We start from the raw sequence: 43,698 nt of genomic DNA on the forward strand, positions 1-43,698 counted from the left end.
GTCCCTTCGGCTTCTTTAAGCCACTTCTTGATGGTATTGCGCGACAGGCTGGTTCGTCGCTGAATTTCGCTAATGGATAGCCGTTCTCGGTAGAATAGCCGCCTGACCTTAGAGTACATTCCCATGGTAATCACCTTGAATTCCCTCGCAGTCAAAACTGCAAGGATAGGTTAATTTACCTGGTCAATATTCAGTGCGTATAACTGCGTTTATCGGTCAATATTGAGTGCGCGCCAACAAACAAAACACTTAAAATACGCAGTAGGCTTCTAAAATGTATAGGAACGTATTTTTAAATTTTTGCGCCATCGCAGCTGTTTTTTTTACCCTTCTAAAATCACGAATTTGTCCTGTGATGAGACGCATGGCGGAGTAAAAATTAGTGGCCTTAAGATTTTTAGCTACCTAATTTCTCTCGATTTTTTGCGGAATCTTTATAGAGCGAGAGTCTCCTCATTTACTCTCTGAGCAATTTTATTAACGCAGCAATCCCACTTTCATCTAGATAGCCCCGGTGGTCGATAATGGATTTTGCCAATCTAGCGAATGCTAATTCGCCGGCGGATATTGTCCCCGCGTATAGGGGCTTGCCAGATCTTGCGTCTAGCGCGGGCCGGTTTTTGTGGGGGGAGATGACAGTGCTGTAATTGGTCATAGGGTCTTAATTTAAAGGGTTAAATTAAGTATAGGTACCGGCCAACCACCTTAGGACGCAATGATTTTTCTACGAAATTGGCGGCGGCGTACTCAATAAAATATACCATCTGCACTTGAGGTATTGATATACAGAGCGGCTGCCGTCGATGCCGCCATATTTGTCAGTGATCAGAATCTTGAGGACGTTTAATCCTGTCAGAACTAAATAATGCAACTGACGGACTGATATTTTTTTCGTCAAAGAGTGTATATTTTCGGAATCCAACCCTAGAGATCATCCAATTTTTCTTGCTCTGGCGCTGGCAAGGCAAAGTACGTTCGATTTCGTCGTTTCTAGTTGTAATGGCGAATTAGACTGTGGCGTACTGGGTGATGTTCGGTCAAACGCCTTTACTGCGTCTGCAGCCGTCAGGTTAACGTAGCGTTGCAATTGCGATAGCGTTTTATGCCCGGTCGCCAGCTGCAGTAAAAATATATTACCGTTGAACCGGATCGCGAGGCGAGTTGCGCCGGTATGTCGTAGGTCATGAATTTTGAGATTTTCTAGGCCAGCACGGGCTACAGCGCGCTTCCATGCCGCTTTGAGTGCCTCCAAAGTGAAGTTAAAAATACACTCATGGTTACTTCCTCTGGGGAGGTTACTCAATAATTCTGCGGCCTCTTTTGTAAGTGGTACTTGTCGTCCACCTGCTTTCGCAGTAGGCAGGGTTAGTATGCGGTTATCAATATCCAGATTCCCCCAAGTTGCCGTATTCACTAGCTCGGATTGCCGCATCGTGGTTTCGATGAGGAGCACTACGCAGGTGAGAATTTGAGGATTTTTACATTCAACTAACGCCTCCTCTAAACGTACCTGCTCCTCCTCAGAGAGAACTCGGCTGCGGGCGTTATTGACTTTTGGTAGGCGGATGTCACTGGCGGGGTTAGAGGCTGGTTGTGGCCAGCGCCAGGTGCGTCGTGCGTAATTAAAAAACTCTCTCAAAAAAGCACGCTCAAGATGAATTGTCGCTGGGGCGTATCCCTCCTGCTGTAATTGGTCAATTAATTCCTGTAGATGGTAGGGCTGAATTTCAGCTACCATTTTACGAGCGATCCGGTCCCGAATGTCGTCTGAGTTTGTGCTTCTCTCCGCCTGTTTTTTTCTGTGCTCATGGAGCCCTTTGGCCACAGAGCGTTTCTTTGAGTGGGGGACTAACTCCAAGGTGTAATAGAGCACATTTATATTATTGTCAGTTGCCATTTTTGGTGACGGGATGGCTTTAAACGTTTCAAGGCCTGTCGCTCGTAGATATTTATTGGCTCTGCTTAAATCTTGAATCGCGCCTTTTTTGAATGGCAGGGTTTTTTGCACATAATCAAACAGTGCTTGCGCCAATGACGTTCGGTCTGGTCCCATTCCTCTTGCGCTACCTTGCGTTTTTTTAATGTGCTCACGTTCCTGAGCCCAGGATTCCGCTTCAGTTCTTGTGCGAAATCCCGTTTTAAATGCAGCCATATCTGTTTTTCTGATGCGGGCTGACCAGTGATTACCCTCGCGATAAATACTAGCCACGGTACGCTCCTAAGCCGAGCAGAGGGCGCGTCAATGATTTGATAGGATGGTTCGTAATCGGGTGGTGACTGCTTCGATACGGCGCGAGAGGGAGGAAAATTTCATCGGTATTCACGGTTCAACTCCAAATAAACGTTGTGGAGTTGCGTATAGCGAACCATTTTTAGTCACTCTGAAACTACGCAGAAAAACGCACATTAACGTGGTTCATCCGCATTCAATCTCTGTGGGAGTGTCAGAGAAAGTGTCAGAAGCACATAAAAAAGGCCTCCCGAAGGAAGCCAATTTTCACTAAATTCAATCGTATCTTATTGATTTGATTGAAATTGTTCTTGGTGGCCCGGGGCGGAATCGAACCACCGACACAAGGATTTTCAATCTTCACGTCGAGCGAGAAACTCTAGGCAATCGAAATCATTGTAAAAACACTGACCTATTCTGAGAGCTTACATTCATAGAACGTATCGGCATTTACTGTACGTGGCTAGTACACACGCTCGCGATCATTTGATTGTCCCGGGGCGGAATTTCGGGATGATCTTTGAATTTGATCTATCCCGCTCAGAGACATTTTTTTCGCTCTAAGTTTCGCACAGCATCTTCGTATCGTTGCCTGACACCGGCTGGTAATTTCAATAGGGTTTCTTCACTCGCTTTTGCCATTTCTTTCTCAGAGACGCGCGCATCTGATTCAAGCGAAATCTCGACATTGCACCGCTGTTTTCTTTCAAGTTGAATGGCAATCGCTAGGTTCGCTTTGAAAGTGCCCTTCTTTGCTGCATGGACTAGCGCGCGTGCGAACCCGACCACTGCGCCTTGGGTTCTAAATCCAGCGCGACGCCGCCCCTCAGTTTCATCCAGAATTTGTTGCCAATGGTCTGGTGGCGCTTCTGACAAAAGGTCGCGTAACCCTGCGATAGTTTCGGCGTTGACAGCAGGAAAGAACAGAGAATTGAGATTTTCTACCACTACGCCAGAATTTGACGATGCATCGTTTTCGTCACTCGCTTGAGTTGCGCCTTTGCTCGTGCGTTTTGTAGTGGTTGTCGTCCTTTTTATTAAACAGTTCTTACTTTCAATAGTACTTAGTAGTGGCTGAATTTCCGGCTGTGGATATTCCACCGGTAGTACAACCGCGCCCGGATTATCCACGTTTGGATTTTCCACTTCTGGATAGTCTAGAGTCTGATTCCTTGACTCTTCGTGGGAAGTCGTCATGGTTGGCATGTCTGTCACCGTCCATATTGTCTTCTCAAATTTTCCCTTGCGGTCGCGGTCGCGAGAAATCGCAAGATATCCTAGCGCCAAAAGTTCCTTAATGCCGGTACGGGTGCCGTGGGAGCCATCTGGTCGCACGTTCGATAAGTACTTTAAATTGAGACCCCAGTTCGGCGGAAGGTGCAGCAAATAAATTAGTAGCCCAAGCGCTTTCCAGCTTAGCCTTGCGTCGCGAACGATCTCATTTCTTATAACTGTGAAATTTTTCTCAACACGTTGGCGAACGATGACAAAGTTTTTCATTTAGACCTCCTGCTTCATTTGAGGTGTGGAGTCTCTTTGTCTTTTACCACCGCAGCTGACATTGCACGCTCTTGATTTGACGGTCGCCCAACTTTTTTCCAAAGCGATTTTTCAGTATCGATCGAATTCTGAATGAGTCGAGCTACATCAGCAGTCCGAACGCAGTTTTTGCCGTTGAAAAAAACGATTTCGAGCTGGAATGTTCCGTTGCAGATCTGATTTTTAATTGATTGATATGCAATAGGTAACAGCCGGGGCAACAATGTAATCGGTATGAGCTCTGCTCCTCCCGTCACCGCGTTGATTCGTTCGTCCAGTGAGGTGCGGGTATAAATACTTTTTTGATTTGGGGTATGGTTAGTTGCGAGTTTAGATTCCATGTCTTCGTCCTTTTTGTTGGTGACTGGCACTAGGTACTCGTGCTAGTACTACAATCGAGACTTCATGGTATGGATGAGCAAGAAATAAGTCATTCCCAAATTTATCTCAGCGGTGGAGAAGAATTTGGGTGTCTCGACTTTTCTAACAATAGGAATCGCAAATTTTGGAAATATATAATGCCTGAATCTAAAAATAAACAGACGAAAAATGTTGATGCAGCTACACCACCTCATCCTGGCAAGGTATTGCAGAAAGCGATTGAGGAGGAAAGTTTGGAGTGGAATGCTTATTGGTTTGCCCTGTCGGAGGCTGAATTAGTACTTCTTTTCGCTGGAGATATCGCGCTGTCAGCAGACCTCGCGGTACGACTAGGTCATTTATCGTTTGCAGGTCGTAGCGCGAAGGAGTGGATGAAATTGCAAGCCGATTACGATCTTTATTTGGCGGAAGAGCGACTAAGATTTTTTTTGAAGTGTGAGGGTGCAAGGAATTTGAATTACTTACAACCGACTAAGGAATTGAGCAAAGGACGACAGTGTCGAATATCAACGAAAATTAGGTCTTTCTTCATCGCGCAGACAGTAGTCATCGTTGAGTCTGTAGTGAATAAGCTGCGGAAAGAAAGAGGTGAGACTCAATGGTCTCCGCGTGATTTTGAAATCGCGTTTGGTGTTGGTACCTTGACCCACCCTGGACGCCAATGGAATCGATGGAAAAGTGGCAAGGGAGGCGTTTCCGCTGATATGTTGCATTACATTAAGAGAATTGCTGAACAAAATGGGTGGTACGGCGACAATCCTGTTGCTACTCATGAGGACTTAGCTCCAGATTTTTTAGCTAAGTGCGAATTCAATTTTCTAAGCGCATATTTAAATAAAGCGAATTGTTCTTTGGGCCTACTAAAAAAAACGATAGGCTTATTGAAATATAACTACCTGCAAAATAATGGATTTGCGGACGTGGAGGATGAAAATGGAGAGGAAGTTAAAAAAGAAGATTTTCAAGAGTGGATACTCGCATCAATAGAAAAAATGGAATTGCTAATTTGCACGACTCAAGCAAAAAAATTTTAGAGGAGTAAGTTTCAGTACCCATTGTAAGTCAAGGTTAGCCCGTAACGCTTGCAAAGCAACGTAGACCTTGCGCACGTGTTTTTGCTGGTTGTGGCGTTGAAATTATTGTGATTGTGCTACAGATCATTTTTTGCCTTCACATCAACTAAACATCATCGATGCCCGGATAGGTCTGCTTGAACTAATGGGACTACTTGAGGGTGCGAAAAAGTTCCACCTCAAGAATTTTCACATTCATGATCCCGTGCAGTACTTGTTGGGGATATTATGATTTTTGTTCTAGAAATATCCAGTCAATCCTGACCCCAAATGGAAAAGCCAGGACAATCTAGGACAAAATGGAGCGGTATTAGAGGGTACTTATGGCAGTACTTATCCATACTCAAAGCGATCATCCAAATGACAAAAGCCCCTGTAAAGGAGCTTTATCATGTTGGTGCCGAGAGCCGGAATCGAACCGGCACGCCTTGCAGCGCGGGATTTTGAGTCCCGTGCGTCTACCTATTCCGCCATCTCGGCAACGCAAGCCAAGATTATGACAGAGCGGCAAAAATATTGCAAGAGCGCGCTAGCATTCTTGCTTTGCTGGCGCTGATTCTCCTTATTTTCTCGCTAGATTATTGCAATATCGTTGTTTGGATGTGGCTTTTTGCTATTGCGCTTTTAGGATACTGGCGATAGCTCCGAACAATTCATCCATCTGTGTTTGATCAATAATCAGTGGTGGTGACAGCGCAATGATGTCGCCAGTGGTGCGGATTAACACGCTTTTTTCCCAGAAACATTTGAGGAACACGTCAAAGGCGCGTGCGCCGGGTTTGCCTGGAATACTTTCTAATTCGATGCCGCAAACTAGACCTAGGTTGCGGATATCTTTGACGGAGGGCAGACCTTGCAAGCTGTGAGCTGCCTGTTCAAAATAGCTGGCATTTGTGGCGGCGCGGTCGAACAGTTTTTCTTCTTTGTACACATCAATCGTCGCAATTGCCGCGGCGCATGCCAGTGGATGTGCGCTGTAGGTGTATCCATGGAAAAATTCGATGGTGTTCTCTGGCGCTGCATCCATAAATGCATCATGTACCGCTTGTTTAACGATCACGGCTCCCATCGGCACCGCTGCATTAGTCAGACCTTTGGCACACACAATCATGTCCGGAATAACGCCAAAATAATCAGCCGCAAACGGTGTGCCGAGACGACCGAAGCCAGTAATAACCTCATCAAAAATCAGAAGAATGCCGTACTTGTCGCAAATTGCTCTTATTTTTTGCAAGTAGCCTTTGGGCGGCAAGATGACGCCGGTTGACCCTTGTAATGGTTCAACAATCACCGCGGCGACGGTGGATGGATCATGCAGGGCGAGCAAGCGTTGTTCTAACTCATCTGCCATCTCGGCACCGTGTTCTGGCAGGCCGCGGCTGAAGGCATTTTTTGTGATATTTAAAGGATGGCGCAGATGATCGACTGCGGGCAGAGCGGGACCAAAATGTTTGCGGTTGCCAGCAATGCCCCCGACAGAAATACCACCAAAACCAACACCGTGATAACCACGCTCGCGCCCGATCAGGCGATGTCGCATGCCGTCGCCGCGTACCCGATGATAAGCCAGCGCCATTTTTAAAGCAGTATCGACGCCTTCAGACCCGTCATTGCAAAAGAACACACGATTCAAGCCCTCTGGCGCAATCGATACTAGTTTGCTGGCAGCCTCAAATGCCAGCGGATGTCCCATCTGGAAGGTGGGCGCAAAATCCATGCGCGCTGCCTGTGTTTGAATCGCCTTAACGATGTGCGGGTGTCCATGCCCGGCGTTCACACACCACAGGCCTGCGGTTCCATCCAAAATTTGTCGTCCGTCGTCCGTGGTGTAATGCATGCCCTCGGCGGCGACCATCAGACGCGGTTTGGCTTTGTATTGACGATTGGCGGAAAACGGCATCCAGAAATGTTCTGTGTTCAGAGGAGAGCTCATGGTCTTAAGTCCTGATGGAGTAAAATTTTTTGCGGGCTGCTTTGATTGTGACACTCCTGATTAGCTTACTCAAGAGCTTGTTTGATTAAACTGAGGACTTACGCAAAACCCCTCCCAGCTGCGTTGTAGCTCCTAGCTGCATAAAGTATTATCGACGTCGTTACACCTTGCTGTGACAATTTTGCGCAAGTCCTAAAACTATAAAGATCTGGACTTCAGTTGGGGTACGTTAGCGAACAGACTGGATTCAGCGATCAGTTCATTCTGATCTCTGTAAAAACTTTCAGTTAAAAGGCGACGTAATGAAAATCCTTACCTGTGTAGATAAAGCCTACGAAAATATGAACTTCCACGAGCTTGCCAATGCGCCGGTCGATGCCTTGCTAGGCGTTAGTGCCAAGGATGCTGAGTTACTAAAAAAGGCATTTAATGTCACTACTATCCGCGAACTTGGACATCTTAAATTCGTTAAATGGGCGATAGCCATAACGACTTTGGCAGATGAGATAGAAACGAAAGAAGATAAAGCCAGAGAGTGTTTGCTAGATGACGCGCTGGAAATGTCGTTTCCCTCCAGCGATCCAATTTCTGTTAATTCTGGCATCACTAGGATTGAAGTCGCGCCCGACATGGTGGATGCCAGCACCGACCATCAAAATAGCTTATCAATCGAGCCACCAAATAAAACTAGCCATAATTGATGTCGGTTAGTGATTTAAGGGGAGTATTGCTAGATTAGTGTAAATCGTCCAAGTAATCATTGGACGATTTGGCATTGTCTATACATACACTATCCTAGTATATGTAAAAATTCTTTAGGAATTACGCAAAACTGACCTCGCTGAGTTGTAGCGACTAGTCGCTACGCTTTGCCGGCACAATTTTGCGTAAGGCCTGTTATTAAAGCCCGGCGAAAAAATTACTTTTACTGCATCAGCTTTTCTAGCTATTTTCTATTCACTCAGCAATTCAGCCACCGATTGCATCCCGTCGATATGCTCAGACACGACGCGTACCATCACGATAATCGGCACGCCTAGTAACAAGCCCCAGATTCCCCATAGCCAGCCCCAAAATAGCAAGCCGATGAAGAGCGCCGCCACATTCATTTTGGCGATTCTGCCGGTCATCCAGGTGGTAATGAAAGTACCGACTAAGACCGTCACCACGAGCGTTGCTCCGGTCACTAACAAGGTTTGCGACAAAGATCCAAACTGCATAAAGGATGTTGCTCCCAGCGCCAATGTGATGATGACCGGACCAAAATACGGAATGATATGCAAGCAGCCCGCAGCAACTGCCCAAGCACCGGCATTTTCTAATCCTAACCAGCGAAAAACTACCCACAGCAATAAGGCTAAAAGCAGATTAGTGACCAATAGCATAAACATATAGTTCTGGATTGACTTATTAATGTCATCAAGAATATGCACAGTCACTTTTTTGGATGACAGCGATGGTCCTGTGATTTTTACGAGTTTTCGCTTGAAGCTATTACCGGACAAGAGGAGGAAAAAAATCAGAAAAATCAAGACAGTGATTTGACCAACGACACTAGCCGCACTCACCGATCCTGCTAACAGCCAGTCCTGTATTTTGAACGGGGGAGTCGCAACAATCACGGTGGTAGGTGTTTGCCGCGAACCTGGGCGTACGCTACTGGATTGGTTTGCTGCCTTCTCAATCTCGTTTGCGATTGCCTGCATTTGTTGCATCGTACTTGGCTGATTGTCTTGTGTTTTGGTGATCGCTTGCGATATCTGTCGCGCTGCGTCGGGCAAACTGACCAGGATAGAATTAAATTCGGTACGCAGAGAATTACCAACTACGCCTGCGCCACACATGATAGTGATTAGCACCAGGCTGGTACCAAAAACACGTGGAATTTTAATGCGTTCCAGCCAGACCACAACCGGATTCAGTGTGTAAGAAATGATGATGCCAAAGACTAGCGGAATAAAAAATCGCTGTGCAGTTTGTAATGCAAAAACAAAAGCAACGGTGGCTAATATAGTCAGCGCCAAACCGCGGGCATTGACTGGAATATGGATGGTAGGTGGTGCAGAGGATCTATTGATGGACAACAAATCACTATCGCTAATTTGTATGGTCGGCGGGCGATCATCTTGTGGATGAATATGGGTATGAGTATTATGAGTATTGGCATGGATATTCGGCATGCTCTCAGCGGCGACATCGTTTTGTTGAGGGGCATTCATTTTTTTTACCCTATTGACGTTAACCGGCTAACTAGCAGCGATTCTCCATCGACCATCAGCATGGTGAATCATTCGCACTCTTGATGTAATTTTCAACCAGCGCTCAGAAAATTCTCAATGCAAAGCGGGCAGTGCGTTTGACTCAATCTTAATGTAAGCGACCACTGATCTGGTCACTTACATTGATCTCGTCTTAACAGTACCCGCTTGCATTATTCGATACGAGTTGATTTTTAAATCCGCTCGTATCAAGTTTAAAACACACTATAGATCGCGCAATATTATTTGACGTGCATATCGTTTTTAACCGATTTCACACCTTTAACACCGCTCGTTACTTCTACTGCTTTGTTGATATCAGCCTGTGATGATACGAAGCCGCTCAACTGAACAATACCTTTGAATGATTCAACATTGATCTCGCGGGATTTCAACATTGGTTCGTTCAAGATTGCCGCTTTTACTTTGGTCGTGATAACGGTGTCATCAACGTACTCGCCTGTACCTTCAGATTTTTGTGTGGATGCGCAACCAGCTACAGCGATAAGAGCGAAAGAAAGCAAAGCTGTTGCAAAACGTTTAGACATATTCATGATAATGATCCCTCAAAAGTGATTAGAATTAACTTGATGATCGAGCTTCGATCATCAAGATTTTTGCTGCAATAGAGCTAAACTACCGGTCAAACTGAAAAACTAAATTTCAATTATTGAACTTGAAGTGCTGAACTTGAAGTATTGAACTTATTTACCGAACTGTGATTTAACACCAGCGACACAACTATCTTTTGATGGGCCGGCTAAGGCGTCACATTTTTCCAGAGCGACTTTATAGTTGGCTTCTACTTTGTCATCTCTTGCATCAACACGTGCCTCAACTACTTTTTTATCTGCTTTGGCATCTGCTTTGGCGGCAACCATAACGGCCTTCGCTTCTTTTACGCAGACATCTTTTTCATTGCCGGTTTTGCTATCGCATTTTGTTTTGGCAACGTCATAATCTGCATTTGCTATCGCATTACGGGCGTCTGTGCGGGCACCGACCGTATTTTTGTATTGTGCTTCTGCATCTGCTTTAACATGTTTGCGGGCAGATTCAGCTTCTGCTACGCAGACGTCTTTTGGATTGCCAGCCAGCGCATTGCATTTTTCACGTGATACTTTGTAATCGGTATCTGCTGTTTCTTTTGCTGCTTTAAAATTTGCTTTGGCTTCTGCTGTTGCGGCAACAGCCATGTTGGTAAAACCCAGAGTAGCTGCGCTGATTAGGATAATTGAGAGTGCTTTTTTCATGTAGTGCTCCTTGATATTATTAAAATCGCTTACGGAAAAATGCCGCATGCGGTTTACTACTTTCGACTAAATGTTTGGCTAAGAAGTACGAATTTCTTTAAGAAATTTCTGAAAAGCCTTCACTTGCTTATCAGCTTCGTCCTTGTCTATGCCATATGCTTCCTGAATCTGGCCCAGCAACTGGTCACGTTTGCCTGCGATGACGTCAATATGATCATTTGTCAATTTGCCCCATTGCGCTTTTACTTGACCTTTGTATTGCAGCCAGTTTCCTTCGATTACATCCCAGTTCATTATTTTCTCTACATAGTTTTGAAGTGAGTGATGACAACGACATCAGTTGCTGGCATCACATAAATTTATTTGCGTTACTTTTGCTGCGATTTTGCTTGTGTCCAAAAAATCGACGCTAGCTAAATCCCTCGTCCGCTAATCAGGCGCAGCAAGATCATGATGACGGCCACCACTAATAAAATATGGATGAAGCCACCAATGGTGTAAGAAGTGACCAAGCCAAGTAGCCACAAGATGATTAGAACAACAGCGATGGTATAAAGCATGATTTCTCCTCAAAAATTTTATTCAATGGTGTCGATGAAATTTGATTTAATCCGCTATTTTTTCAATACATCAAATTAAGAAAATCAGCGCTTAAAACATTCAACATCGTGGGACTAAGTATGCAAGCTGCTTAAATTAGGTTCTGTTCGCTGGCGTACACAACATACAAATAGTTAATTAAATTCGTATTGTTTTAGATAAATTTTAGATAAACATTAGCCGTTAGACTGCAAATTGCCATCAACGATTTTTACCCGGTCACCAGAGCGCCATTGCGGTGGATTGGTTTGATGCACCGTGCGGCTTGAGCCATCTTCCATCCGGATAGAAATATCGTAGCTATTGCTGGCATTGACCCGACCTTCGATTTGATTACCAGCTACTGCGCCGCCGATTGCGCCGAGTACTGTGGCAGCTTCTTTGCCATGGCCGCCGCCAACCTGGTTGCCTAACAATCCACCGACTACCGCACCACCAATTGCGCCGACGCCACTACCTTGTGCACGGGTATTGATCTCGCGTATCGATTCCACTATCCCGCAGTTGTAGCAAGGGAGTTTGTTAGATGGCCGATAGTCATCATTAGCCGCGGCATAAGTTTGCTTGTGATGTACAGGCGCAGGTGTAGTTGCACGCGGCGTTGTGTTCGGATTGTTTAAATTATTTGGATTTGTCGTATTGCCGTTAACTTGCGTCGCCGCTTGATCAGCTTGCGTTAATGCACCGTTATTATTGCTACCGATCGAGGTTGGAATCCATCCCATGATGGCAGCAATACCAGCAGCACAGAACAAAGTCACAGCAAGACCTGCAATGATAATCATCGGGTGCAGTCTGGGTTTGGGAAAACCATTGGTAGGCGTAGTCATGATGAATTCTTCCTTGAATATTTTGTTATGAGTTATTTTTTATTTGGCCCGCTAAGCTAGTTTGGTAGCTGAGCGAGCTAGATTTACGGCAGATTATTTAGGTTTAACTTGGTTGCCGATCACGCCGCCAACTGCTGCGCCACCGACCGTGCCCACCGCGCTACCGCCAGTCAGCACCGCGCCAACAACAGCACCAGCACCTGCGCCGACGGCGGTATTTTTATCCTGGTTAGACATGCCAGCACACGCTGTCAAACCCAACATCAGAGTGATAGTTGCAGCGTAGCCGCTTAATTTTTTGATCGTATTCATGATTAAACCTCTTTGAAAAGAAACTAAAAAATTGGATGGTGACGAGTCGTTACAGTCTTTACAGCCGTTACGATAGCGTCACCAATATCCTGGTTATTTCAAACGCATATCGTTTTTAACTGCAGTAACGCCGTTGACGCCACGTGCCACTTTGATTGCAGTATCAATATTCTCTTGCGAGCGGACAAAGCCACTTAACTGGACTGCGCCTTTAAACGTCTCTACATTGATTTCGCTGACCTTTAATGTAGGCTCGTTCAGGATTGCTGCTTTGACTGATGTGGTGATGACGGAATCATCGACATACTGACCAGTGCTCTCTTGTTTTGGTGTAGCGGCACAGCCGACGATAGTCGTGAGCATGAGTGCGGCGATCAGGCTAGAGGCAATTTTGAAGTTTTTCATTTTTATTCCTTGATGTAGTTTGTTTAGTTTGCGTAATCTACGTAATTTCTTTAACGCTGCTACAGCAAGTAGCTATGCGATGAGGCTAGATTGAGGCTTGGCTCGATTTACTTCTGTACGTTAGCGCACGTAGTATTTAATTTTTTTATTTGGCTTTTAAAGTACTGTTACGAATACTTTTGAGTATCGTATTTTCTGGAGGGCGGAGGGCGCTAGCAAGGTACTGACTGCATGCCTGCATTCAGCGAGATTTGATGTGGAAACTAGGCGACAGGCTAGCTGTTAAGCTGACAAAAAATGAACTGAAAACCGACTCAGTATTTAAACTGAACGTCAGTTAATATAAGCATACTCCCCAATAAATTTATAGAAAATAGTCTATTGTCCAATGATTATATGGACAAATTAAATATACATATGGGGAGTATATTTAATTACTCTTAAAAAATGTGGTCGATCGTACTTCAGTCCGCTACGCGGAATCAGCTGATAACTTGGCTAGGTATCTACTTGGATCATCGGTCACGCAGGCCAACATAATCCATCAATAACCCATCATTTACTCAGTCGTCTGCAACAAACTTCGCTCGGATTCCAGCAGTTTTTCAAACGCATCGGCGGCAACGGCGCGGCTGAATAAATAGCCTTGCACCTGGTCGCATCCATGTGCCCGCAAGTAGTCTAATTGTTCGGTAGTTTCGACCCCCTCTGCAATTACTTTTAAACGCAGGCTATGGGCGAGTGAGATGATCGATGCAACGATGGCGGCGTCATCGGTATCCACCGTAATATCATTAACGAAGGACTGATCAATTTTTAGTACATCAATCGGAAAGCGTCGTAAATACGACAGGCTAGAGTAGCCGGTACCAAAATCGTCGATAGAGATATGGATGCCTAAGCTCTTTAGATTACGCAAAATCGCAATCGCGCTTTCAACATCGCTCATCACCATACTCTCTGTTAATTCCAGCTCTAAGTAAGAGGCGTCTAATCCGGTCGCCTCCAAAATATCGGAGATCGATTGCACCAGCATTTTTTGGGTGAACTGACGGGCGGATAAATTGACCGCCACCCGCAAATGCGCAAAGCCAGCGTCTTGCCATGTTTTAGTATCTATACATGCCGTGCGGATAACCCAAGCACCAATCGGCAGAATCAAGCCCATTTCTTCTGCCAGACCGATAAAACGTGTAGGTGCAATCATGCCGTGTGCCGGATGATTCCAGCGTAGCAGTGCCTCCATGCCGACGATGCGTCCGTTGCTTAAATTGATCTGCGGTTGGTAATGGATCACAAACTCATTGCGCTCTAATGCATGACGTAAATCGGCTTCGATACTTAGCCGGTCTAGCGTGCGTTCGTTCATCGCCGGCGTATAAAACTGGTAGCTATTACGGCCCATTTCTTTGGCGCGGTACATGGCGATATCGGCGTGTTTGATCAGGCCTTCTGCCGTTACACCATCCAAAGGATAGGTCGCTATACCGATGCTACAAGTTAAGAAAAATTCATAGTCGCTTAGCATTAATGGTTGAGCGATGGCATCCATGATCTGCTGCAAGACAGCTAGGCCATTACTGTTTCCATTGCTATTACCATTACCATCGTCAGTTTGTTCTGGCAGTACCAGGACAAACTCATCGCCACCTAGTCGCGCTACTGTGTCGGCCTCACGCACGGCAGATTGCAAGCGTCCGGCCAAAGTTTTTAATAGCTCATCACCAGCCTCATGACCGAGAGTGTCATTGACAAAATTAAAACGATCAATATCGACAAACACCACCCAGATGGCATTGCTATTAGTGTTACCGTCGTCGTCTTTATTGTTATTGCGGTCAGCGTTGCTTATCGCCTGGGTCAGGCGCTCACGCAAGAGATTGCGGTTGGCAAGGCCAGTTAAGCTGTCATGTTTGGCCTGGAACGCTAGCTCGGCCTCAAACCGCATTACTGACGAGATGTCATATTGCGCGACGACGAAATGGCTGATGGTGCCGCTGTCATCTCTTACCGGCGCGACAAAAAGATCGCTCCAATAACCGCTGCCATCTTTGCGGTGATTGCGCAGCAGTGCGTGGCCTTCGCGTTGCTCACGCAATGCCGTACGTATTTCCTCTATATTTTGCTGATCCTGACCGCTGCCTTGCAAAGATTCCAGACTGCGGCCGACGACATCCGCTGCGGCATAACCACTGACATGCTCAAAAGCCGGGTTAACATATTCAATCGCGTAATTTGGTGCGTCGGCACTGCAAATGATGATGGCGTTGGAAGATACTTCAATCACTTTTTCGCGCAGGCGTAAAGATTTTTCAGTGCGTTTGCGTAATGCTAAATCTTCGCATAAGCGCAGGTTGGCAAATTGCAAGGCTGCCGTGCGTTCACTCGTTACCTTCTCTATGATTGCCTTGCGTGAGACTAATGAATATACATAAGCTGCGGCCAGCAAGCTAAATAAAATACCACCTAACAGAACGTAGAAAGAGCCGTTGTTATTGGCAGTAAACAGCACGGGTGTTTTTGCAATTTCGATGTGCCAGGGATTGCCGCCTAATGTGAAATTATCGGTGACCGTGGTAGCGCGATCATAAAATAGCCAGCGTGGTAATAGCGAGAAATTACTGTCTGTGCTTGGCCGCGCTCCAGCGACAGTTTCAATTACAGTTTTAGATGCGGTTTCAGCTATGGTTTTAGCTGCAGCGTGGTGCTGGAAGGCCAGATACTGCGGATCATTGCCTGGCCCTGCATAAATACTAATCACCAGGCCCGGCATGGCTAAAAAGCCTCGGCTGCCGAGTATGCTGTCGATCAAATGATCTACCCGCAAGATTGCTGCAGTCTCGCCAATCACCGCGCGATTGCGTGAAGCGGCGGTATCTAGCGGCGCACCTTGCATATATACCGGCACCATCAGCATAAAACCTGTATGCCAGGTTTTGTGCTGTATGACCGGCAACAGGCTGGTCGCGGCTGCCAGACCAGTGGAGCGTGAACGCAGTCTTGCCTGTGTCTGATCCGCCGTAATGGCGGTATCAATCCCCAGCAGCTGCTCGTTAGTCGCGCTCGGTTCTATGTACTCAATGACGTTATAACTATCGCGTATGCCAGCAGGTTTTTGCTCGCCACCCAGCACTTCGCTTAGTCTGAAATTAGGCAGACACTGACGCATTCTCGCTTCGTACGCCTGGCGATCGCTTTGCATGACAAGACGCTGAAAACTCAGTGCTTGAATTTGCGGATAACGTTGCAGCAGCGGTGCAGTAAAGCTCTTAAATTGCTCACGACTTACGACTCCCATACTACGGAATAATTGATTTAATACCATCAACTGTTCAACCGCATCGTGCAAACCTTCTGATACCGCCACCGAGCATAATTTGGCATTTTGCAGAAACTGGTTGCTCTGGCGCTCAGATTCTACCTGTCGTATCGACGCAAACAATATGGCGGTCAGACTCAGACCGATCACCAAAGTAATCAAGGCCGAGACAGAGACCGAGAAGCGAATACGGCGAAATAGTTTATCCACGGTGGTCTTTCAGAAGGATATGTTCGAACAAGACTGCGCGGTTTTAAATGAGCACATGAAAAGGTAAAGCGTTAGCGCAAATTGATGCGGTAACCTAGTGAGATGAAGGAAAACTTGGTCGCCCCCCTTAGTGGACGCAGCTATCAATCAAAGAACACTGTAATGAGATCGGCTTGTCGTGTATGTGCGATCACGAACATACGAACGCGGACTCTAGTAAATTTATTGTGTTTAAGACAGGCAATCAGTGCTATTGTTTTGATGATCGCAATCTGAAAAAGACGTGGCGCCAAAGTGGGGTTACAGCGGAAAAGAACGTTTATCAAACTGAGCTTATCAACGCGGGGAAAAATCTTGTCTTCGACGCAAAATATCCCGTGGGTCACTCGTTTTGACAGGCAATAATTCGCGTCAATTGATCTCTTTATATCATCAATCAATTTGTGCAATTATTGAATATACTGCCCAGTAATTTTTTAAATAATACCTTATTGTCCAATGATTATCTGGACAATCAACATATACTTATGGAGAGTATATATTTATATATATCAAGCACTTAGGTTTTTTGGTCAACCGGAATCGCTATTCCAAGCATGCCAAAACGTTTAGTTTCACCTCTTCACTTTTATGTACGTTAGCACACAGACAGCATTGTGTAGACGGTAATATAGTCTGAGACTGTGCGTATTTGTGTTACCTTGCGCTCCCAAGAATCTTTCTACGCGACGGCCCCTCACTCTCATGACTGGAAACAGAAACTCCTCTATGGCCAGTGCACATCACCCGAGTCAGAATCACCTGTTAGCCGCCTTGCTCGACGCGGAATATGACCGACTGTCCCCTCATTTAGAATTAGTGCCCATGCTGCTCGGCGACGTACTTTATGAGCCTGGTGGCAAGCTTGCGCATGTGTATTTTCCAACGACCTCTATTATTTCTCTGCATTATTTGCTAGAAGATGGCGGCGCCTCAGAGATCGCAGGTGTGGGTAATGAGGGCGTTGTAGGTGTTTCTCTTTTTATGGGTGGTAATAGCACGCCTAGTCGTGCGATAGTGCAGACGGGTGGTCATGCTTATCGCCTTAAGGCCGACATCTTGATGGCTGAGTTTAATCGTGCCGGGCCTGTGCTGCGCTTGTTGTTGCGCTATACTCAAGCACTGCTGACCCAGATGTCGCAAACCTCTGTCTGCAACCGGCATCACTCAGTAGAGCAACAACTGTGTCGCTGGCTGTTGCTGACCTTGGATCGGGTGCCATCTAATGAGCTGACGATTACGCAAGAACTGATTGCCAACACCTTAGGCGTGCGGCGTGAAGGTATTACTGAGGCGGCAGGCAAATTACAGCAAGAGCACTATATTAGCTACCGCCGCGGGCACATCACCGTCGTCAACAGAAACGGTCTGGAAGACAAAGTATGTGAATGCTATGGCGTAGTAAAAAAAGAATTTGCTCGCCTGTTATCGGACGTACGTCAGCGTTGATTCGTTTTTAAATCGTTTTTTAAATCGCCTTTTTAAACCTCCACTGCCTTATTTCTGCTGTATTTTATCTCCGCTGTATTATTTTCATGACGGCTTCGCCGTTACCTTGCCTGAGCCGAGGTTAGTGCTCTAGTTTGTGCTCTACAAAAAGTATCAAGGTCAGAATTTATGCTGGTAATGAAAAAGTCATCTATCGAAAGATTGATGCTGGTTGGTTTTGGTATGACATTCATAGTGCTATTGCTGGTTGGTAGCATGGCCTTGAACATTGTCGTGCCTTTCGTATCGTTCACCTCGGTGGAACACACCCACGAGGTGATTGCTAAGCTAGATTCACTAGCTTCTCAAATCGACAGAGCAGAGAATGGGCAGTGGACATATTTTCTGACGAAAGAAAAATATTTTATTGATGAACGCGACTCTGCGTTGGAAGAACTGAGAGCAGTCTTCGTACAAATATCTGAACTGACACTGGATAACCAGGCTCAGCAAGACCGCGTGCATCAGCTACAAATCACATTAGATAAGCGCGCGCATATATTTGTAGAAAACCAGGCAGTATTCGACGCACAAGGATTTGACGGAATAAGGCCTTTATTAAAAGTTGCCCGCGATACTGGAATGCAGATTCGCAAGCTGACTGCTGAGGCTATTCAAGAAGAACAAAGTTTATTAGTTCTGCGTAAAAATAGGGAGTTAATGCGACTTAAAATCATTATAGGCAGTACGGTTTTGTTACTCGTATTTTTGATTTTTTTCGCGATAAGCATACGCTTTGCAATGCGTAGGCGCTCAGAACTTGAACAAGCGCTGTTAGATGGAAGACAGCCGGTGTTAAAAGCGGAAGCCCTACAAAACGCTATTTTCAACAGCGCTAACTTTTCTGTCATTGCGACCGATGCACAGGGGGTGATCCAGATTTTTAACGTCGGTGCCGAGCATATGCTCGGCTATAAAGCCATCGATGTAGTAAATAAAATCACACCATCCAGCATCTCTGATGAGGGCGAAGTGATTGCCCGTGCAGCTGCCTTAAGTGCAGCATTAGAGACATTGATCTCGCCAGGATTTGACGCTTTAGTTTTTAAAGCTTCTCGTGGCATAGAGGATATTTATGAACTAACGTACATCCGTAAAGACGGTAGCCGCTTTCCTGCGATTGTTTCGGTAAGTGCTTTACGTGACGATCAGAATAAACTGATTGGATATCTGTTAATCGGTACAGATAATACTGCTCGTAAAAAAGTCGAAGCTGAGCAGGCTTTGCTCGATCAGCGCTTAAGCGATCAGCAGTTTTACACCCGCTCATTGATTGAGTCGAATGTGGATGCTTTGATGGCGACCGATCTTAAAGGCATCATCAGGGACGTTAATCAGCAGATGGAGGCATTAACCGGCTGCACCCGCGACGAATTGATTGGTGTTCCATTCAAAAATTATTTTACAGACCCAGATCGTGCCGAGGCAGCTATTACTCGCGTATTAAAAGAAGGCAAAGTCACCAATTACGAGCTGACCGCGCATGCCAAAGATGGTAAAGAAACAGTGGTGTCTTATAACGCAACTACCTTTCATGATAGAGATCGTAATTTGCGAGGTGTATTTGCTGCGGCGCGTGACGTCACCGAGCGCAAGCAATTTGAGCATACTCTGCAAGAGAATAATGTGGAGTTAGAAAGCGCCAGGGCAGCAGCAGAAAAAGCCAACTTAGCGAAGTCAGAATTTTTATCCAGCATGAGTCACGAGCTGCGCACGCCGCTCAACGCCGTACTAGGTTTTGCGCAATTGATGGAGTCAGAAACACCATCGCCAACGCCAGCACAAAAATTATCTATAGACCAGATCTTGCAGGCAGGTTGGTATTTGCTACGCTTGATTAATGAGATTCTCGATCTGGCAATGATTGAGTCTGGCAAAGTCACTATGTCGCATGAGTCCATGTCGCTCACCGATGTATTGCAAGATTGCCGTCTGATGATGGAGCCGCAAGCCGATAAGCGTGGCATACAGATGACATTCCCTAGCGTAGAGAATCTATTTTATGTGCATGCTGACCGGACGCGGGTGAAACAGGTTTTGGTCAATTTGCTGTCGAATGCAATTAAATATAATCGGGATAACGGCGCAGTGATTGTCCAATGCCAGATGAATGGCGAAAATAGAATACGCGTCAGTGTGCGCGATACTGGCACTGGTTTAGAGCCAGATCAGTTGACGCAATTATTCCAGCCGTTTAATCGCCTTGGAAAAGAATATGGCGGCGAAGAAGGTACTGGTATTGGTCTGGTCGTCACCAAGCAATTAGTCGAGTTGATGGGCGGTACGATCGGTGTAGAAAGTACCATTGATGTCGGTTGTACTTTCTGGTTTGAGTTGTCCGCGTCTAGCGCACCTAAGTTAATATTCGGAGAAATGGGCGAGGACATAAGTACAGAGCACGGCGCTGTATTAAAAACGTCGAATGGGATCAATACCTCAGCCTATAAACGTACTTTGTTATATGTTGAGGATAACCCCGCCAACATGGCATTGATCAAGCAATTGATTGAACGCCGTAGCGACCTTAAATTATTGACCGCAGTAGATACGCATCTTGGGATTCAGCTGGCGCGCACTTACCAGCCAGACGTGATTTTGATGGATATTAATTTGCCGGGTTTAAGTGGTTATGGCGCTTTGAAAATTTTGCATGACGATGCCACTACGGCGCATATCCCGGTGATGGCCTTGTCCGCTAATGCGATTCCGCGTGATATTGAAAACGGACTCAAGGCGGGTTTTTTCCGCTACCTGACCAAGCCGATTAAAGTGAATGAATTTATGGATGCGCTGGATGTGGCATTGCGTTACGCGTCTGAGCATAGCCTGGGTAGTAAAGAACGCGATTTGTAAGATTTTTGGCCTTCATGACGTTACTGATATTTGTCTTAGGTTTATATTAGATGACGGGCAAGTGATCATTGCAATAAAGAGCAATAGCAAATAATCGAATTTTTGGAAGAAACTCATGTTAGAAGCAGCCGAGATCCTCAACGCCAATATCCTCATCGTCGATGACCAAAAAGCCAATGTCATGCTGCTGGGGCAAATGCTGAGCAGCCGCGGCTATACCAATGTCACATCCACTATGGACTCGCGCACGGTATGCGATCAACATGCAGCGAGCAAATTTGATTTGATACTGCTAGATTTGCAAATGCCCGAGATGGACGGTTTTGAAGTGATGGAAGAGTTGAAAAAAATCGACATCAACGGCTATTTGCCCGTACTGGTTATCACAGCCCAGCCCGGCCATAAGTTACGCGCACTACAAGCCGGTGCCAAGGATTTTGTCAGTAAGCCGTTTGACTTGGTAGAAGTACAAACCCGTATTCACAATATGCTGGAAGTACGTTTGCTTTACAAAAGACTGGATAACTACAACAAGGTCCTTGAGCAAACCGTGCTGGAGCGCACTGCAGAATTACGCGAGAGCGAAGCCCGCTTCAAGAGTTTTACTGAACTGTCGTCCGATTGGTATTGGGAGCAAGACCCACAAGGCAACTTCACCAGCATTTCTGGCCCGGTGTTTGAAATGTTAGGGATTGATGCTGACGACATGTTAGGCGCAAGCCCCAAAGCCTTGGCAGGCTGGAATGCCGCTGAGCGGGCGCAGCTGGATTCCAACATCGCCAGCCGCCGGCCTTTCCTGGATTTTGTTTATAGCCGTACCAATGCAGACGGAACGATCCAATATCTGCAAGTCAGCGGTGAGCCTATGTTCGACACTTCCGCCAGGTTCACGGGCTACCGTGGAATAGGCATGGACGTCACACACCGCATGCGACCTGAGCAAAAATAGCACCCGCTTTTAGTCTGCTGTTCGCAGGTGGTGAATTGTAGTAAATTTATATACCCCTATTAGTATATGTAGAACGTCCAGGTAATCATTGGACACTAAGCCATATTTAGTAAAAATAAGGGGGGAGTATATACTTTTAGTAATGGCGCGCTGGGTGCGCGGAAAGTAGGGTGCGCCATGCGCACCAAGTAAACCAAGCTAGTATTTTTTCAAAGTAGGGGGCATGCATACCAGGCAAACAGCAAGCGCATTAGCTAGTAATCATTCGCCCTTACTTAGCAACAGCCTTAGCCTTATAGGTTTTACCCGGCGCCGGTGCCACCGGTGTGACCCTGGCCTCTGCTAACAATTTGGCGCAGCCGCTATCGGCTTCAGGGCCAGCATTGATCAGAGGCAGCAGGGCTGCAACTGGCGCAGCGACCGCCAACGCAATCGCGCCACCGGCTCTTAACGCAAGCACACCTTTGTCTACGCTGACTTTAGGATCTTTAAAACTACCCTGAACATACAGCGGTGCTCTGAGTGAGAAAACTCGTAGCCCTTTGCTATTCGGTTTGATCGTCAAATCCAATTGTTCTTGCGCCATATTGACATTGCCGCTGACATCTAAGACTGCATCATCGGTATCAACAATAAAAGTACGGGTTTGCATCACACCATTAGTCACGGCAAAATCGGTTGCCATGCAATTGAGTTTGACTTGCTTGTCACCCGAAAGATAAGTCAGCGCGACATTGCCGATATTTAATCCAATCTGCTCTAACAAACGTTTGCTGATGCTGCCCTGATTGATCAAGGTTTTAACCTCACCATTGGATGCGGCTAACAAACTGGCGATGGAGTTGCCAGTCGCCGACAACGACGCATCGCCGTTGATCTCACCCATGCTGGCTTGCAGTGCATCTAGCGTCGGAAATAATTGTTTGAGTTTTAAATGACGGGCACTGACTTTCATCGTTGCCTTTAATGCTTTTGCCGTTGGCGGCTTTTCTTCCGTTAGATTTGCTGCTAGTTGATTCCCTGCGGCATCTGTTTTACCGCTGCCATCCAGATGGATATCTGAGCTGAGCGTGCCGCCTGCCATATCAAATGTCAGAGGTGATAAATCGAGCACGCCATCCTTCAGATGTAAGTTGGTTGTGAGCTTATTGATGGGCAATTCTTTTTCGCGGATAATTTTTTCCGCACTAAATTTTATGTCTGCGTCTATGCTGGTCCAGCGCTCTGTTTTAAAGGTCTCTACTGGTAACACTTTATCGCCAGGTTGCACTGCCGCTGCACCGCGCTCTGTTTTATTTGCGTTAGAGTCCGCACCGATCAATGCGCCCAGGTCGGAGAATTGCAGCAATTGCGATACGATTACACCCGACAACAAAGGCCGGTCAGGCGCAGGCCGGGTTTTAAAATCAAGACTGCCGCCGATGTCGCTAGAGCCTACTTTACCGCTAAATTTTTCATAGACCCAATGACTATTATGTTTGCCAAGTGTGCCAATCAAATGGCCTTCGGTAGAAAACGGTGGCGTCTCTGGTAGTACAACGCCGCTGAGCGCATACAGCCTCGCCATACTTGGTGCAGAGAGTTTTAAACGCATATCTAGCGCTGCTAACTCGGTTGGCTTTGTGACTGAGCCTTCGACACTGATCATCGTTTTGCCGACGCGCACATTTGCCATAACAGGGAAGGGCGTAGTCTGCTGTTGCAGCGATAAAATCGCGCCCGCTTTACCACTGCCGCTGACGGTATCGCCATTAAATTTACCGTGTAATTTCCAACTCACGCCATAGGCGGGGTCGGTATTGATGGTATCAATATCTGCTGTTACATCTGCATGTTTGATCGCATCAACCAAGTGCACGCTGCCTTTAGTAAACACCACGCGTTGTAATTCTAATTGCCACGCCGAGGCTTGATCACCGCTAGCTAAAGTCCAATTATTTTTGCCATCAGCAGTACGTAATAAACTGACGACGGGACCATCAAAGCGCAGCACAGGGATGGCAATCTTTTTACCTAACAAGGCCAGAGGGTCTAGCGAAAAAGCAAATTGCTGAATGCTCGCCATTTCTTCCGGGACAGCGATCACCGTTGATGCTGAAGTTGTCTTAGCCGCCAAAGTCGCAGGATTATTTGGTTCCGACGCGGGTGTCATCATCGCCGCCGGATTGCCGATATGCACATCTTTTGCAATGAGATGCGGCCACGGGATCATCCCACGCCAACCGCGATCCAGCTCTGGACCAACGACTTGTTTATCCCACGTCAGAGCGAGATCACCTTTGATCACAAAAGACCGGCCCAAAGCTTCGCTGGTACGTTCGTTCAACCAAGGCTTAGCGCGGTTCCAATCAAAATTAGTCATCACGATAAGCGCTACCGCAGGGACGGCGATCAGGAAAGTGACGAGGGCAATAGTTGTACGACGCATTTTTCTTCTTTATAAAAAATTAGTAATACCCATGAAGTGCACTACATTAATCGTCACGGTATTGACACTCACAACTATGGTTAACAGGCGCGGTGTAATTAATGCCGTAACGCTGTCAATCAGCGACAAGACGGGGAAAAAACTTAAGACGGTAATCATATTGTACGGCTTTCGATAATAAGTACTAGCTGCAAGTTTGCAATTGGATACTGTTGCGGCATTACTTATGACGCTATCCGTTGCAAAGTCTGGTTCGATGCAGCCAGACTACGTGAAAGCAGAGTCCTATTATGTTCGTTGACGCACCTAGAACGAAAAATATCGACATAGACTTAAGTGCATATAAGCGAGATCTTTTTGTGACGATTTGAATTTTTAAACAAGTGGCTGCGCACTTATTTTTAGCAATACTCTTCTGATTCGTTCAGTTAAGCGGCAGTTTTTGTATTTTTCGAATGCATGTAGTAAGCATAAAAAATTACTCATGCAGTATGTAGACAAGGCCGCTGTTAAAGCGCATATGCACCTACTCACCATAGAGTCTGCCACTTCGGCGATTTTTCCCCATATAACTAAAGAAACAAATCGATTGTGGCGAAAACAGCGACCTTAGTTGTATCTAGTTTCAAGAATCATTTTTGAGTGTTAAGCCAGCAGTAATATTGGTGGGATCTACATCATAGCCAGCGTCCTTAACCGCAGCTTTTAATTGTTCTACTGAAGTCTTCTCTTCGTCATACTGTACGTTAGCGTCACTATCTGCAAGGGAGACTGTGACGTCGTTCACGCCAGGCACGGCTTGCAGCGCTTGCAGCACTTTTTTGACACATCCTTCACAGCTCATTCCTCGTATTTTTATATTTTCTATTTGCATGGCAATACCTCTTTATTTAAGTTATTTCAATCCCACTAAAACATCGTCTTTTGCCTTGTCATGTACGGTACGAAACGGAAAGGGCGACTAATTTATAAAGTTATAGAGGAAAAAAACGTGTCACGCGTATCCCCCATCAACGCTCGTAAATCTTTAATACTAATATTGCTGATTTCATGCATGCTGATCATCAACGAGGCACCGACGGATAACTTATGATGCCGGATTTTGCTAATGACAGGAGGTGCTACCTCTAGCATTTTAGATAGTTCAGCATCATTTTTTAAATGTAATTGGTCAATCAGCTTGTTCAATAAATTATTCGGATCGTAATGAACATGATCAGAGTTTAAATTTAAAATATTGGGCATCTTGTTTCCTCATTCAGATTTGTTTCTAGCATTCGCCAGGCCGGGTGTTCATATACTGAGCAATCTAATGAACAAATAACGCGATCAGAATGACGATAGGGATAGGAATGCCAAGTAGTAATAGCAAAATCGAACGCATGATAGTCTCCAATGATTAAGACGATTGATTAAAATTGGGAATTTTTACCCCGAGCAATACTTAGTCGAGCAAATGAGCTCTGTCGCGTTGACGTCCACCAATTGTGGCCGCGAGGCTAGCGACAAACGCACCGATCAACAACGCGATAAACATCCACAGAGCAGAGTTGGCCGCTGCCTTACGCGCCTTATCAGCAGCTTCTTTGATAACGTTCTTGGCATCTACCACCGATTTGCTCCATTGTGAATACACCGCATCGACACGTTTTTCTGCATCGGTTTGACTGATACCCGTACGCTTGATGATTATTTTAGATAAGTAATCGCGATCTGAACCACTAAGGGCGCCATTAACAATATCTGTGGTTAGAATTTTCCCTACTTCTAGGCGGGCACCAGAATTGGCATCAATAGAACCGTCATCTGAACGCAACAACATATCCGAGAAATAATCCACCGGCTTGACCTTCATATTGTTTGCCGCGGCGGCTGCGGTGACCGCACTTGAACCTATATTCGATGCCTCGCTAAGAATACTTTGAGCCGCACTTGCAAGTAAGCCGACTGTCATTAACGAGGCAACAGCCCATGCAAGAAAACCATGAGCGGTATCTCTAAAATAAACCTCGTTATCGTGCAAATTACCCCACTTGATCCTTAGTCTACCAGCCAAATAACCCCCAACTCCAGATGCCGCAAGCTGCATAAATGTAAGCCACGCAATTGCTGAAGCGCCCATCACTGACGAGTTGTAAGACCAGGGAGATATGCTAGATAAACCTAATCCAGCACCCAACATTAGTAGTATTAATGAAAGCGCCGCCGCCGCCGCTGCCCCTGCCAGTACGGCACTCCAAGTCACCCCTGAAATTCCCGCATAGGACGAAATAGTTTTCTGTTCTTCTAGCATAGTTGCTCCCTTTGATTGGTTATACGTGTTGTTTCGGGTTATTTGAACATTAGTTTTATTAATGTTAACCGTCTTAAGTGTGTTGAACAAAACCATTCCACGTCAGTACATTTAAAACTCACAATTACGGCGAGGGGCAAAATAAAGATAAGGAATATATAAGCCAACAATGTTCGAAGCATATTTATCGTTAGTCAGCCTGTATGTGCGCTGAATCACACTTCATCGATATTTTTTGAAAAAATACAAAAACTATATCTAGGGAAATGCTTAGGTTACTTTTGCATTTTTATTTTTGTGCGCTATCGAACGGACACGATTTTTTAAATAGATCAATCTATGATTCCATTTAAGGAGAACTATGATGAGTTACCAAGAAAACGATGTTTATGGAATGTATGCATTAGGCGAATCTGGTCAACACAAAGGTCCAGGGCCTGAATTAATGGGGGCTAATACATTGATCGGCGACAATGTACATAATCCTGAAGACGAGCATCTAGGTGAGATTAAAGAAATTATGTTGGACATGAGAACAGGAAGAATTGCTTATGCGGTACTTGCTCAGGGCGGACTTTTTACCATAGGTGAGAAACTCTTTGCAGTTCCCTGGAGTTCGCTCAAATTAGATACTTTGAATAAACGGTTTGTGCTGAATGTACAAAAGGATCGTTTTGAAAATGCCCCAGGATTTAATTCAGATCAATGGCCAGACATGGCAGATAGCACTTGGGCAGATACCGTACATCATTTTTATGACACTCAGAGGAACCCATTATGAAAAATCAATTTCTCAAGAAAGGTCGTTTTAAAATGTTTAACGCAATCATGTTGAGTGCTGGAACCATGTTATTAGCTAGTGCTGTTTATGCTGGTGAGACCAAAGTCAGTTTGGTCGGTGCAGAAGAGACTCCAGCAGTTAAAACTACTGCCAAAGGTGCGGGAAGTATTACCGTTAATAATGATAAGTCTGTCAGCGGTGTAGTTACTACTACAGGCTTGTCCGGGACAATGGCTCATATACATTTGGGTGCCGCAGGAAAGAAAGGCCCACCAATTATTACCTTAGTAAAATCCGGTGAGGGTAGTTGGTCAGTGCCATCGGGATCGGTTCTTACAGACGATCAGTATGCAAGTTATAAAGCAGGAAATCTTTACGTCAATGTTCATACTGCTGAAAATAAAGACGGAGAGATCAGAGGGCAATTGAAGCCTTAACGGATAGCATGAGTAAAACGAAATAAACCGAGAAAATACAGGCCTAGAAGACAAGAGGAAACAAGCGGCAGCAACAAAATCGTAGCTTCTTGATGTTAAATAGAAAATTTTTGCGGTGAAATGTTATTGCTGTTTCCTATTTGGAGCACCAAAGGTGCTATCCGGCGGTTGCCGGATTTTTTTGGTCATTTTTGATACATCAAGGCGCTCATGGCTTTTCATGAGCGCCTTGTTTGCAACTAACATACTACAAAATCGCATCAAAAATTTTGCAAAAATGCATATCTTAAAGAATCAACAGATCAAATTCTAATTGAAAATCCTAGCTTAACTATTGCTCCAAATCCCTTGATCGAAGAGAGTATTTATACAGCACTTGAATTTTTCAGCTAAACCGGATTTGCACTGATACGCCAGTATTTAAGTTGACGTCGTAGCAGTGAGTAACAATACTTTTGCCGCCTCTTCTGACGAAGCAGGATTTTGTCCTGTAATTAATAATCCATCTTTTTGTACGTAGGATTGCCAGTCCTTAGCTTTTGAGTAAATACCGCCATTTTTTTTAAGCATATCTTCCACTAGGAAAGGCACTACCTCGGTTAGCCCCGCGGCTTGCTCTTCAGTATTACTAAAGCCAGTGACGGATTTTCCGCTAACCAGCGGCTTACCTTCTGCAGTATTGACATGTTTCAGCACTCCGGGAGCATGGCAGACTACGGCTACAGGTTTACCTTTGGACAACATCGTTTCGATTAGATTAATAGAGGACGTGTCTTCCGCCAAATCCCATAAAGGTCCGTGCCCACCTGGATAAAAAACTGCATCAAAATCATTCGCTGAAATATTGGAAAGCTCCAACGTACTAGCTAAGGCCTTTTGTGCGGCTAGATCTGCTTTAAAACGGCGAGTGAATTCAGTTTGCGAAGTATCGTCATCACTTTTAGGGTCAAGTGGAGGTTGTCCACCTAATGGCGATGCCAGCGTTACTTCTGCACCAGCATCCATAAAAACATAATAAGGTGCGGCAAATTCTTCTAACCAAAAGCCCGTTTTTTTACCAGTATCACCTAACTTATCATGGGATGTTAGTACCATCAATATTTTTTTCATTTTGGATCTTTTCTATAAAGTGAATCGGGAAAGCATATATATAAACCAGAGATTAAAGAGGCAAAAAGCTAGTTAGATTAAACCTATTTCAGAAATACGTTCTAATTGCTTGGCCGTACTAATTCTTCACGGTTCCATTGTCTGGTTTTTGCAGCTTTTAGAAACTCTTTCATATGTTCTGTCGACATTATTCCAGGGTCTTTTTTAATTCCTGCGATATCTAATAGGGATTTACTTCCTACATCAAAGGCAATGGCTTTTAAGTGGCTATAAGCGTCTTTGATAAACTCGATTGCCGCCAAATTTCTCGCCATTTTTTTTGCGGCTGGCTGAGAGATAATTACCACAATAGCATCAAACATGATGGACGGGCTGCCCGCCAATTGACCATTGACGATAGCCTTACTAGCATCAGACAAATAGACGCCACTAATTTTAGGCGCTACGATTTTGTATGTCGCACCGTCTTTAGTAACGGCATCTTTAACATTTTTAAAAGTCTCTGCGTCTGAGCCTTCATCGATAAGAATGCCGACAACACGACCTGTTAATGTGTCTTTTCTGTTATTGATTAAACCTAATGCCGGAGATATCGGAAAATCTAGAACAGGCGCAGCACTCGTTGGTAGTGGTGGCAAATCCTTAAGCCCTAAACCAGCGGCAATACGTGCTGCCAAATCTGCATCTATGTGTCGTAGATGTCCTACTATGGCTTCTCTGATGTGCGGGTGCTCGACTTTTGATAATTCAAAAATCAATGCTGACACGATATGAGATTGCTCGTATTTATTTTGACTTATATAAAATTGACGCGCCTGACTGTAATGATCAGCAAAGCTCTCTGGTCGAATCCTTCCTTTAGTTCCAATAAGCTGCTCTGACATGCTTTTAAAACCAGCCACTGCTTGCTCACGGGGTGATGTTGACGATAGTGTATTTGGCTCATAAGATACCCTACCATTCGGTAAGGACATTTGCATATGGCCATCCCGTTGATGATTAGCGAATGGACATTTAGATGCATTCACCGGGATTTGATGAAAATTAGGTGAGCCTAATCTGGATAGCTGTGTATCGAGATAAGAAAACAAGCGACCTTGCAGTAATGGATCATTCGAGAAATCAATACCTGGAACAAGATGTGATGGACAGAATGCCACTTGCTCGGTTTCCGCAAAAAAATTATCTGGCCACCTGTTAAGTACCATCCGTCCAACGACCTTTAAGGGAATCAATTCCTCAGGGATAAGCTTAGTTGCATCAAGATGATCAAACGGGAATTGATCCGCCTCTTCTTGTGTAAAGATTTGTACCGATAGTTCCCACTCAGGAAAGTTTCCGGAACTGATGGAATTGAACATATCACGACGATGAAAATCAGGATCAGCTCCCGCAATTTTAACGGTCTCATCCCAGATCGTTGATTGAAGCCCTAACTTAGGTCGCCAATGGAACTTTACAAAAGTTGAGTTGCCATCCTGATCAATCAAGCGGAAAGAATGAATACCAAAGCCTTCCATCATGCTTAATGATCGCGGCAAGGTGCGATCAGACATAATCCACATCACCATGTGCATTGATTCGGGTGTCAGAGAAATGAAGTCCCAAAACGTATCATGAGCAGTAGCTGCTTGTGGGAAACCACGATCTGGTTCCATTTTTACCGCATGGATGAGATCAGGGAATTTAATCGCATCCTGGATAAAAAACACAGGGACATTATTACCAACCAAATCCCAATTACCTTCTGACGTGTAAAATTTTACGGCGAACCCCCTCACATCTCTAGGGGTATCTGAAGATCCTGAGCCGCCAGCCACCGTGGAAAATCTGGTAAATAAAGGAGTTTTTACGTTTAGCTCAGTGAGAATTTTTGCGGTCGTATATTTTTGTAGAGAATGGGTTAATTCAAAATATCCATGAGCACCAGTTCCTCTGGCATGCACGATACGTTCCGGTATCCGCTCATGATCGAAATGAGTAATTTTTTCTCTTAATATAAAGTCCTCTAATAAGATTGGGCCTTTTACGCTGGCTTTGAGCGAATTCTGATTATCGGCAATGATAAGACCCTGATTAGTCGTTAATAAAGATTGTATTTTTTCTGGGATTTGATGTAATTCACCTCCGTTACCAATCGAAGTAGCGGGCATTTCTTGATTTTTTTTTGTTAGTATTTTTGGTCGTGCTGTATTAGTTTTAGGCATGGTCGGCAATCTACAAAAAAGGTCAAACGATCGATGAAAAAAATTAAAACAGAGCAAGCGGAAAGCCGAAACTCTGTTTTTAATTCTTTAACCATAAACCGTATCTTTGTTTTGATATGTGCGGGAGCACACGCTATATAAGCCAATTTTTATAATCAGAATTTGAACTACTTGCCTATTAAAAATAACTAGGCTTATTGTCATTCATCATGAATGTAATAAATGTCGGGTGCAATCATAGCGGCTTAATTTCCGCGACCATATCGCTATGTTCAATGGCTACATCTTCGGGCACGATTAACTTTTTCGGCATAAAAAATATTGATATTTATTCTTTAGGATTTAGGCGTCCAGGCCTCAGTGATTTTAAGTAACACAAAGAAATTGTTTTCATATGCGGAGAATAAGTTACCTGGATTTTCTGTCTTACTCTCGTTCCTAAAAAAAATGAAATCAATGTGCGCCAGCGTACTGATCTGGCAAAAATTTCAGCCTATGATTTATCACATCGAGATCAGCACTCAATCCGGTTAAGCGGATTCACTGGTTTTGCGATCACTAATTCAACGGAGAAGAAAAATGATAATTACTACAGCTACATCACTTAAAAAAACTACTACTACACTGGCTACAACGGGCTTAGCGGTCTTATGCGGCGCAGCTCTGATTTTGACAGTCGGTTGCAGCAGCATGAAGACGCCGGCAACCGCTAGTGTGGCTGTCTCTAGTGCTGCGGTAGATAACGCCTCTGGCGCTGGTGCAGCAGAATTTGCACCGGTAGAAATGGCGTCAGCACGCGACAAAATGGCACGCGCTAATAAAGCGATGGCAGCTAAGGATTATAAGCTTGCAAATGATCTGGCTACGCAAGCCCAGGCCGATGCCAAGCTAGCACAAGGCAAGGCTGATTCAGCCAAAGCGCAAGCGGCATCTAATGCATTACAAGATGATATTCGTGTCCTGCGTGAAGAGTTAGATCGTAATAGCGCTACTAAGTAAGCGTGCACATTTTCGCCCTCGTTTCCCATACACGATCTGTACAAAATAAACCAATAAATTAAAAGGCATCATCATGAAAAAAACTTACTTCACGCCAGTCCTGTTAGCCATGGCAGTCTTTGTTTCTGCTTGTAGCTCTATGCCAAAGACAACCAGTTTGTTAGATCAAACTCGCAGTGATTATGCGATGGCGCAAAGCAATCCAAAAGTGGCTAGTTATGCATCTTTAGAAATGAAGCAAGCCGGCGATGCTTTAGACCAAGCCAACGCTGCTGCAAAAAATAATGACAATGCGGACAAGATCGATAAATTGGCTTATGTCGCTAAACAAAAAATCGCGCTGACACAAGAAGTCGCTAAGCAAAAATCTGCAGAGGCTGATATCGCTAGTGCAGGTAAAGAGCGTGATCAAATACGCTTAGATCAACGCACTAACGAGGCAGATAAGGCAAAAGCTTCTGCGGCACAAGCTTTGGCGAGCGCAGAGCAAGCCAAGTTGGCAGCTCAAATAGCGCAAGGTCAGGCGATGGATGCACAGCGTCAGACACAAGACGCACAAGCCCGCGCCGCACAGTTAGAAGCGCAATTAGCTGATCTGGCTGCCAAAAAAACAGATCGCGGTATGGTCATTACTTTAGGTGATGTCTTGTTTGGTACCGACATGGCGCGCCTTAATCCAGAAGGCTTACGTACAGCTAAAAAATTAGCCGATGTATTGCAACAAAATCCGCAACGTACGGTATTGGTAGAAGGCTTTACCGATAGCACAGGTACTGCTGCGCACAACCAGGAATTGTCGGAGCGTCGTGCGACTTCCGTCCGCACCGCATTGCAAGAAATGGGTATCGCGCCGGAGCGTGTAGCTGTCCGTGGTTATGGTCAAGCTTACCCAGTCGCAAGCAATACTACTGCACAAGATCGTCAGTTAAATCGTCGTGTAGAAATCGTTTTATCTGATGCTAGCGGCAAGGTACCGCAGCGTCAGTAAATACAATTCTTAGACCCGCTAATATCAAAACTAACTAAGACCATTTTTAAATTTTTGGAGAAGCATCATGCATGACGCAAAAAAAATGAATCATAAGGGTATCGACACCGCGGCAATCCGTGATGCTGCCAAAAATATGGATGATGGTGCAGTTACCGTCGGTTATCAGGCAGATCGTAAAGAAGTGATTGCCATGTTAAATGGCGCATTGGCGACAGAACTGGTTTGTGTATTGCGCTACAAGCGCCATTACTACACGGCAAGTGGCTTGCAAAATGGCCCGATCAAAGCAGAGTTTTTACAGCATGCGATGGAAGAGCAAGGCCATGCCGATTTATTGGCAGAGCGTATTGTGCAGTTGAGCGGTAGCCCGGATTTTAATCCGGCAACGCTGATTGACCGCAGCCATGCAGAGTACGATGATTCAGATAGTATTCAATCTATGATCAAATCGAATTTGATCGCTGAGCGCGTCGCTATTGAAGCGTATCGCCAAATGATTGAGCAAATCGGCGATACAGATCCGACCACCAAGCATATGCTAGTCGGGATCATGGCGATGGAAGAGGAACATGCGGATGATATGCGGGATTTATTGGTCAAGTAGTACTAAGTAATTTGTAGCACTAAGCAGCATCAGTTGAGGTGGTTGTTTAAGGAAATTCAATTCAAATTTTCCTGAACAATAGTAGTGATATTTTTTATCTTTTTAGGAGCTCATTATGTTGGAATCAAATTTAAAAGCAGTCAACAAAGACGTAAAATTATTGATCAAAGATTCTCAAGCATTGTTCGTTGCTGCTGCCGCATTAACTGGCGAAAAAGCAGACGAAGCTCGTGATAAAGCCATGAAGCTGCTAGATGCGGCTTTGGTTAAAGCGCAAGAAGCGCAAGCCAGCGCGATTGTCGCCGGTAAAGAAATGGCTGTATCTGCGGATGTCTATGTCAAAGAAAACCCATGGCGTGCGATTGCAGCGGCAGCTGGTGTTGGCTTGTTATTAGGTGTGATTATTAACCGCAAGTAAAGACAACTGCGCGCAAGTAAGCGCAGGGACATTAAGCAGAGTAAGTAAAACGACATAGCAATATGTCTTGTTGGGTTAATGCCGGATCGGTTCTGGCGTTAGCCCACGATTGTATTCAAAACCGTATTCAAATTCGTATTCAAAATACGAGCGCTACAGATTCACCAAACTAAAAAAACTTCCAGGACAAATCAAATGACGGATAACTCTAATGCAGCGCCCGCTGTCGGTTTAATGGCTGGCTTAGCGGGCGTTGCCAAAAATGGATTTGGATTGCTATTGTCTAGACTAGAACTAGCTGCGCTGGAATTGTCAGAACTGCGTAATCATGCGCTAAAAATCGCACTGGTATTCGCATTGGCGATTTTGGCGATCTGGTTTGCTTTGGCTTATGGCACGGCGTTGGTTGTCTACTTAAGCTGGGACGCATTAGGCTGGAAAATTCTATTAATTATGAGCTTAGTATTTGTCGCAATCGCTGTTGGATTGCTGCTCTACCTGTTGTCGATGGTAAGGCATGGTAAGTTATCTTTACCAGTCACTATGGCTGAACTGAAATCAGACCGGGATATGCTGCTCTAGGTTTCACTGGCGAACTCGCCTTTTAAAGGTTTTCTAAATATCACATCAACATCAAATCAACATCGCGCTGGCTAATGGAGAACAATATGAGAAGTGACGCAGCAAAAGAAAAAGCTCTCGCTAATCGCAAAGCACAATTGTTGCTGGATGGCGCGGTTTATCGCATAGGCATAGTCCAAGCCAAAACCAATGTGTTGCAGAGCTTGCATGCAGAAACTTTGGTACGTAATGTAGGCCAGCATTTGCTCGGCGTAATCGGTATGCGGCTCAATACCTTATTTACGCCCAATATAAGAAAAGTCGGCGGACAGTTTCAGACATTAATGCCGCTTGCTGTGACGGCATTCACATTTTTGTCTGGTAAGAAATTACTCAAGCCTGTGATCGGTGGTGGCTTACTGTTGACTGCTGTCGGTGCGGTAGTTGCGCTAGCTTTGCGTCGTAAACGACCGGAGATTGATGGTTCTTATGACTTATAAATTCTTATAAACTACTTTGTCTGTCGGGCTAACACTTGATTAGCCCGACAGACAATAGTTATGCTCTCTAATCTGCCTGTTCAATTTATTTTCTGACTAAGTTACTAACTTAGTCGCTAAATTATTCACTAACTTAGCAACGAGCTCCGTCACTAAATTCGCTTCTAAATCAGTTTCTAAAATCTTATTTTACATTCTGCTGCCTGGTGTACTCAGCACGCTTCATCTCCATATAATCGTTTTGATCTAACTCATGTAATTGTTTTGGATATTTTTCTGTCGCTGCAAACCAGCTTAATAAACGTTTTTCTAATTGCGTATCTGGCGCTGCATTTGTTGCACCTAAATAGCTATCAATCGCAAGGTAGTAGCGCATAGTATTGCGTTCCATCAGGCCGCGTACGCCGCCGATGTAGTCGGGCTGGCCGTCTGGTGCTGTACCGTTGATAGTGAATCCTACTTTGCCATGACCCACCGTTGCGAGGTAAGTTTGCATTGCTATGCGTCCAGATAAGCCAGTGGAGTAAGAATAGGTCAGATGCAAAAATGTTTTTGTTTTTGACAGGGTAATGGCTTCTAAAATAATGCGGTAGTCGTTAGTGCCGAGCGGTCCCTGATCGGCACTGAGCATGATCTGCATGTATTCCGGCGTTGTTGCTACCTGAGTGTAATTAAAATCAACACGGCTTGCGTCGCTTAATTCTTCTGGCGTTTTTTTACCAATATAGACTTTGAGTGCTGCGCTGGGCTTGTTGTTTGATCCATTGCTGCCTGCCGTTTTTGTGGCATGACAGTATTTAGTATTCAGATGTAAGTGCATGATGTCGCACCAATGGTCAGGGCTATTCAGTCCTGTGGTGACGGCTGCAAAAGGGTAGTCAACCACGGCATAAATATCACCTTTTAGACGATGATCGGTTTCGACTGATTCCAATACCAGAGGTCGGTTGAATTGATTTTTCTCTAGCTGTTGCTCGATGGCGCTATATTTGGCGTGCATAGACTTTGCCGCTTCGGACGGATTGATATCTGTATCTGCCAGGGCGTGATGACTGATACTCATCGCAGCTATCATGGCGACTAATAGTAGCTGGGGTAATGACTGACGTAACTGTGTTGGATTAAAGTTTTGCATTTGCTCTCCATTTTGTTATTTAACAGATGTTTGTTTTACGCTTTGTGAGTTATGACTCAATAATTTCGCTAAGTTAAGCCCAGTTGCGCTAGTTTTATTGGTGTCTTGATTGAGCTGAGTTTAAGCTTATTTTTAGGCTTATTTTTGGCCTGATTAATCAATTTAATGCTTAGTTATTTAATATACTCCCCATCATTTTTACAAAATATGGCTTATTGTCCATTAATTATATGGACAATTAAATATACATAGTGGGAGTATATTTAAATGGCGAATAAAATATTTAGTAAGGCGTTACACTTCCAATAGCTCAAATCCGCTAGCGATTACAAGCAATCATCACAGGCAAGCTGCGCAGGCAACCGTCGTAGGTAACCATCACAGCCAATATTCTAGTCGCCGCGCAGTCCATTCTTTAAACTTGTCACTAAAGGGACGTTGTTCCCAGACTTCTTTGGTGATTTCTTTGGCGTTACGCAGGTCTTCTACAAAGGTTGCTTCCATCGCGTTGCCAAATTCTTCTCCAAAGACGACGACGTTGATTTCATTATTATGCAAGAAGCTACGGGTATCAATATTGGTCGATCCTACGGTGGCCCAGACTTGGTCGATCACAGCAGTTTTTGCATGGAGCACTGCAATTTGTAGCTGATAAATTTTGATGCCGTTTGTCAGCATTTCATCATAAAACGATTGCGCTGCATGGAATACCAAGCCGCTGTCTGTGACGCCAGGCAAAATAATTTTGACATCAACACCACGCTTGCTGGCGTCACTTAAGGCTTGCAAAATTTGCGCGTCTGGTACGAAGTAGGCGCTAGTGATATGGATCGTTTTTTTAGCTTCTTGTATTGCAAGAATATAGGCTTTATAAATCTCATGGTTGCCACCTGGCTCACTGGCTAACACGCGCACCAGTTTGTCGCCAGCTTCTTTCAATGGTGGGAAGAAGTTACTGTCAGATAGCTCTGGCGATTTCTGACTGGCCCAGTTATCTAAAAATACCCATTGCATGGCAGCGACTGCAGGGCCTTCGATTTTGATGTGGGTATCGCGCCAGCCGACTTTGTCATCCCGTTTTGTTTTTGAGCGAAATAAAGAGCTATTGGCATAAGCCGCGCTGATATTCACGCCACCGGTAAAAGCGACTGTGCCATCAACGATTAAGATTTTCCGGTGATCACGATTATTGGGTTCCCACGGGCCAATTAGCTTTAATGGATTAACCGGATTAAACGCTAGTAAGTGAATTCCCGCTTCTCGCATTTTGTCAAAAAAAGTCTGGGGCGTACCGATAGTGCCGACGCTGTCGTAAATGATATTGACCTGAACGCCAGCCCGTTGTTTTGCGATCAGCAGATCTGCAAAGCGGATACCTAGTTCGTCCTGATCGAAGATGTAGGTTTCTAAATTGATGTTATCGGTGGCGGCGGTAATCGCCTCCATCATGGCAGTCATCGTTTGTGGGCCATCAAACAATAGCGTGACTTTGTTACCGGCGATGAGCGGGTTGCCAGTTGCGGCTTCTTCTAGCGCGGCTAGTGCGGCGATGTCGATATGAGAATTACGCCAGCGCTTAATTAATAGCGAATTAGTTTTCTTGGCACTGAGTGTACCTTGTGCCGTGGTTACAGTCGGGTTTGCCGGGGCAGATAATGAGGTATTTAAATAGCGTACTTCAGGCAAGGCCGCGCAGCCGGTGGCGAGTATGACTGTACTAATCGTTGCGATAATGTTGAAGACCTGAATAAATTTGAGACGAGTATTGCCACGCATGTTTCCCCCAACTGACTCGATTGACTTCATATCGTTAATCTGGGGTGCTCAATGAGCACCCCAGAACTGGATTTTTCTTAAGAAGAAACGGTGACTATTTTAGTCATCGTATAGTATTAATTTCTTACGATAGTACCGTTATTGACTTGTACTTTATCACCAACACGGTAGCCAGGTTCGCTGGCAAATGGAATCATCTGCGTTGCGCCATTTTGTAAGCGGACGATGACTTCGTAGTGATTGGTTTTGCGGGCATTGCCTTCTATATTCCGACCTGCATAGGCACCACCTAAAGCGCCTGCAATTTCTGCTGCAGTGCGGCCATTGCCACCACCGACCTGACTACCGAGCAGTGCGCCAACAACGCCACCACCGATGGTGCCCAGGTAGCCGCCTTCGCCTTTAACTTCGACGATATTGACAGCTTCTACAGTGCCGCAGTTGTAGCAGATACGGGCGGCTGGCGCTGGTGCAGTTTGTACCTGTGCTACTTGCAGGTTTCTGCCTAAGGTCGCACTGGTGACGCGTTCTACGCCGCGATCAACGATGCGTAAATTAGCGGTGACGGTACTATTGGGTGCGATACGGTCACGGCTTCTGATTGTGTAGGAGTTGACGTATTCGCCACTGGCGACTTCAGGTAAAAATATTTTACCTTTGACGCCGTTAATGGTGAGATCAACCTTACCGCCTGGTGTGCCAAATACAGTAAAGCGTAAATCGCTACCACCATTTAAGTCTACTGCCGGGTCAACATTAAATCGTTCAATCTTAGGTTGTGGGCCGGACACTATTTGATTGGTGTGATTTCCAACGCCGATTTGCAGAGATTCATTTAAAACTGAGCTGGCTACTTGATTACCAACGCGCAGATTAGCTGTTACCGCACTGCGTGCAGCAATTTTGTCGCGGCTGTTGATGGTGTAAGTACCTTCGTACTGACCGGCTTCTACTTCAACCAAAGTTAGGTTACGCGTGGCACCGGCGATGCGCAAAGTAGCCAGACCGCCAGGTGTGCCATAGATGCCAAAATTGAGTTCTACGCCAGGTGCTAGTCGGCGTACTTCATCAACATTAAAACCATCAATCCGTGGCGTCATTTGTGATGTGTTGTATTGCTGTGCTTGCACCTCGCCGGATAGCATCAGCAATGGTGCCAGCAATGGCATAAACGCCGATATGGCCAGCGTGCTGGCGATGATTTTCTTTGTAATTTTCATTTTGTTCCCCTGACTTTTCTTAATATTCTTGTTATCTTGATTTGGATTAAATCCAAGTTTTTTGGTGTCACGTTTTTACTTCTAGCTTTAAGTGAAATTAAAGCGGCTGGCGAGCCATGGATGGCTTACCGAGCAGAGGTTTTCATCATGTCTTTTGCACGCTGCAAATCTTGACTATAGGTCATCCGTGCTTGTTTCATGCAAGTAGCACTTGCAGCACCTTTCATTTGCTTACAGGCATATGAAGATTCTTGAAGAACTGCACCAGCTTCTTTTTTCAGAGTTTGGTATTGCTCTTCTGGCGTCGCATCACCTTGGAACCAACGCGGCGGATCAATCAATGGCGCACCTACTTGCGGCATGCTCGTCGGTGATGAGGCTACGGGTGCTTGTGCCCAGCTTGCATTGATCAATAATACTGATGCGGCAATACCGACCATCATATGAATAGTGCGGTGAAAATCTAGTTTAATTTTATTCATTTCAACTCCTTGATAGTTACATTGATAGATGGTTGATTAGCGGTTTGTAGCAATCGGTAGCGGTTAAATCCGTCCGGTTAATAGCAAGACAATCAGGACAACAACGATCAGCCCAGTGACGCCGCTCGGACCATAGCCCCAGTTACGGCTATGTGGCCAACTTGGAAAAGCGCCGACTAGCGCAAGAATTAAAATAATTAGTAAGATGGTGCCCATGACTTTGTCCTGATGTTTTTGATGCTACTGAACTTAGTTATCTGAATTAGTTGCGTAACTTAGTTACGTTATTCAGTTGCATTGTTAAGTTGCGTTATTTAGTTAGCTTATTTAGGTATCTTATCTAAGCAAGATCAGAGCGCATTCATTGGTAATACACTCTGAAGATAAAATTTTTATAGCTTGGATTTGAAATCGTGGAAGGTTTTGATAAACGCATCACGAACTTTTTCTGTGCCGACTACTAAGTCTTTCCAAGATTCTTCTCCAGCCGCTTTTAGCTCATTCAATTTTTCATTGGCCAAGTGTGATTGCTCGCGCAGCTTAGTCATTTCTTCATTATATTTATCGTGCGCATCTTCTCTGGCCTCTTTCGCTTTTACTTCCAGCTCTTGCATCGTTACATTCAACTCATCGAGTTGTTGTTTCATTTTTTCGATGTAAGCGTCTCTTGTGTCTTTATCAAACATGATGATTCCTTTAAATAAATTAAAAAATTGGAGTTAAATTTTGATCAAAAATGAAGAATTTTATTTTTCAGTTCTATAAAAATATTAGTAATGATCTACACGACCATCCATCAGGCGAACACGATTACCAACGCGGAAATCATAAATATTGTCTTGCATGACGCTGGTAGTGCTGCCGTTATCTAAACGGATTTGGATTTGATATTTATCGGATGCTTGGGCATTTTTGTTTTGCTCAACATTGTTACCGACTAGCGCACCACCGATTGCACCCGCTACTGTGGCGGCAGTTCTGCCGTTACCATTACCAACCTGATTACCCAACAGGCCGCCAACCAAGCCACCAACTATTGCGCCGCCACCACTGGTATTGTTATTCGGGCGAACGACTTGAATAGATTCGATGTAGCCATAGTTACTGGCGTTGTTTTGATAATTTTGGTTATTTTGATTATTGGGGTAGGGCGTCGAATAACTGCCTTGTTGGGACGTATTCTGTGGGGCATTATTGGCACAGCCAGCAAGGGCGGCTGTTGCTAACACCACTGCGCTGATGACAAGTTGAGATTTCATGTTGTTCTCCTGAATAAGTGTGGGATCAGAATAAGACTGATAAAACACATGGTCTGTACGCTGCCGCACTTAACTCAAGATATGCTCAGACAGTGGAAGTTGGATGATGCCCTGCTATGTCAGCTATAATTCGGCCAACCTGAAAGTTCTTCAAAACGATCCAGTTTGATCAAGAAATAGTAATTAAATCAATGAGTTATAAATCAAGAAAAATCTCTGTTGCCCCGATGATGGATTGGACTGACCGTCATTGCCGTCAATTCCACAGGCAAATTACGCGTCATAGCTGGCTGTATACCGAGATGGTAACGACTGGTGCTTTGTTGTACGGCGATGTGCCACGCCACCTTCAATTTAATGATGAAGAACATCCGGTCGCTTTGCAACTGGGAGGTAGTGAGCCCTCAGATTTAGCGAAGAGTGCCAAGCTGGGCGAGCAATGGGGTTACGACGAGATTAATTTAAATTGCGGCTGCCCATCCGAACGCGTACAAAAAGGCGCATTTGGTGCATGCCTGATGTCAGAACCAAGTCTGGTTGCTGATTGTGTTAAAGCGATGAGGGACGTCGTTAGTATCGATGTCACTGTTAAACATCGTATTGGTATTGATGATATTCAATCTTATGAATTTGTACGTGATTTTGTGGGGCAAATTGCTGATGCAGGCTGTAATACATTTATTGTTCATGCGCGTAATGCGATCTTAAAAGGTTTAAGCCCCAAAGAGAATCGTGAGATTCCACCGTTAAAATATGAGTATGCCTATCAGCTTAAAAAAGATTTTCCGCAACTAGAAATTTTGATCAATGGCGGTATTAAAACCATAGAGGAAATTGACCTCCATTTACAACACACAGATGGCGTGATGTTGGGGCGTGAGGCTTATCACAATCCCTACTTGATGGCGAGCTTTGATCAGCGCTATTACGACGATCAGGCACCAATTAAATCAAGAGAAGAAGTGATCCAATTAATGCTGCCGTATATCAGCGCACAATTGGCGCAACATGCGGCAAATAAAGAAGTGAAGGGCAGTGGCCTTAAATTGAATGGTATTACTCGCCACATGCTTGGTCTGATGACCGGTTTGCCTGGTGCCCGAGTTTTTCGCCAGACTTTATCGGATAGCAAAAAATTAGCGTCAGGCGATCCGGCTTTATTATTGGAAGCTTTAAAGCGCATGCAGGATATGGCTGATTATGTTGAGCACAAACATGCTTAAATGTTTGCGGCTGCTTTCAGATATTAAAATAAACGTCAACAGAGAAATCAAAAATGAAATCTACGCTTAAATCAATCTGTCTTATCTCTGCCTTATTCTCAGTCGTAATGACAGCCCAGGCGGAAGTTACGATCAAAGATGCATGGGTCAGGGCAACTGTGCCACAACAAAAAGCGACTGGCGCTTTCATGCAAATACAATCTAGCAGCGACGTGCATATTGTGGAGATACAAACTACAGCAGCAGGTATTGCAGAAATTCATGAGATGAAAACAGAAAATAATGTCATGAGAATGCGTGCAGTACCGCAGCTCGATCTGCTTGCGGGCAAGTTGTTGGAACTTAAGCCAGGTGGTTTTCATGTAATGTTGATGGACTTAAAGGCACAGATTAAAGAGGGCGATATCATCCCATTGACGATCATCGTAGAAGGCAAAGATAAAAAACGTGAAGTGATTGAGGTAAAGGCAAAAGCACGAGCATTGAATGCCGCGCAAAGCAAGATGTAGTCGTGATCGTAGAGCTTCTCTTCAACTACTCATGTATCCGTCAAATACAATTGGTAATAATTTGTAATAAGCCATTTCTCTAAAAATTGCTAAGGATATATTAGAGGGACTGTGTTGCAATGCAATGCGCCTTACTTCCCCTCACTGCTAAAGTGAGTTTCGCCTGCGCTAATTTAGCGCAGGCTTTTTTATAAGCACAGACAATTGCCGTATTACTAAGCGGTTAAAAGAATTTGCCATATCGGAAAAAATATCTTATGCTCTCGCTCTTACTTACTTGGGGTAATCCTCTTGGAAGTCTCAGTGGTGGTCGTAGCTCAGTTGGTAGAGTCCAGGATTGTGATTCCTGTTGTCGTGGGTTCGAGCCCCATCGATCACCCCAAAATTCGTTTTAAGAAAAAACGGCTTACACCAATTGATGTAAGCCGTTTTTTTATTTTCTAAGCTTACAAAGCTTTCTAAAACTTAGGCTATCTGTCTTGCCTACACGGTTTTTGTCATAAGTTGCATTGATCATGCTCTTTTCACGTAACCTTTAGTGGTATTGATATGTGAGTCACCGCTTTTTTAGATTAATGATTTTTTTATTGTCTTTTAGCGTAAACCATTTAAATATGACGCCTTTTTTCTTTGTTTTTTATAACAAATTATTAGTTTTTTCGGGATGCTTCGAGCATATTGCAACCCTTTCGAGTGTAAAAAAAGCACTAGACTATGCGTGATTTTCAAGGCGACTGCTCTATTGATTGCACATTCAATTTTTGGCTACCAGTTTGTGTTTTGACTCCCGATTAGATTCCCGCTCGCTAATGCTTATTTTTAGACCATCGGCTTCATATCAGATGTTTCTATAGTTTTTAGCTCGGTAGATGAGGGTAATAAAGCGTGGGATAATAGTGATAACAAAAGTAAGACATTAAACAAACTACCTTTGAAATAAACTTTAATGATCTACTCATTGATTACAACGTCCGTTACATAAAACATAAAGGTATGCCTCAAAACAAATAGTAATCTTTTCGTTATATATGCTTGGAGCTCGGCAATACTGCGATTGGAGTTCAGAGAATGGAAAATGAAGGGTGCGAACTAC

At 44.8% G+C, this 43,698-nt stretch carries 42 protein-coding genes and 2 tRNA genes; 16 read left to right on the forward strand and 28 right to left on the reverse strand.

Annotation, left to right across the window (positions count from 1 at the left end):
• Positions 1 to 931: 931 nt before the first annotated feature.
• The 3 genes from AAKU61_RS16675 to AAKU61_RS16685 form a co-directional block, all read right to left on the reverse strand.
• Positions 932 to 2,209 (reverse strand): tyrosine-type recombinase/integrase, encoded by a 1,278-nt coding sequence (locus AAKU61_RS16675; RefSeq protein ID WP_354334074.1) that lies wholly within the window; start codon positions 2,207 to 2,209, stop codon positions 932 to 934.
• Between the two features lie 561 nt (positions 2,210 to 2,770).
• Positions 2,771 to 3,730, reverse strand: a complete 960-nt coding sequence (locus AAKU61_RS16680; RefSeq protein WP_354334076.1) for a hypothetical protein — start codon at positions 3,728 to 3,730, stop codon at positions 2,771 to 2,773.
• Positions 3,731 to 3,744: 14 nt separating this feature from the next.
• The gene (locus tag AAKU61_RS16685) at positions 3,745 to 4,110 is read right to left on the reverse strand and encodes a hypothetical protein (RefSeq protein WP_354334078.1); all 366 of its coding nucleotides are present in this window, start codon (positions 4,108 to 4,110) and stop codon (positions 3,745 to 3,747) included.
• 69 nt (positions 4,111 to 4,179) lie between these two features.
• On the opposite strand from AAKU61_RS16685, the gene AAKU61_RS16690 reads away from it, so the two are divergent.
• Entirely contained in the window at positions 4,180 to 5,184 is a 1,005-nt protein-coding gene (locus tag AAKU61_RS16690) for a helix-turn-helix transcriptional regulator (protein WP_354334079.1), read from the forward strand.
• A gap of 434 nt (positions 5,185 to 5,618) precedes the next feature.
• Here AAKU61_RS16690 and AAKU61_RS16695 read toward each other — a convergent pair.
• Positions 5,619 to 5,703: transfer RNA gene (locus tag AAKU61_RS16695), tRNA-Leu, on the reverse strand.
• A 133-nt stretch (positions 5,704 to 5,836) separates the two neighbouring features.
• Positions 5,837 to 7,156: an omega-aminotransferase AptA gene (gene aptA / locus AAKU61_RS16700; RefSeq protein ID WP_354334081.1), complete on the reverse strand. Its 1,320-nt coding sequence runs from the start codon at positions 7,154 to 7,156 to the stop codon at positions 5,837 to 5,839.
• A 302-nt stretch (positions 7,157 to 7,458) separates the two neighbouring features.
• Between aptA and AAKU61_RS16705 the strand changes: the two genes are divergently transcribed.
• The gene (locus AAKU61_RS16705) at positions 7,459 to 7,857 is read left to right on the forward strand and encodes a hypothetical protein (RefSeq protein ID WP_323491775.1); all 399 of its coding nucleotides are present in this window, start codon (positions 7,459 to 7,461) and stop codon (positions 7,855 to 7,857) included.
• 252 nt (positions 7,858 to 8,109) lie between these two features.
• Here the strand turns inward: AAKU61_RS16705 and AAKU61_RS16710 are convergent, their stop codons facing one another.
• From AAKU61_RS16710 to AAKU61_RS16750, 9 genes are all read right to left on the reverse strand, one after another.
• Positions 8,110 to 9,375, reverse strand: coding sequence for an AI-2E family transporter (locus tag AAKU61_RS16710; RefSeq protein ID WP_354334083.1), 1,266 nt, complete (start codon positions 9,373 to 9,375; stop codon positions 8,110 to 8,112).
• 281 nt (positions 9,376 to 9,656) lie between these two features.
• Entirely contained in the window at positions 9,657 to 9,968 is a 312-nt protein-coding gene (locus tag AAKU61_RS16715) for a BON domain-containing protein (RefSeq protein WP_354334085.1), read from the reverse strand.
• A gap of 150 nt (positions 9,969 to 10,118) precedes the next feature.
• Positions 10,119 to 10,667, reverse strand: a complete 549-nt coding sequence (locus AAKU61_RS16720) for a hypothetical protein (RefSeq protein WP_354334087.1) — start codon at positions 10,665 to 10,667, stop codon at positions 10,119 to 10,121.
• A 78-nt stretch (positions 10,668 to 10,745) separates the two neighbouring features.
• A complete protein-coding gene (locus tag AAKU61_RS16725; protein ID WP_322117942.1) occupies positions 10,746 to 10,961 on the reverse strand; it encodes a CsbD family protein in 216 nt (71 codons plus the stop codon).
• 119 nt (positions 10,962 to 11,080) lie between these two features.
• The gene (locus AAKU61_RS16730) at positions 11,081 to 11,227 is read right to left on the reverse strand and encodes a lmo0937 family membrane protein (protein WP_154668220.1); all 147 of its coding nucleotides are present in this window, start codon (positions 11,225 to 11,227) and stop codon (positions 11,081 to 11,083) included.
• A 216-nt stretch (positions 11,228 to 11,443) separates the two neighbouring features.
• Positions 11,444 to 12,097 carry an outer membrane lipoprotein gene (locus AAKU61_RS16735; protein ID WP_354334090.1) on the reverse strand — a complete coding sequence of 218 codons (654 nt, stop codon included), beginning with the start codon at positions 12,095 to 12,097 and terminating at the stop codon, positions 11,444 to 11,446.
• 93 nt (positions 12,098 to 12,190) lie between these two features.
• Positions 12,191 to 12,409, reverse strand: a complete 219-nt coding sequence (locus AAKU61_RS16740; protein WP_354334092.1) for a YMGG-like glycine zipper-containing protein — start codon at positions 12,407 to 12,409, stop codon at positions 12,191 to 12,193.
• 93 nt (positions 12,410 to 12,502) lie between these two features.
• Positions 12,503 to 12,814: a BON domain-containing protein gene (locus AAKU61_RS16745; RefSeq protein ID WP_354334094.1), complete on the reverse strand. Its 312-nt coding sequence runs from the start codon at positions 12,812 to 12,814 to the stop codon at positions 12,503 to 12,505.
• A 559-nt stretch (positions 12,815 to 13,373) separates the two neighbouring features.
• Positions 13,374 to 16,343, reverse strand: a complete 2,970-nt coding sequence (locus AAKU61_RS16750) for a bifunctional diguanylate cyclase/phosphodiesterase (RefSeq protein ID WP_354334096.1) — start codon at positions 16,341 to 16,343, stop codon at positions 13,374 to 13,376.
• A gap of 768 nt (positions 16,344 to 17,111) precedes the next feature.
• On the opposite strand from AAKU61_RS16750, the gene AAKU61_RS16755 reads away from it, so the two are divergent.
• From AAKU61_RS16755 to AAKU61_RS16770, 3 genes are all read left to right on the forward strand, one after another.
• Complete coding sequence (locus AAKU61_RS16755; protein ID WP_354334098.1) at positions 17,112 to 17,831, forward strand: Crp/Fnr family transcriptional regulator; 720 nt, start codon at positions 17,112 to 17,114, stop codon at positions 17,829 to 17,831.
• A 177-nt stretch (positions 17,832 to 18,008) separates the two neighbouring features.
• Entirely contained in the window at positions 18,009 to 20,723 is a 2,715-nt protein-coding gene (locus AAKU61_RS16765; RefSeq protein ID WP_503012628.1) for a PAS domain S-box protein, read from the forward strand.
• Positions 20,724 to 20,838: 115 nt separating this feature from the next.
• Positions 20,839 to 21,672, forward strand: a complete 834-nt coding sequence (locus tag AAKU61_RS16770; protein WP_354334100.1) for a response regulator — start codon at positions 20,839 to 20,841, stop codon at positions 21,670 to 21,672.
• Positions 21,673 to 21,943: 271 nt separating this feature from the next.
• Here AAKU61_RS16770 and AAKU61_RS16775 read toward each other — a convergent pair whose 3' ends face one another.
• The 5 genes from AAKU61_RS16775 to AAKU61_RS16795 all read right to left on the reverse strand — a co-directional run bounded on the left by AAKU61_RS16775 (position 21,944) and on the right by AAKU61_RS16795 (position 26,393).
• Positions 21,944 to 24,100 (reverse strand): AsmA family protein, encoded by a 2,157-nt coding sequence (locus AAKU61_RS16775; protein ID WP_354334102.1) that lies wholly within the window; start codon positions 24,098 to 24,100, stop codon positions 21,944 to 21,946.
• A gap of 9 nt (positions 24,101 to 24,109) precedes the next feature.
• Positions 24,110 to 24,259 (reverse strand): hypothetical protein, encoded by a 150-nt coding sequence (locus tag AAKU61_RS16780; RefSeq protein WP_354334103.1) that lies wholly within the window; start codon positions 24,257 to 24,259, stop codon positions 24,110 to 24,112.
• 466 nt (positions 24,260 to 24,725) lie between these two features.
• The gene (locus AAKU61_RS16785) at positions 24,726 to 24,974 is read right to left on the reverse strand and encodes a heavy-metal-associated domain-containing protein (protein ID WP_354334105.1); all 249 of its coding nucleotides are present in this window, start codon (positions 24,972 to 24,974) and stop codon (positions 24,726 to 24,728) included.
• Between the two features lie 92 nt (positions 24,975 to 25,066).
• Positions 25,067 to 25,345, reverse strand: a complete 279-nt coding sequence (locus AAKU61_RS16790; protein WP_354334107.1) for a hypothetical protein — start codon at positions 25,343 to 25,345, stop codon at positions 25,067 to 25,069.
• A gap of 199 nt (positions 25,346 to 25,544) precedes the next feature.
• Entirely contained in the window at positions 25,545 to 26,393 is an 849-nt protein-coding gene (locus tag AAKU61_RS16795) for a hypothetical protein (RefSeq protein WP_354334109.1), read from the reverse strand.
• A gap of 364 nt (positions 26,394 to 26,757) precedes the next feature.
• Between AAKU61_RS16795 and AAKU61_RS16800 the strand changes: the two genes are divergently transcribed.
• Positions 26,758 to 27,174: a PRC-barrel domain-containing protein gene (locus tag AAKU61_RS16800; protein WP_354334110.1), complete on the forward strand. Its 417-nt coding sequence runs from the start codon at positions 26,758 to 26,760 to the stop codon at positions 27,172 to 27,174.
• A complete protein-coding gene (locus AAKU61_RS16805; RefSeq protein ID WP_354334112.1) occupies positions 27,171 to 27,611 on the forward strand; it encodes a CHRD domain-containing protein in 441 nt (146 codons plus the stop codon). The genes AAKU61_RS16800 and AAKU61_RS16805 overlap by 4 nt, the downstream gene beginning before the upstream one ends.
• Before the next feature lie 420 nt (positions 27,612 to 28,031).
• On the opposite strand, the gene AAKU61_RS16810 is transcribed toward AAKU61_RS16805, so the two are convergent.
• Together AAKU61_RS16810 and AAKU61_RS16815 are read right to left on the reverse strand one after the other, a co-directional pair.
• Positions 28,032 to 28,721, reverse strand: coding sequence for a type 1 glutamine amidotransferase domain-containing protein (locus AAKU61_RS16810; protein ID WP_354334114.1), 690 nt, complete (start codon positions 28,719 to 28,721; stop codon positions 28,032 to 28,034).
• Positions 28,722 to 28,822: 101 nt separating this feature from the next.
• Positions 28,823 to 30,874 (reverse strand): catalase, encoded by a 2,052-nt coding sequence (locus AAKU61_RS16815; protein ID WP_503012629.1) that lies wholly within the window; start codon positions 30,872 to 30,874, stop codon positions 28,823 to 28,825.
• Between the two features lie 633 nt (positions 30,875 to 31,507).
• Here AAKU61_RS16815 and AAKU61_RS16820 point away from each other — a divergent pair.
• The 6 genes from AAKU61_RS16820 to AAKU61_RS16845 all read left to right on the forward strand — a co-directional run bounded on the left by AAKU61_RS16820 (position 31,508) and on the right by AAKU61_RS16845 (position 35,001).
• Positions 31,508 to 31,927, forward strand: coding sequence for a DUF4398 domain-containing protein (locus AAKU61_RS16820; protein ID WP_354334117.1), 420 nt, complete (start codon positions 31,508 to 31,510; stop codon positions 31,925 to 31,927).
• A gap of 73 nt (positions 31,928 to 32,000) precedes the next feature.
• Complete coding sequence (locus AAKU61_RS16825) at positions 32,001 to 32,915, forward strand: OmpA family protein (RefSeq protein WP_354334118.1); 915 nt, start codon at positions 32,001 to 32,003, stop codon at positions 32,913 to 32,915.
• 67 nt (positions 32,916 to 32,982) lie between these two features.
• Complete coding sequence (locus AAKU61_RS16830; RefSeq protein ID WP_354334120.1) at positions 32,983 to 33,522, forward strand: ferritin-like domain-containing protein; 540 nt, start codon at positions 32,983 to 32,985, stop codon at positions 33,520 to 33,522.
• Between the two features lie 115 nt (positions 33,523 to 33,637).
• A complete protein-coding gene (locus AAKU61_RS16835) occupies positions 33,638 to 33,940 on the forward strand; it encodes an ElaB/YgaM/YqjD family protein (protein WP_354334122.1) in 303 nt (100 codons plus the stop codon).
• Between the two features lie 195 nt (positions 33,941 to 34,135).
• Positions 34,136 to 34,522 (forward strand): phage holin family protein, encoded by a 387-nt coding sequence (locus AAKU61_RS16840; RefSeq protein WP_354334124.1) that lies wholly within the window; start codon positions 34,136 to 34,138, stop codon positions 34,520 to 34,522.
• 86 nt (positions 34,523 to 34,608) lie between these two features.
• On the forward strand, positions 34,609 to 35,001 hold the full coding sequence (locus tag AAKU61_RS16845; RefSeq protein WP_354334126.1) for a hypothetical protein: 393 nt from the start codon (positions 34,609 to 34,611) through the stop codon (positions 34,999 to 35,001).
• A gap of 184 nt (positions 35,002 to 35,185) precedes the next feature.
• On the opposite strand, the gene AAKU61_RS16850 is transcribed toward AAKU61_RS16845, so the two are convergent.
• From AAKU61_RS16850 to AAKU61_RS16880, 7 genes are all read right to left on the reverse strand, one after another.
• Positions 35,186 to 36,136 (reverse strand): hypothetical protein, encoded by a 951-nt coding sequence (locus AAKU61_RS16850; RefSeq protein WP_354334128.1) that lies wholly within the window; start codon positions 36,134 to 36,136, stop codon positions 35,186 to 35,188.
• Positions 36,137 to 36,514: 378 nt separating this feature from the next.
• Positions 36,515 to 37,912 carry a cardiolipin synthase gene (cls, locus tag AAKU61_RS16855; protein WP_354334130.1) on the reverse strand — a complete coding sequence of 466 codons (1,398 nt, stop codon included), beginning with the start codon at positions 37,910 to 37,912 and terminating at the stop codon, positions 36,515 to 36,517.
• 116 nt (positions 37,913 to 38,028) lie between these two features.
• On the reverse strand, positions 38,029 to 39,132 hold the full coding sequence (locus tag AAKU61_RS16860) for a glycine zipper 2TM domain-containing protein (RefSeq protein WP_354334132.1): 1,104 nt from the start codon (positions 39,130 to 39,132) through the stop codon (positions 38,029 to 38,031).
• 125 nt (positions 39,133 to 39,257) lie between these two features.
• The gene (locus AAKU61_RS16865) at positions 39,258 to 39,614 is read right to left on the reverse strand and encodes a hypothetical protein (protein WP_354334134.1); all 357 of its coding nucleotides are present in this window, start codon (positions 39,612 to 39,614) and stop codon (positions 39,258 to 39,260) included.
• 63 nt (positions 39,615 to 39,677) lie between these two features.
• The gene (locus AAKU61_RS16870) at positions 39,678 to 39,830 is read right to left on the reverse strand and encodes a DUF3309 domain-containing protein (RefSeq protein WP_322117970.1); all 153 of its coding nucleotides are present in this window, start codon (positions 39,828 to 39,830) and stop codon (positions 39,678 to 39,680) included.
• Positions 39,831 to 40,006: 176 nt separating this feature from the next.
• The gene (locus AAKU61_RS16875) at positions 40,007 to 40,300 is read right to left on the reverse strand and encodes a sll1863 family stress response protein (protein ID WP_322117971.1); all 294 of its coding nucleotides are present in this window, start codon (positions 40,298 to 40,300) and stop codon (positions 40,007 to 40,009) included.
• An 84-nt stretch (positions 40,301 to 40,384) separates the two neighbouring features.
• Complete coding sequence (locus AAKU61_RS16880; RefSeq protein ID WP_322117972.1) at positions 40,385 to 40,873, reverse strand: outer membrane lipoprotein; 489 nt, start codon at positions 40,871 to 40,873, stop codon at positions 40,385 to 40,387.
• Positions 40,874 to 41,064: 191 nt separating this feature from the next.
• Here AAKU61_RS16880 and dusA point away from each other — a divergent pair, with 191 nt between their 5' ends.
• From dusA to AAKU61_RS16895, 3 genes are all read left to right on the forward strand, one after another.
• Positions 41,065 to 42,096: a tRNA dihydrouridine(20/20a) synthase DusA gene (dusA, locus tag AAKU61_RS16885; RefSeq protein ID WP_354334137.1), complete on the forward strand. Its 1,032-nt coding sequence runs from the start codon at positions 41,065 to 41,067 to the stop codon at positions 42,094 to 42,096.
• Between the two features lie 53 nt (positions 42,097 to 42,149).
• Complete coding sequence (locus AAKU61_RS16890) at positions 42,150 to 42,605, forward strand: copper chaperone PCu(A)C (protein WP_354334139.1); 456 nt, start codon at positions 42,150 to 42,152, stop codon at positions 42,603 to 42,605.
• A 306-nt stretch (positions 42,606 to 42,911) separates the two neighbouring features.
• Positions 42,912 to 42,987, forward strand: a tRNA-His gene (locus AAKU61_RS16895).
• Positions 42,988 to 43,698 lie beyond the last annotated feature (711 nt).

Origin of the sequence: Undibacterium sp. GrIS 1.2, assembly GCF_040544435.1 — a bacterium.
Taxonomy (GTDB): Bacteria; Pseudomonadota; Gammaproteobacteria; order Burkholderiales; family Burkholderiaceae_D; genus Undibacterium.

What these genes read in the sequence shown, in the direction of transcription:
- AAKU61_RS16780 (WP_354334103.1), bottom strand. Translation starts at nt 24,259, where the DNA reads ATGATTACCGTCTTAAGTTTTTTCCCCGTCTTGTCGCTGATTGACAGC.
- AAKU61_RS16865 (WP_354334134.1), bottom strand. Translation starts at nt 39,614, where the DNA reads ATGAATAAAATTAAACTAGATTTTCACCGCACTATTCATATGATGGTC.
- AAKU61_RS16720 (WP_354334087.1), bottom strand. Translation starts at nt 10,667, where the DNA reads ATGAAAAAAGCACTCTCAATTATCCTAATCAGCGCAGCTACTCTGGGT.
- AAKU61_RS16785 (WP_354334105.1), bottom strand. Translation starts at nt 24,974, where the DNA reads ATGCAAATAGAAAATATAAAAATACGAGGAATGAGCTGTGAAGGATGT.
- AAKU61_RS16890 (WP_354334139.1), top strand. Translation starts at nt 42,150, where the DNA reads ATGAAATCTACGCTTAAATCAATCTGTCTTATCTCTGCCTTATTCTCA.
- AAKU61_RS16840 (WP_354334124.1), top strand. Translation starts at nt 34,136, where the DNA reads ATGACGGATAACTCTAATGCAGCGCCCGCTGTCGGTTTAATGGCTGGC.
- AAKU61_RS16815 (WP_503012629.1), bottom strand. Translation starts at nt 30,874, where the DNA reads ATGCCCGCTACTTCGATTGGTAACGGAGGTGAATTACATCAAATCCCA.
- AAKU61_RS16690 (WP_354334079.1), top strand. Translation starts at nt 4,180, where the DNA reads ATGGATGAGCAAGAAATAAGTCATTCCCAAATTTATCTCAGCGGTGGA.
- AAKU61_RS16825 (WP_354334118.1), top strand. Translation starts at nt 32,001, where the DNA reads ATGAAAAAAACTTACTTCACGCCAGTCCTGTTAGCCATGGCAGTCTTT.
- AAKU61_RS16790 (WP_354334107.1), bottom strand. Translation starts at nt 25,345, where the DNA reads ATGCCCAATATTTTAAATTTAAACTCTGATCATGTTCATTACGATCCG.
- AAKU61_RS16685 (WP_354334078.1), bottom strand. Translation starts at nt 4,110, where the DNA reads ATGGAATCTAAACTCGCAACTAACCATACCCCAAATCAAAAAAGTATT.
- AAKU61_RS16705 (WP_323491775.1), top strand. Translation starts at nt 7,459, where the DNA reads ATGAAAATCCTTACCTGTGTAGATAAAGCCTACGAAAATATGAACTTC.
- AAKU61_RS16715 (WP_354334085.1), bottom strand. Translation starts at nt 9,968, where the DNA reads ATGAATATGTCTAAACGTTTTGCAACAGCTTTGCTTTCTTTCGCTCTT.
- AAKU61_RS16875 (WP_322117971.1), bottom strand. Translation starts at nt 40,300, where the DNA reads ATGTTTGATAAAGACACAAGAGACGCTTACATCGAAAAAATGAAACAA.
- AAKU61_RS16845 (WP_354334126.1), top strand. Translation starts at nt 34,609, where the DNA reads ATGAGAAGTGACGCAGCAAAAGAAAAAGCTCTCGCTAATCGCAAAGCA.
- cls (WP_354334130.1), bottom strand. Translation starts at nt 37,912, where the DNA reads ATGCGTGGCAATACTCGTCTCAAATTTATTCAGGTCTTCAACATTATC.
- AAKU61_RS16680 (WP_354334076.1), bottom strand. Translation starts at nt 3,730, where the DNA reads ATGAAAAACTTTGTCATCGTTCGCCAACGTGTTGAGAAAAATTTCACA.
- AAKU61_RS16810 (WP_354334114.1), bottom strand. Translation starts at nt 28,721, where the DNA reads ATGAAAAAAATATTGATGGTACTAACATCCCATGATAAGTTAGGTGAT.
- aptA (WP_354334081.1), bottom strand. Translation starts at nt 7,156, where the DNA reads ATGAGCTCTCCTCTGAACACAGAACATTTCTGGATGCCGTTTTCCGCC.
- AAKU61_RS16805 (WP_354334112.1), top strand. Translation starts at nt 27,171, where the DNA reads ATGAAAAATCAATTTCTCAAGAAAGGTCGTTTTAAAATGTTTAACGCA.
- AAKU61_RS16755 (WP_354334098.1), top strand. Translation starts at nt 17,112, where the DNA reads ATGGCCAGTGCACATCACCCGAGTCAGAATCACCTGTTAGCCGCCTTG.
- AAKU61_RS16870 (WP_322117970.1), bottom strand. Translation starts at nt 39,830, where the DNA reads ATGGGCACCATCTTACTAATTATTTTAATTCTTGCGCTAGTCGGCGCT.
- dusA (WP_354334137.1), top strand. Translation starts at nt 41,065, where the DNA reads ATGAGTTATAAATCAAGAAAAATCTCTGTTGCCCCGATGATGGATTGG.
- AAKU61_RS16820 (WP_354334117.1), top strand. Translation starts at nt 31,508, where the DNA reads ATGATAATTACTACAGCTACATCACTTAAAAAAACTACTACTACACTG.
- AAKU61_RS16775 (WP_354334102.1), bottom strand. Translation starts at nt 24,100, where the DNA reads ATGCGTCGTACAACTATTGCCCTCGTCACTTTCCTGATCGCCGTCCCT.
- AAKU61_RS16740 (WP_354334092.1), bottom strand. Translation starts at nt 12,409, where the DNA reads ATGAATACGATCAAAAAATTAAGCGGCTACGCTGCAACTATCACTCTG.
- AAKU61_RS16730 (WP_154668220.1), bottom strand. Translation starts at nt 11,227, where the DNA reads ATGCTTTATACCATCGCTGTTGTTCTAATCATCTTGTGGCTACTTGGC.
- AAKU61_RS16835 (WP_354334122.1), top strand. Translation starts at nt 33,638, where the DNA reads ATGTTGGAATCAAATTTAAAAGCAGTCAACAAAGACGTAAAATTATTG.
- AAKU61_RS16725 (WP_322117942.1), bottom strand. Translation starts at nt 10,961, where the DNA reads ATGAACTGGGATGTAATCGAAGGAAACTGGCTGCAATACAAAGGTCAA.
- AAKU61_RS16880 (WP_322117972.1), bottom strand. Translation starts at nt 40,873, where the DNA reads ATGAAATCTCAACTTGTCATCAGCGCAGTGGTGTTAGCAACAGCCGCC.
- AAKU61_RS16850 (WP_354334128.1), bottom strand. Translation starts at nt 36,136, where the DNA reads ATGCAAAACTTTAATCCAACACAGTTACGTCAGTCATTACCCCAGCTA.
- AAKU61_RS16830 (WP_354334120.1), top strand. Translation starts at nt 32,983, where the DNA reads ATGCATGACGCAAAAAAAATGAATCATAAGGGTATCGACACCGCGGCA.
- AAKU61_RS16710 (WP_354334083.1), bottom strand. Translation starts at nt 9,375, where the DNA reads ATGAATGCCCCTCAACAAAACGATGTCGCCGCTGAGAGCATGCCGAAT.
- AAKU61_RS16735 (WP_354334090.1), bottom strand. Translation starts at nt 12,097, where the DNA reads ATGACTACGCCTACCAATGGTTTTCCCAAACCCAGACTGCACCCGATG.
- AAKU61_RS16770 (WP_354334100.1), top strand. Translation starts at nt 20,839, where the DNA reads ATGTTAGAAGCAGCCGAGATCCTCAACGCCAATATCCTCATCGTCGAT.
- AAKU61_RS16795 (WP_354334109.1), bottom strand. Translation starts at nt 26,393, where the DNA reads ATGCTAGAAGAACAGAAAACTATTTCGTCCTATGCGGGAATTTCAGGG.
- AAKU61_RS16765 (WP_503012628.1), top strand. Translation starts at nt 18,009, where the DNA reads ATGAAAAAGTCATCTATCGAAAGATTGATGCTGGTTGGTTTTGGTATG.
- AAKU61_RS16860 (WP_354334132.1), bottom strand. Translation starts at nt 39,132, where the DNA reads ATGAAAATTACAAAGAAAATCATCGCCAGCACGCTGGCCATATCGGCG.
- AAKU61_RS16800 (WP_354334110.1), top strand. Translation starts at nt 26,758, where the DNA reads ATGAGTTACCAAGAAAACGATGTTTATGGAATGTATGCATTAGGCGAA.
- AAKU61_RS16745 (WP_354334094.1), bottom strand. Translation starts at nt 12,814, where the DNA reads ATGAAAAACTTCAAAATTGCCTCTAGCCTGATCGCCGCACTCATGCTC.